The sequence below is a fragment of the Agrobacterium sp. lyk4-40-TYG-31 genome (assembly GCF_030209855.1).
GTDB classification, from domain to species: domain Bacteria; phylum Pseudomonadota; class Alphaproteobacteria; order Rhizobiales; family Rhizobiaceae; genus Agrobacterium; species Agrobacterium vaccinii.
On the sequence record NZ_JARVRE010000006.1, the window covers coordinates 173,015 to 230,521 of the forward strand.

Consider the following 57,507-nt stretch of genomic DNA (forward strand, 5'->3'; position numbering starts at 1 on the left):
GGCGTGCCGCCAATGGGCCGAAGCACCGTCCGCCCACCTTCAGGGCAATCTCGATGGTATCGGCGACGTTGCCGGTATTCTGCGTGAGACGTTGAAGGAACTGCCGGACGACCGCAAGAACCTGCGTCCCCTGCATCGCCGTTTGGAAGAGCGCATTATCGGCTTCTCCAACGCTCTTGCCTCTGTCAAGCGCGAGCACGAGTTTGCCTCGATCCGCGTCATCAATCTGGCCGTGCTGGCCCGTGACATCCAGAAGCTGGCCTCCAACCTCAACCTAGAGGTCAAGTCGGAACAGAGCGCCGAAGTTACCCGCTGGGCGCAATCGCTGGTCGATTGCTGTGAAGCGCATATCTCCGACAGCGCCTTCGACCTCTCCACCATCGATCCATTGCGTGACCGGCTCAACTCGCTTCGCGATCGCAGCCGTAATCTCGCCTTCTCGATGGATTTTGGGTTCCTTTACCGCAAGGACCGCCGTCTGCTCTCCATCGGCTACCGCGTGGACAGCCAGGAACTGGACGAAGCCTGCTACGACCTTCTGGCGTCCGAGTGCCGCCTGACCAGCCTGTTTGCCATCGCCAAGGGCGATCTGCCGACAGAGCACTGGTATCGTCTGGGCCGTCAGGTCGTTCCGATCGGTGCGCAGGGCGCGCTGGTCTCCTGGTCCGGCTCCATGTTCGAATATCTGATGCCACCGCTCGTCATGCAGGAGCGTCACGGCGGTATCCTGAACCAGACGAACAATCTGATCGTCAAGGAACAGATCAGCCATGGCCGCCGTCTGGGCACACCATGGGGCATTTCGGAAGCGGCATTCAACGCCCGCGACCATAATATGAACTACCAGTACACCAACTTCGGTGTGCCGACGCTGGGTCTGAAGCGCGGCCTTGGCCAGAACGCAGTCATCGCACCTTATGCCTCGATCCTTGCATCGCAATATGACCCCGAAGGGGCACTGGAAAATCTCGACAAGCTGCGCAAGCTCGGCGCGCTCGGTCAATTCGGTTTCCATGATGCCGTGGACTTCACGCCGACCCGCGTGCCGGATGGCAAGGTCTGCGCCGTCGTCTACAACTATTATGCCCACCACCATGGCATGTCGATTGCGGCTGTCGCCAACGTGGTCATGGACGGCATTTTGCGTGAACTCTTCCATGCCGACCCTGTGATCGAAGCCGCCGAACTGCTGCTTCAGGAAAAGGCTCCGCGCGAAGTACCCGTCGTAAGCTCCAAATACGAACCGGAAACTCCCGGCAAGGAACAGGCCGACCTTCTGCGGGCCGAAGTGCGCAGCATTGCAGATCCTGCCGTGCGCGACCGCGAAGTCGTGTTCCTCTCCAACGGCCACTATTCCACCATGCTCACCTCCACGGGTGCGGGCTATTCCAAGTGGAACGGTCTGGCGATTTCGCGCTGGAAGGCCGATCCGACCGAAGATCGCTGGGGTACGTTCCTGTTCCTGCGCGATACCGTGTCCGGCGACTGGTGGAGTGCGACCGCTGAGCCGCGCGTTGCTGTGGGCGAAAAGACCAAGACCGTCTTCACCGACGACAAGGCAGAATTCCACAAAACCGTGGGCGATCTGCAAAGCGTGGTCGAATGCATCGTTGCGACCGAGCACGATGCAGAAGGCCGCCGCATCACGCTACTCAATGTCGGCTCGGAAGATCGCTACATCGAAGTGACCTCCTATATGGAGCCCGTCATCGCCAATGATGACGATGACAGCGCCCATCCTCTATTCTCGCGCATGTTCGTGCAGACGGAAATCGGCAAGCGCGGCGATGTCATCCGCGCCTGGCGCAACAAGCGCAGCCCAAGTGAGCCGTCAACGGTCATCGCCCATCTGGCAGCAGATAATGCAGGTCCCGCGCGTCCGACTGAGTTTGAAACGGATCGTGCAAAGTTCATCGGTCGCGGTCGTGCACTCAGCGAAGCCGCAGCCTTCGATGCTGGCGCAACGCTATCAGGCACGGACGGCTTCACGCTCGATCCTATCCTGTCCCTGCGACGCGTTGTGCGCGTTCCCGCAGGCAAGAAAGTCAGCGTGATCTTCTGGACCATTGCAGCGCCGAGCCGTGAGGATGTGGACAAGGCGATCGATCGCTACCGCCACCCGGATGCCTTTGCCCATGAACTCGTCCACGCCTGGACGCGAACACAGGTGCAGATGCGCCATGTGGGCGTAACCTCGCAGCAGGCAGCGGCCTTCCAGCATCTGGCGCGCTATCTCGTCTATCCCGACATGCATCTGCGTGCGGATGCCGATACGCTGAAAACCGGTCTTGGTTCGCAGCGGTCGCTGTGGCCGCTGGCGATTTCGGGCGACTTCCCGATCTTCAGCCTGCGTATCAACGACGACATGGATATGGATATCGCCAAGGAAGCCTTGAGTGCGCATGAATATCTGCGCGCCCGCGGCGTCATCTTCGATCTCGTGATCGTCAATGAACGCGCGGCCTCATACGCTCAGGACATGCAGCACGCTCTCGACTTCATTTCCGAAGCGCAGCGCCGTATCAATCCGGCAGATGGCGGCAGACCACATGTCTTCTCCGTTCGTCGCGATTTGATGGATGAGGAAACATGGTCCGCTTTGCTGGCTGCGTCCCGTGTCGTTCTGCACGTGCGCAACGGCAAGATCGTGGATCAGGTCAACCGTGCCGTCTCGCTGTTTGCCGCCCATCGCGGGCCGGAAGGCAGTGAATCGGCTCAAGCTCGCCTGCCCGCTCCGGCTTTCCCGCAGGGTGAACCGGTGGAAGATGCCAACGATCTCGATTTCTGGAACGGTTTTGGCGGTTTCACCAAGACCGGCGACGAATATGTCGTGCGCTTGCACGGCGGTCAGTCTACGCCGCAGCCATGGATCAACGTCATCTCCAACGAGAAATTCGGCTTCCACATCTCCGCCGAGGGCGCTGGTTTTACCTGGAGCCGCAATTCGCGCGACTATCAACTGACACCGTGGAGCAACGATCCGGTCACGAACCGACCCGGTGAAGCGATCTACGTCGCCGATGTCGAAAGCGGCAAGATCCACTCGCCGTTTGCCGCGTTGTCGCGCAATCCAGAAGCGGTGTTCGAAGCCCGTCATGGCCTCGGCTACTCTGTGTTCCGTAGCGTCGATGAGGGTCTCGATATCGAGGTTACCCAAACCGTCGATCGTGAACGACCCGTCAAGCTGTCGCGTCTGACCATTCGCAACGTCGGTACGGAAAACCGCCGCCTGAAAACCTACGGCTATGTCGAATGGGTGCTGGGCAACAACACCCAGAAATCGGCGCCGTTCATTCTCAGCGCCCATGACGAGGCAACGGGAGCGCTGTTCGCCTCCAATCCCTACAGCATCGATTACAATGCACGCACGGCCTTCCTTGCACTGGACGAACCGGCTGCCAGCTTTACCACCAGCAAGCGTGAGTTCATCGGTCGCTATGGCTCCATCCAGGCGCCGCAGGCCATCGTCTCGGGTGCGGCCCTATCCGGCAGCGTCGAACTGGATGGTGCTCCTTGCGCCGCCGTGATGCAGGAAATCCACCTCAAGCCCGGCGAAGAACGTCGTATTCTGTTCTACATGGGCGATACAGACACGGTCGAAGACGCCCGTGCGCTGGTAAAGGACATCCGCACCGCAGATTTCGATGCGGTGCTGACCGAGAACAAGACTTTCTGGAACGGCTTTACCAGCCAGTTGCAGGTGTCTACCCCGGACGCAGGCTTCAACCACATGGTCAACAGCTGGCTGCCCTATCAGGCATTGGCCTGCCGTATCCTCGCTCGCACGGCGTTCTACCAGTCGAGCGGCGCGTTCGGTTTCCGCGACCAGTTGCAGGATACGCTGGCCTTCCTGCTCTACCAGCCGGAGCTTGCTCGCGAGCAGATCCTACGTGCGGCCGGACGGCAGTTCGCCGAAGGCGATGTTCAGCATTGGTGGTTGCCACTAACGGGCGCTGGTGTACGCACGACGATTTCAGATGACGTCGTCTGGCTTGCTCACGCCACCCATCAGTACATCGCTGCCACGGGCGACAAGGCAATCCTTGATCAGTCCATCCCGTTCCTCAAGGGCCCCTCGCTGACACCCGGCCAGCACGACGCGTTCTTCCAGCCGGAAACCAGCGAAACGTCCGTCAGCCTTTATGAACATGCGGCACTGGCGCTTGATCTCGCCATTCACCGCACGGGCGAAAACGGTCTGCCTCTCATTCTGGGTGGCGACTGGAACGATGGCATGAACCGCGTAGGCGTCGCCGGTAAGGGCACCAGCGTCTGGCTCGGCTGGTTCCTCGCAGGCACCCTGCGTGATTTCATTGAAATCGCACAGGAACGTCGTGATCTCGACCGCGTCGAAAAGTGGAAGACACATCGCGACAAGCTGCGCGCTGCCCTGGAAACGGCTGGCTGGGACGGTGACTATTACCGTCGTGGCTATTTCGATGATGGCACCCCACTCGGCTCCGTCACAAGCGAAGAATGCCGAATCGATTCTCTCGGCCAGAGTTGGAGCGTGCTTTCAGGCGAAGGCGAAGAGCAGCGCTCGGGCCAGGCCATGGATGCCGTGATGAAGGAACTCGTCGATGAGGAGACGGGCATCATCCGCCTCTTCACACCTCCCTTCTCTCGCTCGCCACAGGACCCAGGCTATATCAAGGCCTATCCGCCGGGCGTGCGTGAAAACGGCGGCCAATACACCCATGCCGCAACCTGGGTGGTTCTGGCGCTGGCGAAAATGGGTCGCAACGAGGATGCATGGAAGTGCTTCTCGATGCTCAATCCGGTCAATCACGCGCTCGACCGTCCGTCGTCTGAGACCTACCGTGTCGAACCCTATGTGGTGACGGCGGATGTCTATGGCGCAGGCGCCTATTCCGGCCGCGGTGGCTGGAGCTGGTACACCGGTTCTGCCGGCTGGCTCTACCGCGCCGCCGTCGAAGGCATTCTCGGCATCACCCGCGTCGATGGCAAGCTGCACATCGCCCCATCGCTGCCGCAGGCCTGGGACGGCTTCTCGGCCAAGATCACGTTGGAGGGTAAAGTCCGCGAGGTCGCCGTGAAGCGCAATGAAGGTTCCGCGGATGTCGAGGTTTCGATCGACGGCAAGCCGGTCACCGGAACCGACAAGGCCATCGCCTTCGATTGATATCAAAAGGGGCTTAGGCCCCGACCAAGCAACAAAAAGCCACGGCACCGAAAGATGCCGTGGCTTTTCTGTTTGGTAACATGCGTCCGGACGCAACATGCAGCTGCAGTAACGGTGGCTCGTGACGTGAAGCCACACATTCCGCCCTCATGCTGAGGTGGGAGCGAAGCGACCCTCGAAGCATCCGCTGCGCACTCTGTCCCAAGCCCGCAACCCTCGCCCTTCGAGGCTCCTGCGGGGCACCTCTCCTTTGATAAGCTCAGGATGATGGATGAAGGTTGCTTGTTGTGCCTTGAATCGAAAAGCGATCAGCGCGTGCCGAAGATCGCCGACCCCACCCGCACGCTGGTCGCGCCGAATTCAATCGCCGTCTCGAAATCACCCGACATGCCCATCGACAGTTTTTCCAGACCGCATTCCTTGACCAGCTTTGCCAACAGCGCAAAGTGCGGGCCGGGATACTCCTCTGCGGGCGGGATGCACATCAGACCTTCAATGTTCAGCTTCAATTCGTCGCGGCACATGGCGACGAAAGCCAACGTCTCGCGTGGATCGATGCCCGCCTTTTGCGGCTCCATGCCCGTATTGACCTGCACGTAAAAGCGCAGCGCCCGGCCCTGTTTGGTGCATTCATCGGCAAGGGCACGGGCAATCTTTTCACGATCGACCGTTTCGATGACATCAAACAGCTCAACCGCATCCGCAGCCTTGTTGGATTGCAGCGGGCCGATCAGATGCAGTTCGATACCATCGGTCTTTTCCTTCAGCGCTGGCCACTTGCCCTGCGCTTCCTGCACCCGGTTTTCACCGAAAATGCGTTGGCCGCAATCAATCACCGGCTGGATCGTGTCGCCATCGAAGGTTTTCGAGACGGCAACGAGATTGACGGTGCCTGGTTTACGACCGGCTTTTTCCGCAACCGCTGCAATCCGCTGCGTGACATCTTCAAGACGCGCTTCGATTTCCATGTCAAACCTTCACTTTATCAAGGGATAAGGGTTTCAGTAGCCGCCGCCTGCCTTGATGCCAAGCACCATTGTCACCATTTGGACGCTGTCGACCAAGATTGCGTCCATCGCAAGCCCTGCCAAACTTGACGCATAGGCCGTTTCGTGGTGAAGGTCAGCGCGAATTTTCCCCTTGATACCCGGATTTCAGAAGTATGGCCATCGAACGTTATAATCCTCGCGACGCCGAGCCGCGCTGGCAGCAAAAATGGAACGAAGACAATGTCTTCGTGACCGACAACAGCGATGCCCGCGAGAAATATTACGTTCTCGAGATGTTTCCATACCCCTCTGGCCGCATCCATATGGGCCATGTGCGCAATTACGCCATGGGTGACGTCGTTGCGCGCTACAAGCGTGCACGCGGCTACAACGTGCTGCACCCCATGGGTTGGGACGCCTTCGGCATGCCTGCGGAAAATGCCGCCATGCAGAACAACGTCCACCCCAAGGACTGGACCTATCAGAACATCGCCACCATGCGCGGCCAGCTCAAATCCATGGGCCTGTCTCTGGACTGGACCCGTGAATTTGCCACCTGCGACGTGGAATATTACAGCAAGCAGCAGGCCTTGTTCATCGACTTCATGGAAAAGGGTCTGGTTTACCGCAAGCAGTCCAAGGTCAATTGGGACCCCGTCGATCATACGGTTCTGGCCAACGAACAGGTCATCGACGGACGCGGCTGGCGCTCCGGTGCCTTGGTCGAACAACGCGAATTGACGCAATGGTTCTTCCGCATCACCGATTTCAGCCAGGATTTGCTGGACGAGTTGGATGTTCTGGATCAGTGGCCGGAAAAAGTCCGCCTGATGCAGAAAAACTGGATCGGCAAGTCGGAAGGCCTGTCGCTGCGCTGGCAGACTGTGGCTTCGACGGCTCCTGCGGGTTTCGATGACGTGACCGTCTACACGACCCGTCCCGACACGCTGTTCGGCGCATCTTTCCTGGCCATTGCTGCCGATCACCCGCTGGCCCGCAAGCTGTCTGAATCCAACTCCGAGATCGCCGAGTTCTGCGAAGAATGCCGTCGTCAGGGCACCTCGCTAGCTGCGTTGGAAACGGCAGAAAAGCGCGGCTTCGACACCGGCGTGAAGGTCAAGCATCCGCTCGACCCATCCTGGGAACTGCCCGTCTACATCGCCAATTTCGTGCTGATGGATTACGGAACAGGCGCCATTTTCGGTTGCCCATCCGGCGACCAGCGCGATCTGGATTTCGCTCGCAAATACGATCTGCCAGTCGTCGCCGTCGTCATGCCGGAAGGCGAGAACGCCGAGACTTTCTCCATTGGCGACACCGCCTTTGTCGATGACGGCGTGATGATCAACTCGCAATTCCTCAACGGCATGACGACGACGGATGCATTCGAGGCTGTCGTGTCGAAACTTTCGGCCCAAACGCTGGGCAGCGAGCCACAGGCCGAGCGCAAGGTGAACTTCCGCCTGCGCGACTGGGGTATTTCCCGCCAGCGTTATTGGGGTTGCCCGATCCCGGTCATCCATTGCGAAGTCTGCGGCGTCGTGCCTGTTCCGAAGAAGGACCTGCCGGTCAAGCTGCCTGACGATGTAACCTTCGACGTGCCCGGCAACCCGCTCGACCGTCACCCCACATGGCGTCACGTGTCTTGCCCGCAATGCGGCCACGCGGCGCGTCGTGAAACCGATACGATGGACACCTTCGTCGATTCGAGCTGGTACTTCACCCGCTTCACAGCGCCGTGGGAAGAACAGCCGACGGACCCAAAGGTCGCCAATCGCTGGCTGCCCGTGGACCAGTATATCGGCGGTATCGAGCACGCGATCCTGCATCTGCTTTACTCGCGCTTCTTCACCCGCGCGATGAAGGCCACCGGCCATGTGGACGTGAAGGAGCCCTTCAAGGGCCTGTTCACGCAGGGCATGGTCGTGCACGAAACCTACCGTCTCGGCGAAGGCCAGAACGGCCAATGGGTCGTTCCCGCCGATATCCGCATCGAGGAAGTCGATGGCAAACGCCGTGCCTTCCTGCTGTCGGACGGCGAAGAAGTTCAGATCGGCTCCATCGAAAAGATGTCGAAGTCGAAGAAGAACGTGGTCGACCCGGACGATATCATCGCGTCCTATGGTGCCGATACCGCCCGTTTCTTCGTGCTCTCGGATAGCCCACCGGACCGCGACGTCATCTGGTCGGAAGCCGGTGTGGAAGGCGCGCATCGCTTCGTGCAGCGCGTCTGGCGCATCATAGGTGAAGCTGCCGAAGAGCTGAAGTCGGTCACGCCTGCGCCTGCAAGCGAGGGCGATGGCCTTGTCGTCTCCAAGGCAGCCCATAAGACGCTGAAGGCCGTTCAGGACGATCTGGACAAGCTTGCCTTCAACAAGGCTATTGCCCGCATCTACGAACTCGTCAACACGCTGGCCGGACCTTTTGCCGAGGTGGCCAATGGCGGCAAGTCAGACGATGTGAAGGCGGCTGCCCGTGATGCGGCGGAAATTCTGGTGCGCCTGATTGCGCCGATGACGCCGCATTTGGCCGAGGAATGCTGGACGGCGCTGGGCAATGACGGTCTTGTCGCCCAAAGCGCATGGCCTCGTTTCGTCCCTGCCCTCATCGAAGAAAACGATGTGGTGATGCCCATCCAGATCAACGGCAAGAAACGCGGCGAATTGACAATCGCGCGCGATGCGGATCAAGATGCCGTCCGCGCGGCCGTGCTGGAACTGGACGCCGTCAAGGCGGCACTTGGTGGTGCCGCGCCGAAGAAAATCATTGTGGTTCCACAAAGGATTGTGAACATTGTTGTCTGATGCCTATTCCAAATGGGGCCGCATAGCAGCCGCAATTTCCGTTGTCCTGTTTGCCGGTTTGCTGGCAGGCTGCCAGGTTCGTCCGCTCTATAGCGAGGCTTCCGGTACGCGTCAGAAATTGCTGACGGTCAACTTCGATTCCGCTGGCGACCGCGTCACGCAAGAGGTCCGCAACCACCTGATCTTCCTGGCTTACGGCGGCGCAGGCGCACCGACGACCAAGGAATACGAGGTCAAGATCGTCGTCAAATCCAGCGCGACGTCCACGGAAGTGACCGACGACACCAGCCTTTCAGTATCGAAAAGCAACTATGACGGCCCCTTCCCGGGTCGTGTCAGCATGACTGGTAACTATGTGCTGACCCGTATTTCCGATGGTCAGGTTCTGCGTTCCGCAAGACGCACCGTAACTGCCATGCTCGATCTGCCACAGCAGGAATTCGCGAAAATCCGCGCCATACGCGACGGTGAAAACCGTGCAGCACGAGAGCTTGCCGAGATCATCCAGACGGATATCGCGTCCACGCTCAACCGTTGAGAGTGAGATGACGGAAATCAAGTCGCATGAATTCGAACGCTTCGCCGAAAAACCGGCGGAGCGTTTTCGCGTATTCGTGCTCTACGGTCCCGACCGTGGCCTCGTCTCGGAAAGGGCCACGCTGATCGCATCGAAGACCGGCATCGATCCGAACGATGCCTTCGCATCCTTAAAACTCACAGCCGCCGATCTCCAGGGCGATCCCGGTCGGCTGCTGGATGAGATCAACTCCATCGGTCTGTTCGGTAGCGAAAAGCTGGTCTGGGTCAAGGGTGCCGCCAATGAAAAGGCGCTGGTGGATGCACTACAGGTTTTGTCCGACAATCCGCCCGAAGCGAGCTTTCTGATCGTTGAGGCGGGCGATTTGAAAAAAGGCACCGGCCTTCGCAAGATCGCCGAACCATCCCGCGCCATTGCTGCCATCCCTTGTTATGCCGACGACGCACGGGCACTGAATGCGCTGATCGATCAGGAACTGGCAACCGAAAACCTGCGCATCGCCCCTGCCGCCCGCCAACGCCTGACAGAATCCCTCGGCGGTGACCGCATCGCCTCCCGCAACGAAGTCCGCAAGCTCGCGCTCTATTGCCGAGGTCACGACGTCATCGAGGAAGACGACGTGATGGCCATCATCGGCGATGCCAGCACCGTTTCCGCCGACGATGCCGTGGACGCGATCCTGAAGGGTGATCGCAATGCCTTCTTCCACGCCACCCAGAAAATCATCGCCTCCAAGACGCCCATTTTTTTGGTGCTGCAAGGCTGCCTGCGCCAATTTCAATTGCTGGACCAGATGCGCGCGGAAATGGACGACAAGAAGCAGCAGGCCGGTCAGGTCATGCTGACACTGGGCCGCGGCATCCATTTCCGCCGCAAACCGGTTATCGAAAGAGCGCTGCGGACATGGCAGCCAGCGACGATTGCGCGCGAAATGAACCGTCTGCAATCCGCCATCCTCCAAAGCCGCCAGCGGCAAAGCCTGGAGGAAAGCGTGGCACTGCTGACGCTGTTGTCCACGACATTGCAGTCAGGGCGCGCTGGGTAACCGTTTTCAAGGTATGAAAAAGCCTCCGCAGCATGGGCTGGGAGGCGTCAGAGAACTGGTGGGTTCTCTTTTCCGTCATTCCGGCCCTGAGCCGAAATCCAGCAGCACCGCGTCTGCGGTGCGGAAAAGTCTTTTTCGAACAAGGACTTGATCGAGCTGGATCAGGATCAAGTCCTTAGAAAGCGTGACAGGTCTGAAAGGCCGCAACACGCTTTGACAGACAAATCAGTCGCCCTTTCCGGGCTCCGCCGAGAAGTAAAGATCGAGCTTGCCTGAAACGCCGTCCATCTCCTTGGCTTCCGGCATCGGGTCGCGCTTGATGGTAATGTTGGGCCAGATGGCCGCATATTCGGCGTTGAGTGTCAGCCACTTGTCCAGACCTGGCTCCGTGTCTGGCTTGATGGCTTCAGCTGGACATTCCGGTTCGCACACACCGCAATCGATGCACTCATCGGGATTGATCGCCAGAAAATTCTCGCCCTCATAGAAGCAGTCGACGGGGCAGACTTCAACACAGTCGGTATATTTGCAGCGTATGCAATTATCGGTCACGACATACGTCATGATGGACTCCAGAATATGCGGGCCGGGTCACTGGGCTCTCGAACACAAGCCATTGCCCGGCATTAAGACGGGGCACTTTGGCAAGTGAGGTAATGCCTTTGTCCCGAGATAGCAAGGATAAACGATCCTGAAAAACACCCGGTTTCTAGTCGATTATTCCATCTATGCTTGGACGGGTTATCCAATAGTTTTGCCTATGACCTTCAGAAACATCCTTGGCACGTCGAGGACTATTCCTTCAGAGGGCGCGCAGGTGTCTCATTCTTCGTCGGTGTCTGTCATAAAACGATCGAGCGCACGGCGCTCCTTTTTCGTCGGGCGACCACTGCCGGGCTCTCGCACCGCCTGTTCGAGCAGCGTCAGGCGTTCGCCGGGCGGACGCGGCGGCGTCTTGTCATCATAGAGAAGGCTGGCTTCTTCATAGGGGCCGCGACGCTCACCGGCAGCTTTGACCACAAGAATGCGGTCCATGCGCTCGAAACTGATGTCTAGCCTGTCGCCAACTTTCACCATTTGGCTCGGTTGGCGCACAGGTGTGTCGTTGACGCGCACCTTGCCGGACTGGATGTAGCTCTGGGCAAGCGAGCGGGATTTGACCATACGGGCGAAAAACAGCCACTTGTCGAGGCGCTGTCGGCCTGAGTCATGTGGCTGTTGTTTCTCGTCCATCGGTTACTTCTTCAACTGCTCCTTGAGCGCAGCGAGCTTGGCGAAAGGCGAATCCGGATCCATAGGCTTTTCCTTGCGCGGTGGCTTGGCTTCAAAACGCTGCTGACCCTGCGGCTTGCCGCCACGGTCGTTGCGCTCTGGCCGATCCTTGCGCTCGCCACGGTCAGGACGCTCGTTGCGGTTGCCGTTGTTACCGGGACGACCACCTTCACGCTTGCGCTCGCCATCACGCTTACGATCACCGTCTCGGTTGGCATTGCCACGCGGCTGACCCGGGCGCTCTTCGCCACCTTCGGTGCGACGCTCGCCACGGTTTTCACCGCCACGATTGGCCGGACGGCGATTGTCGGTGCGCTGGTTGTCATTGCGACCACCGGGACGCCACAGAAGAACCGGCTTGGGCTCCGCGACTTCGACAGGCGCTGCTTCAGCCGCAGGTTCCACTGCCGTCTCTGCCGGAGCATCTTCGGCCTTCACCTCGGCTGGCGCTTCGGCAACGGCTTCGGAAGCAGCAGGCGCCTCGGTCGAAACCTCGGCATCGGCGTCATCATGCGAAGCGGTCTCTTCGGCAGGTGCAGCCTCGGTCGTCGCTTCAACCTTCGAAGCATCGCCGGTCTGGCCGCCAAGGAAAGCCGCAGCCTCTTCGGCGCTCACCTGATCGGCGCGGTAGCCGAGGCCCTTGAGGATTTCTTCCATGTCATCGAGCGTCGCGCCGAGAATGGAGAGCATCGCAGTCGTCGTGGTGAAGCGGCGGCCATCATAGGCACCCTCGGGGCGCGGCTGCGTGCCGGGCTTCCACTGCAACAGCGGGCGAATAAGATCGGCCAGACGCTCGAGAATGTCGATACGCACGGCACGCTTGCCGAGGAAACGGAAGCCTGCGAGCTTGTAGAACATGCGCTCATAGCTGCTGTCGGTGACAACGGATGTACGACCGGCGGCCAGAACAGGAATGAGATCGCCGTAACCCGGCTTTCCAAGACCATCGTTCTTCAGCGCCCAGAGCAGTGTTACAAGCTCTGCCGGAGCAGGCTTGAGCAACGCAGGCAGGAACACGTGATAGGCGCCGAAGCGAATGCCATAGCGGCGCATGGAGGCGCGCGCATCCTGATCCAGCGTCTTGACCTCTTCGGTCACGTCGCGACGGAACAGCACGCCAAGATTTTCCACGAGCTGGAATGCCAGACCCTTCGCCAGACCCTGAAGGTCTTCGGCGCGGGAAATATCGTCCAGGGGCTTCAGCACGGTGGCGATCTGGTGGTTTACGAATCGCTCGACGCGGGCAACGGCGTGATCGCGGGCATTGCCGCTCAACTGCTCGTCGGCCAGCATGATGACGCGTGGCTTCATGATGTTATCGCCAGACGAAAGACGCGCGACAGGGTCGCCTAGCCAACGCACCGTCCCATCGGAGCCCAAGGCAAGGTCGCCGTTGCCGCTGGCGTGCAGACGCGCAGCACGCGCCTCATATTCCAGCGCAAGCGCCTTCTGCGCTGCTCCTTGCACAGCCTTGGCATCTGGCCCCTCGGCTCCGGCTACCGGCGTAAACCGGAAACCTGCCAACTGGCCGACATGATGTCCTTCAACAAAGACATCACCATTCACACTGATTTCAGCTTCAAGCATCGCATTCTCTCTTAGGCGCCTCATGAGCACAGATGTCCTGCGATCAACAAAGCGTTTCGTCAACCTTTCATGTAGAGCATCGGACAATCGATCTTCGATTTCCCGAGTCTTTTCTTGCCAGTGTGTCGGATCGGCAAGCCATCCTGGGCGGTTTGATACATACGTCCATGTTCTGATCTGCGCAATCCTTGCAGACAGCGTATCGATCTCGCCGTCGGTGCGGTCCGCCCGCCGCACCTGTTCGGCCATGAAGTCTTCGTTGACGGCCCCGTGTTTGACGAGGTCGAAATAGAGTGTCGAAATCAGGTCGGCATGCTGGGCGGGCGCGATGCGGCGGAAATCCGGCAAAGCGCAGGCCTCCCAAAGCTTTTCGACCCGCTCGGCATTGGAGGTGATGTCGACAATTTCGGGATAACGCGACAGATGCTCCAGCGCCTGCTGGTCGATGGCCGGCAGCGCGCGCGCCAGACCCTGAATGGTCGGCGCGGCATCCAGACTTCCACGCAAATTGGCGATGGAGGAAAAATCGAAGTTCTTGGTGCGCCATTGCAGCACTTTGACCGAATCGAACTGGTGCGATTCGACCCGCTCGACAAGTTCGTCGTCGAGAGGATCGACCTGACCGGTCACGCCGAACGTGCCGTCGCGCAAATGACGTCCAGCACGGCCCGCAATCTGGCCCATCTCACCGGGGTTGAGATTGCGGAACTGATAGCCGTCGAACTTCCGGTCCTGCGCAAAAGCAACGTGATCAACATCGAGGTTGAGCCCCATGCCGATGGCATCAGTTGCAATCAGATATTCGACATCGCCATTTTGATAGAGGCCAACCTGTGCATTGCGTGTGCGCGGTGAAAGCGCACCGAGCACGACGGCAGCACCACCGCGCTGACGGCGTACCAGTTCGGCAATCGCATAGACCTCGTCGGCGGAAAAGGCGACGATAGCCGTGCGTCGCGGCAGGCGGGTGATCTTCTTTTGTCCCGCATAAAACAGCTGCGACAGCCTTGGCCGCTCGACCACGACGATACCAGGAAGCAGCTTTTCCAGAATGGGCCGCATGGTGCCCGCACCCAGCAGCAGCGTTTCTTCCCGCCCGCGCAGATTCAGGATGCGGTCAGTGAAGATATGGCCGCGCTCCAGATCGCCCGCCAACTGCACCTCATCGATGGCAACGAAGGCCGCAGTCGTTTCGCGCGGCATCGCTTCCACGGTACAGACGGAATATTTGGCCTTGGGAGGGGAAATCTTTTCTTCGCCAGTAATCAGCGCCACGTTGGGCGCCCCCACCTTTTCCACAAGCCTCGTATAGACCTCACGGGCCAGCAGACGAAGCGGCAGGCCGATGACACCGTTGCCATGCGCGACCATACGCTCGATGGCATAGTGCGTCTTGCCGGTATTGGTGGGTCCAAGAACGGCCGTAACACCGCGGCCGCTCAAGATCATGGGGCGAAAATTCAACGTACTATCCGTGAAATCGACTAACTGACTGTTTACAACGCACTCGAAACATATCCGCCCGCGTCTTCCACCACACATGGCAATCGCGGGGATCAAAGGCAAGGAAGGAATGGATAAAACCTGAAATTGCGCCGATTTTTGCGTCATAAACACTGACGAGGGCGATTCGGAACAGGCTGAGAACGAATCAGCGACGAATCGCTGACTCCATCTGATTCAGCTTTTGTTCACGGCTATATCTGGGCAGCAGCAACTCTCCGCCCTACAAGATCGTGAATCGTGTTGTTCCGGGCTTTTGTCACATTAGAGCGGTTGGCCAGCCAGCAATCGCGGCCCGTCCTTATCCGCCGTTCCCGCCGCTTGGCCGATGAAATAGGACTTGAGGCCGGGAATCCGGTCCACGAGCCCCAGGCCGAAATCGCGGGCGATCCTGATCGGCCCGACATCGTTGGAGAACAGCCGGTTCAGCACATCGGTGGTGATGCCCATCCGCACCGTATCGAACCGCCGCCAGGACTGGTAACGCTCCAGCACATTGAGCGAGCCGATGTCGAGGCCGAGGCGATCTGCCTCTACGATGGTCTCGGCCAGCGCTGCCACATCCTTGAAGCCGAGGTTGAGGCCCTGGCCTGAAATCGGGTGAATGCCGTGCGCCGCATCGCCTGCGAGTGCCAGACGCGGCGCCACGAAGGCTCGGGCAAGAGTTAGGCCCAGCGGAAAGGCCCGCCGTGGACCCACAGGTTTCACGGTCCCCAATTTGTGGCCGAAGCGGCGCTCCAGCTCCTCCTCGAATACCAGATCGTCGGACGCCACCAGACGGTCGGCATCCGCGGTTCGCTCAGTCCAGACGAGTGAGGAGCGATTGCCTTTCAGCGGCAAGATGGCAAAGGGGCCGGATGGCAGGAAATGCTCTTCGGCGCAGCCATTGTGCGGACGCTCATGCTCCACCGTCGTCACGATGCCCGACTGGTCATAGGCCCAATGCACGGTCTTGATACCGGCCATGTCACGCAGCGCCGAACGCACACCGTCACACGCCACTAGCAGACGTGTCTCCAGGGATGAACCATCAGAGAGAGCGACGAGATTATTTTGTGGACCGGCCTCGAAACCCGATACGCTCAAACCATGGCGGATTTCGATGCCCAGCCGTTCGCAGACGCCACGCAACGCACCCACCATCGCAACATTGGGAAGCATATGGGCAAAGGGCTGGCCCTCCGCCACATCCCCGTCGAAGGTCAGAAACACCGGGCGCACGGGATCGGATGTTTTCGAATCGGTCACGATCATCTTGTTGATCGGTTGCGCCTCCGGCAGCAGCTCCTGCCATATGCCGAAGACATCGAGCATCCGCGTCGCTGCCGCGATAATGGCGGAGGCGCGCATATCCTTCTTCCAGACGTCTTCCGGTGCGGCTTCGATCACCTGCACAGCCAGATGGGGCGCAGCCTGCTTGATGGCCACGGCAACGCTCAGGCCCACATATCCGCCGCCTGCAACAACAACATCCAGCATCACGACCACTCCCGCATTCTTGTGAATCTCACGTCTGCACTATAGACCATCCATTTAGGTCTTCCTACAGCCGGAGCATGTCGAAAATGTCGCGCCCTCTCGAAAATACAGCTCCGCTGCAAAACCTCATTTCCACGCTCGATCTGGAAAAGCTTGAGGAAAATCTGTTTCGGGGCACCAGTCCGCAGGTCGGTTGGCAGCGCGTGTTCGGGGGTCAGGTCATCGCGCAGGCCTTGATGGCGGCGCAGCGCACGGTAGCGGAGAACCGCTTCGTCCACTCCCTGCACGCCTATTTCATGCGGCCCGGCGACCCCAAGGTGCCGATCATCTACCAGGTCGACCGCATCCGCGATGGCGCAAGCTTTGCCACACGCCGCATCGTCGCCATTCAGCACGGCCACGCTATTTTCTCCATGTCGGCATCATTCCAGATCGATGAAGGCGGCTTCGACCATCAGACGCAAATTCCCGACGTGCCGCAGCCGGAGCAGTTGATGAGCGAGGAGCAGATGCGCGACGCCTTCCTCGCCAAGGCGCCACCTGCCATCAGGAAATATTGGGAAAACAAACGTCCGATTGAAATCAGGCCCGTCTCGCTCACCCATTACATTTCCAAGGAAAAGCTTGAGCCCCATCAAAACGTATGGGTGCGCGCGGTCGGCGACGTGCCCGCCGACCGGCATTACCAGGCCGCCGTTCTGGGCTATCTCTCCGATATGACCCTGCTGGACACCTCACTCTACGCCCACGGCACCACGATCTTCGACCCCGCCGTTCAGGCGGCAAGCCTAGACCACGCGATGTGGTTCCACCGTCCCTGCAAGCTTGATGACTGGCTGCTCTACACGCAGGACAGCCCCAGCGCGTCAGGCGCTCGCGGGCTTACGCGCGGCAATCTGTTTACGCGCGATGGCATTCTGGTCGCATCTATGGCGCAGGAAGGTCTGATCCGCAAATTGGCAAATGACTAAATAATAGTCATTTTTATTTTTTTGCCCGCTTCTTGAGCGCGGCTTGCATATTTGCGTGCCTATTTTACAGACTTATTTATTAAATACATTATTTTTCAATAACTTATAAGAACACCATCAAACTGGCACGCGCCTTGAATGTAGAGGTGCAGTCGCTGTTGTTGATCTGCCAGCGTCGGGACATGTCGGCTCTGCGCCGAGGCAAACAAAGGATGGGAAACCAGATGAAAATTGTGATGGCCATTATCAAGCCGTTCAAGCTGGATGAAGTGCGCGAAGCACTGACAGCTGTCGGCATCCAGGGCCTGACCGTGACCGAGGTGAAGGGTTACGGACGCCAGAAGGGACATACCGAAATTTATCGCGGCACCGAATACGCGGTCAGCTTTCTTCCCAAGTTGAAGATCGAGATCGCCGTCGCTTCGGATCTCGTGGAAAAGGCCGTCGAGGCCATCGCATCCTCCGCCAAGACGGGCCAGATCGGTGATGGCAAGATTTTCGTCTACTCGATCGAACAGGCCGTGCGCATCCGTACCGGCGAAACAAACACAGAAGCGCTTTAAGCACGCCTGACAGGGGAGTTTTCAAACCATGCAATTCAACAAGATTTCCACACTCAGCGCGCTCGGCGCCAGTGCGGCGGCCCTTCTGGCCCCGATTGCAGCCTTCGCGCAGGACGCCGCTGCCCCGGTTGCCGCTGCTGCTGCCGCAGCCCCGGTTCCTGAAAAGGCCGACACCGCATTCATGTTCCTCGCCACCATCCTGGTGCTGTTCATGATCATCCCGGGTCTCGGACTGTTTTATGGTGGTCTGGTTCGCAGCAAGAACATGCTGTCCGTCCTGATGCAGTGCACGGTCATCGCCGCGTCTGTCATGATCATCTGGGTCATCTATGGCTATTCCTTCGCCTTCGGCGGTTCCGAAAGCCCGTTCTTCGGTGGCTTCGCCAAGATGTTCCTTTCCGGCGTCACCAAGGACAGCACGGCTGCGACCTTCTCGCAGGGCGTCGTCATTCCTGAATACATCTTCGTGATGTTCCAGATGACCTTTGCCGCCATCACACCGGCACTGATAATCGGTGCGTTTGCCGAGCGTATCAAGTTCTCCGCCTCCATCCTGTTCTGCATTCTCTGGGTGACGTTCGTCTACTTCCCGATCGCTCACATGGTCTGGGACGCAAAGGGCTACCTCTTCGGTCTCGGCGCTCTCGACTTCGCTGGCGGCACGGTCGTTCACATCAACGCCGGTGTTGCCGGTCTGATCGGCGCGATCATGGTTGGCAAGCGTACCGGCTTCGGCAAGGACATGATGGCCCCTCACTCCATGACGCTGACCTATGTCGGTGCAGCCATGCTCTGGGTTGGCTGGTTCGGCTTCAACGCCGGTTCCAACCTCGAAGCCTCCAGCGGCGCAATGCTCGCAACCGTCAACACCTTCGTTGCGACGGCAGCAGCCATCCTGTCGTGGTGCCTGGTTGAGACTTTCACACGCGGAAAGGCATCCATGCTGGGAGCAGCATCCGGCATGATCGCCGGTCTGGTTGCCATCACACCGGCAGCCGGTATCGTTGGCCCCATGGGCGCCATCGTCATGGGCGCGATCGTATCGCCACTTTGCTACTTCTTCGTCTCCGTGGTGAAGAACAAGTTCGGCTATGACGACACGGCAGACGTCTTCGGCGTTCACGGCGTGGGCGGCATCTTCGGCGCGCTCGCAACCGGCATCTTCGCAAGCGCGTCGCTTGGCGGCATCGGCTACGCAGGCGAACAGACGATGAGCGGCCAGTTCCTGGTTCAGGTTCAGGCTGTCGTCGTCACCCTGCTGTGGACCGGTATCGGCTCTGCGATCCTCTACAAGGTCGTCGATCTCATCGTCGGTCTGCGTGTTCCCGTCGAAGCCGAACGCGAAGGTCTCGATCTGGCATCGCACGGCGAAGCAGCCTACCACTCCTAAGAACTGTCGGATGGGGGCGATTGTCTCGCCCCTCCTCAAACGTCAAAAGCCCGGTCCCGCGCCGGGCTTTTTTCGTTTTCACAGCCGAAGTCATCTCTGAATGTGCATGGTTAATGCCATATTAACCTCCCTCCCGCTATTTTGCCCTGTCATCCCGTCTGCGCCACCTTGGCCGGACTTCGGAAGCAACGAAAAAAACGACAGGTTCAGCATATGGACAGAGTGACGTCTCCGACTTTCAATGGTCGTGATAACCGCTTCGTACTGACGGCATTCGTCGTGCGCCAGTTGATGGCGTTGTGCGGTTTCGCGGTCCTTGCCGTATTGGCGCTGGGCATCACCGCACTGGCCACATGGAATGTCGCCGATCCGAGCCTGTCCTACGCCACGGGCAGCGAGCCGACGAACCTGCTGGGCCGCAGCGGCGCGATCTTTGCCGATATCATGATGCAGTTTCTGGGCCTGTCGGCACTGATCGCCATGCTGCCCATGCTTGCCTGGGCGTTCATGCTGATTTCCGGCCGCAAGTTCAATCGCATCCCGGCCCGCCTTGTTGCATGGCTCGCCGGTGCCTTCATCGCTTCTGCCTCCCTCGGCTGTTTTCCCGCACCTTTGACATGGCCGCTTCCCAACGGCATCGGCGGCGTAATCGGCGATATGATCCTGCGCTTTCCGGCACTCTTCATCGGTGCCTATCCGACAGGCACCTTCGCTACCGTTCTCGGCGCCATCTTCGCAGTGCCTGCAGCCTGGTTGATGCTGTTTGCCTCCGGCCTGCTGGGTGCGGCTGAAGACGACGATGAGATAATCGTGTCCCAAGCTTCCGCGCCAAGCAAAGCCCGCAAGGTGCAGGAGCTGGACGAAGAGGAAGACGAAGGCGATGGCTTCTTCGGCAGCCTGCTGGCCTTCGGTGCCCTCGCCCATTACTGGTACATCACGCAGGCCCGCTTCCGCCGTCTATTCGGTCTGAAGCCCAAATCCATGCGCAACGATTTCGAGCAGCCCTACGACTTCAACGATTACGAATTCGGAACGCTGAACGAACCGTCGCGCCTGAAAACCGCCATCAACCGGCTGGACCAGCGTGCCGAGCCATCCTTCGAAGAGCGCGCGGAAGCCCGCGCCCGCCGCGAAGTCTCCCCGCCACCCATCTCGATGGGCGAGGATGACGGCTTTAGCGAGGACGATGCCCTGCCGGACGGCGTTCTGTCAGGCGATACCAAATTTTCTCCGCGCCCGGCACCGGGCCAGACACGCATCACGGCCCCGCCTGCCCGCCCAAAGCCGAGCGACCGCGTCGCCCGCGATGCGCAAGGGTCCTTCATTGCGCCCGATGGCTTCCAGCTGCCGTCCATCCACCTTCTGGCCGAACCGAAAAGCGTCGTTCGGGACGCCACGCTGAACGCAGAAGTGCTGGAACAGAATGCCCGCAGGCTTGAGGGCGTCTTGGAAGACTTCGGCGTCAAGGGTGAAATCATCCACGTTCGCCCCGGCCCGGTCGTCACGCTCTATGAACTGGAGCCAGCACCCGGCATTAAGTCGTCACGCGTCATCGGCCTTGCCGACGATATCGCCCGTTCCATGAGCGCCGTCGCCGCCCGTGTGGCGGTCGTGCCCGGTCGCAACGCCATCGGCATCGAACTGCCGAACCGCACCCGCGAAACCGTTTATCTGCGTGAACTGATCGGCTCGCGCGATTTCGAAAACACCAAAGCCAAACTGCCCATGTCGCTGGGCAAAACGATTGGTGGCGAGGCCGTGATCGCAGACCTTGCCAAGATGCCGCATCTGCTGGTCGCAGGTACGACCGGCTCCGGCAAGTCCGTAGCTATCAATACGATGATCCTGTCGCTGCTCTACCACATGACACCGGAACAATGCCGCCTGATCATGATCGACCCAAAGATGCTGGAATTGTCGATCTACGATGGCATACCGCATCTTCTGTCGCCCGTCGTCACCGATCCGAAAAAGGCCGTCGTCGCACTGAAATGGACCGTGCGCGAAATGGAAGAACGCTACAAGAAGATGTCCAAGATCGGTGTGCGCAACATCGATGGCTTCAACACCCGCGTTCAACAGGCGCTCGACAAGGGCGAGGTTCTGACCCGCACCGTGCAAACGGGCTTCGACCGCCAGACCGGCGAGGCCATGTACGAGACCGAAGAATTCGACCTCAAGCCCCTGCCCTACATCGTTGTCATCATCGACGAAATGGCCGACCTGATGATGGTTGCCGGCAAGGACATCGAAGGCGCCGTCCAGCGTCTGGCACAGATGGCCCGTGCCGCAGGCATCCATGTCATCATGGCCACCCAGCGCCCATCCGTCGATGTCATCACCGGCACGATCAAGGCCAACTTCCCGACCCGTATATCCTTCCAGGTCACCTCCAAGATCGACAGCCGTACCATTCTGGGCGAGCAGGGCGCCGAGCAGCTTCTGGGCATGGGCGACATGCTCTATATGGCGGGTGGCGGACGCATCCAACGCGTTCACGGTCCTTTCGTTGCCGACAACGAAGTCGAGGAAATCGTCTCCTACCTTAAGACGCAAGGCTCGCCCGAGTACCTTGAGGCCGTGACCGAAGAAGATGACGAGGAAGATGGCGGCGGCCCCGCAGGAACGGGCAATATGGCCGATTCGGAAGACCCCTATGATCAGGCGGTCGCCGTCGTGCTTCGGGATGGAAAGGCCTCTACCTCCTACGTACAGCGCCGTCTCGGCATCGGTTACAACCGTGCCGCATCACTGATCGAGCGCATGGAGCAGGAGGGCATCATCGGCCCGGCCAACCACGCGGGCAAACGGGAAATCCTGGTGCCGACCGAGAGTGACTGATAGCGCGACAGGCTTCGGACAAACGTCGCGAAGCCGGTTTCTGAATACCGCATTGCCTCACGCAAATATCAGCAACCAAGGTGTGATTTTGGCGTTATAGCAGACGCGAAGCGAAGTCATGAAGCCGCCGCGTTTTTTTGGCAAACGGATGCGATGAAGGAGAAAAGAATGAAGAAGAATACCCCGGTCGTATCAGCCCAGTCAAATGGCCTTGAAAGCCAGATGACCCGACGTGGCGTCATGACCCTGTTTTCTGCAACGGCAGCTTTTGCAGCGCTCCAGCCCATGTCTGCATTTGCGCAGGCGGATGCCACCGCGCAGAAAATCGCCAACCATTTTTCCTCCGTCAAAACCATGATGGGCGAGTTCGTGCAGTTCGGCCCGCGCGGTGAGCAGACGGGCGGCAAGTTCTACATCGCACGCCCAGGCAAACTTCGCTTCAACTACGAAGACCCGTCGCCGATGCGTGTCATTTCCGACGGAAGAAACGTCGTCATCGGCAACAACAAGCTGAAGACCTGGGATCTGTACCCGCTGTCCAAGACGCCCCTAAGCCTGCTTCTGGCCGACAAGATCGACCTTGGAAACCGCAAGGTTCGCGACGTGAAGGAAGAGTCCGATCTCACCACCATCGTTCTGGGTGACAAAAGCGTCTTCGGCGATTCCACCATCACGCTGATGTTCGACCCAAAAACCTTCGATCTACGCCAGTGGACGACCACCGATGCGCAGAACAAGGACACAACGGTCATGATTTTCAACGTCCAGACCGGCGTTGCGCTTGACGACAAGGTTTTCGCGATCAATTACGAGGAAGTCCGCAGCCGGGGCTGATCTCCGGTGGTCGACCAACAGAAAACGATTCCCGTTTCCGCAGCGATGTTATAAGCCTGCCTCACCTTTCCAAAGGATGAGCGGAGCCGGACAGCATGACATTCTCGATAACCACCTGGAACATCAACTCGGTGCGCCTGCGCATGCCGATCGTGGAGCAGTTTCTGGTGCGTTACAAACCGGATGTCCTTTGCCTGCAGGAAACCAAATGCCCGAATGGTGAGTTTCCGCTAAAGCCTCTTAAGGCCCTCGGATATGAGCATATCATCATTCACGGCCAGAAGGGCTATCACGGCGTTGCCATTGCATCGAAACTTCCGCTTATCGAAGACCACCGGCAGGATTACTGCGGCATTGGAGATGCCCGTCACATTTCCGGCATCGTCCATGTTGGCAACAGACGCATTCGGCTTCATAATTTCTATGTTCCGGCAGGCGGAGACGAACCGGATCGATCGATTAATCCCAAGTTTGGCCACAAGCTCGACTTCATCGAGGAAATGAAGGCTCTCAGCGCAGACAGCGTGCCGGGCACGTCGTCCATCCTCGTCGGTGATCTCAACATCGCCCCCCTCGAAAACGACGTCTGGTCGCACAAGCAGCTTTTGAAAATCGTCAGCCACACGCCTGTCGAGACGGAAGGTCTGCTGGACATCATGAAGAAGGGCAGCTGGCTCGACCTGATGCGCCTGAACGTTCCCGACACCGAGAAAATCTACACCTGGTGGAGCTACCGCGCCAAGGACTGGGAAGCCGCCGATCGTGGTCGCCGCCTCGACCACATCTGGTCCTCTCAAGACCTCGGCCCATCGCTGGACCGCATCGACATCCTGCGCGAAGCCCGAGGCTGGAACCGCCCGTCAGACCATGTCCCCGTGACGGCGCATTTCAAGTTCTAGGTACGCAACTAGGAAGGAGACGATGCTATCTCATGCTTCGCGGCACGCGCAAGAAAGCCGGAGCGCGTAAGGCCGTGGGCCTGCGCATAAGTATCGATCTCTTTCAATACATCTTCGGGAAGCGTGATATTCAATCGGATCGCCTTCTTGCTCTCGATTTTGAGAGACACAAGAATGGCAACGGCGTCCCGGTTGTCGGGATCCGCCATGATGGTATCCAGACTTGATGGCTCGGGAATAGCCTCGCCATCTTCCACCATTCCTTCAACATGAAGGGTAAGCGCTTCTTCGGCCATCTGACGTGCGTCATCAAGATCGGAGCCGGCAGTCACGACACCGGCAAAATCCGGAAAGGAAACGCCGAAGTCACTGTCAGCGTCCTTATGGATCAGTCCAATATAGTTGCGCATGATGATTACCTCAGTTTCAAACCCGACTGCTTCTCGATGCTTTTGAGAGTGCCGACTGGTAAATCTCGTTTAGGATGAGGGACAGTCACGCGACCCGGCAGACTGGTATGCTTGAACTGGACGTGGCTACCCTTGGTGGCCACTTCATACCAACCCGCCGCTCTCAATGCAGATATCACGTCGCCACTTCTCATGTGTATAAATACACACGGATTTATCTTGGTGTCAATTATCGTGGGGTCAGCTGAGGGAAATCTGCTCTAAGAAAACCGCCCCTGCATGGCCGTCGCGCCTGAAGACAGTGCTGCTATATTGTCTCGGATGCGGGTCATGACGACGTCGGCCACGTCAGGGAATTCTTCGATCATGCGGTGGAAAAGAATACGGGTGATGCGGATGACTTCGGAATCCTCTGTCGCCACTGCTGTGTACTTGCGTTCGCACAGGGTGAAGAGTGCGAGTTCCGAGAGCAGGGTACCAGCCGTGGTTTTCGCCTGGAGTTCGGCCTTGCTGCCGCGCCCGGTGGCGTAGAGATCGAATCCGCCGCGGGCGATGACGAAAGCGCATTCGGCAGGCGAGTGTTCTCTGAAAAGCGCTTGCCCTTCGGCAATCTTGCGACGTTCGGCCCCGAATGCGATCAGTCGCAACTGGTCATCGGTGAACCCCTGAAACAGAGGCACCTTGGCCAGAAGCTGGATGTCGTCGTTGAGTGCCATCGCGTTCGAAACCCTGAAATCGTGTCGCAGAAACGGTTTTCGAACAATGGCACGGCCAAGACAAGGGCCGCGCCACCAGATTCTCCGTTACGGCACAATCTTGTAGCCGCCATTCTCAGTCACGAGCAGCTCGGCATTGGACGGATCACGCTCGATTTTCTGGCGAAGGCGGTACACATGGGTCTCGAGCGTGTGGGTCGTGACCCCAGAATTATAGCCCCAGACCTCTTCCAGCAGCACGTCGCGCGTCACGACCGCGCTTCCGGCGCGGTAGAGATAGCGGATAATCGCCGCTTCCTTTTCCGTCAGACGGATTTTCTTGCCGTCCTCGGTGGTCAGAAGCTTTTGGCTCGGCTTGAACTGATACGGCCCGACCGTAAAGACGGCGTCTTCGCTCTGCTCGTACTGACGCAATTGCGCACGTATACGCGCCAGAAGAACCGCGAAGCGGAACGGCTTCGTCACATAATCATTCGCGCCAGCTTCCAAACCGAGAATCGTGTCGGAATCGGTGTCGTGCCCCGTCAGCATGATGATCGGCGATTTGAAGCCGTTCTTGCGCATCAGCTTCACAGCCTCGCGCCCATCCATGTCGGGCAGGCCGACATCCATGATCAGCAGATCGACTTGCGTCGATTTTGCGGTCTGGATTGCTGCATTGGCGTTGGCGCCTGTCAGAAGCGAAAATTCGTCGTAAGGGGACAGTTGCTCGGCAAGTGTTTCACGCAGGTCGTCGTCGTCATCCACCAGAAGAAGTGTGCGGGCCGTCATGGGATATCTCAGCCTTTCCTTTTGTCGAGACACGTCGCGCAAATGTGTTTGCCGGTTAGAGCGGCGACATGCCTTTCGCTTTCATGAACCAATTCAGCGGTTTGACGTCGCTACGTCAACCCTTGGTCATCACATAACGCGGTGCTATGACGTCACGTGGCACACCTGCAAAGCAAAATCTCGTGAGAACGATGCCAAAGAACGTGAAAAAACCGCAGAATTCCCTGCCGAAAATCGTGGTTCGCCCCGCGCCGCGCCTCAAAAGCCGCGCTCTTGTGCAACTCGGCCATCTGGTTTTTCCGGCGGCAATCGGTCGCAACGGTCGCACCGTGATTAAACGCGAAGGCGACGGAAAAACGCCGATCACGACGATGAACCTGCTCTACGGTTTTCACCGTGGCGAGCGGACGGGTACGCTCAATACACTGCTTACGATGCATCGTACACGAAGAACCATGCTATGGTGCGATGCCGCCTCTGATCCCAATTACAACAGGCTGGTGAAAACGCCCTTCAAACCCAGCCATGAAGAACTGCAAAGGCAGGACGGCCTTTACGATGTCTGTCTGGTGCTGGATTGGAACATCACGTCGCGGCGGCGCAATCTGGGGTCGGCCATTTTCATGCACATGATCCGCCCCGGTTATGAACCGACCGCAGGCTGCGTGGCGGTCCACCCCAGAGACATGCGCCGTATCCTGCCCTTTTTGCAAAAAGGCAGAAAGATCGAAGTTCGCTGAAGGCTCTCAACTTGGCTGAAAAGCCGAAACCCGTGCGGGCTTCGGCCTTACATCACTGATAAACTTACGCCCAGTCGCGCACGTCAACGAAATGGCCCGCAATGGCAGCCGCTGCGGCCATCGCAGGGGACACGAGATGCGTCCGGCCCTTGTGGCCCTGTCGGCCCTCGAAGTTGCGGTTAGACGTCGAAGCGCAACGTTCGCCCGGACCCAGCCGATCGTCGTTCATCGCCAGACACATAGAACAGCCCGGCTCGCGCCATTCGAAGCCTGCATCGAGGAAGACCTTGTCCAGACCTTCCTTTTCCGCCTGCTCTTTCACCAGCCCGGAGCCGGGAACGATCATGGCCGATACGGTTGGCGCGACTTTGCGACCTTCGACCACCTTCGCCGCCGCCCGCAAATCCTCGATACGCCCGTTGGTGCAGGAACCGATAAACACGCGGTCGATGGCGATATCCGTGATCTTGGTGCCCGGCTTCAGGCCCATATAGTCAAGCGCACGGTGCTTGGATGTACGCTTGTTCTCATCGGCGATTTCTTCCGGGTCGGGGACGATGCCCTGCACGGACACGACGTCTTCCGGCGAAGAGCCCCAGGACACGATCGGCGGCAGATTGGCAGCGTCCAGCACCACGACCTTGTCGTAATGCGCGCCTTCGTCCGATTTCAGCGTCTTCCAGTAGGCGATGGCCTGCTCCAGCGTTTCGCCGGTCGGCGAACGTGGCTTGCCCTTGATATATTCAAAGGTCGTTTCGTCAGGTGCGATAAGGCCAGCGCGCGCACCACCCTCGATGGTCATGTTGCAGACCGTCATGCGGCCTTCCATGGACAGCGAGCGGATCGCCTCACCGGCAAATTCGATGACGTGACCCGTACCGCCAGCCGTGCCGATCTCGCCGATGATGGCCAGAATGACATCCTTGGCCGTCACACCGTCCGGCACCTTGCCATCCACACGCACCAGCATGTTCTTGGCCTTTTTCTGGATCAACGTCTGCGTTGCAAGAACATGTTCCACCTCGGACGTGCCGATGCCGTGCGCTAGCGCGCCGAACGCACCGTGGGTCGAGGTATGGCTGTCACCACACACGATCGTCATGCCGGGTAGCGTAAAGCCCTGCTCCGGCCCCACGATGTGAACGATGCCCTGCCGCTTGTCGCGCTCGGAATAATACTCGACGCCGAATTCCGCAGCATTGTGGGCCAATGCTTCCACCTGAATGCGGCTTTCCTCGTTCTTGATCCCTTCAACGCGGTCAGCCGTGGTCGGCACATTGTGGTCGACAACCGCCAGCGTGCGGGTTGGCGAGTGCACGGGACGACCGGCCATGCGCAAACCTTCAAAGGCCTGCGGGCTCGTCACCTCATGCACCAGGTGACGGTCGATGTAGAGAAGACAGGTTCCGTCGGGATCGCGGTTGATGACGTGGTCGTCCCAGATTTTATCATAGAGTGTGCGAGGATTGCTCATGGCGATATCCATTGAATGTGAAAGGAAAAGAAACGGGTTCGCAAAAAGGCTGACAGCCTGTGCGGGAAGCTGTCAGGCGAACGTAAGTCGACTGTTCAGCGCGCCGGAAATATGCGCGAAGAAGCGTGCCGGCAGACGCTTGTGATCCTGCAGCACGAAAACATTTTGCGCGAGACATCCGAATTTCGATCCCATGCCTCTCTCATAGCAGATCGGTTTTTTGTCGGCAATATCGTCTTCAGCCCGGAAATGGTCTCGAACAGGGCCCGTACTGCAAAGAGAAGGACGGCAAAATCAAGCCGAGGGATAAAATCACCGTTTCATGCGTTAGCACTTGCACAATGCCCAGTTCACGGCGCAATAACGCATGCGTGAACGGCTTGGGGGTCTTCATCGTACAGCGGCTGCATGTCATTGCGGCTGAAGGGAGGATACATCTTGGTATCTGAAAAAGCACTCATTTCGAAAATCACGTGGCGGCTTATGCCGTTTCTCGGGCTTCTCTACCTCATTGCCTATATCGATCGCCAGAACGTCAGCTTCGCGAAGTTGCAGATGGTGGGCGATCTGGGTCTGAGCGAATACGCCTATGGCCTCGGCGCATCGCTGTTCTTCATCGGTTATTTCATCTTCGAAGTGCCCAGCAACCTGCTGCTAACGCGGTTCGGGGCCAGCCGCTGGTTTGCACGCATCATCATTTCCTGGGGGCTGGTGACGATTGCGCTGGCCTATACCAGCAGCCAGACGATGTTCTACATTTTGCGCTTTCTGCTGGGTGCCTGCGAAGCAGGGTTCTTTCCCGGCGTTCTCTATCTGCTGACCCTTTGGTTCCCCCGCGATTATCGCGGACGGATGGTCGGGCTGTTCATGATCTTCAGCGCGCTGGCCAATGCCGTGGGCGCTCCGCTGGGCGGCATGCTTCTCGATCTCGACGGTCTGTTCGGTTACGCGGGCTGGGAATGGGTGTTTCTCGCCACGGGCGTTCCGGCTGTCATCGCTGGTATCTTCACGATCTTCTATCTGGATGACACGCCTGAAAAGGCGACATTCCTGAGCCAGGAGGAAAAGGACTGGTTGAAGAACCGAATCGCCTCTGAGAACTCCGACATGGAAGAACATGCCGAAAACGGTTTTCGGGCGCTGATCAATCCGCAGGTGCTGTTCATGTCTCTGTGCTTCGTCGGCTTTCCGCTGGCCGCCTATGGCCTCAGCTACTGGCTACCGACCATCGTCAAGGGGTTTGGCGTTTCCAACACCACCAACGGCTTCATCAACATCATTCCGTGGATCGTGGTCGCCGTTGCGCTTTATGTCATCCCAGCGGCTGCCGACCGTGCTGAAAACAAAACGCCCTACATCGTCGGCCCGGCTTTCATCGGCGCGTTCTGCCTGCTGATGTCGGCGCTGGTGACGATGCCAGTTCTGCAATTCGCATTCCTGTGTATCGCTGCTGCCGGTATTTTTGCGGGTCAACCGGTGTTCTGGAGCCTGCCGGGCCGTTTCCTGAAGGGTGCCGGTGCCGCCGCTGGCCTTGCCGCCATCAACTCGGTCGGCAATCTCGGCGGCTTCGTTGCCCAGAACGTCGTTCCCTGGATCAAGGACCAGACGGGAAGCACCATCGCACCGATGTTCTTCCTCGCCGCCTGCCTCGCCGTCGCGGGCGTTCTGGTGATCATCGCCGGGCGCATGATTGCCGCACAGGCGGCCAAACAGGCTTCGATTCGGGCTTGAGATCAAAATCGAGGCCGGGGCAATCCCGGCCTCTGTTCCTATCCGATGTGCCTGTTGCGCATGGCTTTCTCGACACGTCGCAGGATGAGCGATAGCCCCAGCGTCAGAATGAGATAGATATAGGCGACGATGGAATAGGTTTCGAAGAACCGGAACGAACCGGCTGCGTAGACTTTGCCCAGTTGGGTTATGTCCATCACGCCCAGAACCGATACCAGCGAACTGTCCTTCACCATCGATATGAAATCATTGGAAAGCGGCGGGAAAATCGTGCGGATCGCCTGCGGAAAAACGACGAGCCGGAACCGCTGGACACGATTGAGCCCAAGCGCCTTGGCCGCTTCCACCTGCCCCTGATCGACGGATTCGATCCCCGCTCTAAAAATCTCAGCTATGAAAGCGGCGTAGCAGATGGTCAACGCCAGAATGGCACGCCATGTCAGCGAAAAATCGCGCACCAGCAGCGGCTCTACCCATCCGGCCTGCACCAGTGGTGACAATACCCAGTTGAACAGACTGACGATGGCCGGAGCGCCGACGAAAGCGATGTAGAACAGCACCACGAGAATGGGTATGCCGCGCACCGTCTCAACGTAGAAGCGGGCGAATTGGCGAAGGAGGATGCTATCTGCCATGCCCATCAGCGCAATCGACAATCCCCACACGGACGCCAGCGCGAAGGCCGCGAGCGTGACAAACACCGTCATACCGACGCCGTTGATAACAGTGGTAAACACCTGCGCATAAACGCCGTTGACCGCTATGACGACCGCCAGGATGACACCGAGCGCGCCCAGCGCAACCAGCCACCACGGAAAATCCTCGGTCGCCGGGCGGCGATGGCGGGGGTTCATGACTGCCACCGTCGAGGGGTGGAATTGGCGTGCTTACTGACCAAGCTTGTAGTCCAGAAACCACTTCTTATCGAGCCCGGCAAATGTGCCGTCAGCCTTCAGGGTCGCGATCGCTGCGTTTACAGGTGCGATCAGATCGGAGCCCTTTTGAAAGATGAAGCCGAAATCGTCACCGCCGAGCGGACCACCGATCAGCTTCAACGTGCCGCCGGATGCATCGACGTAGCCCTTGCCTGCAACGCCGTCGGTCAGCACCAGATCGACATCTCCTGCTTTCAACGCCTGCACCGTGGCACCGAATGTCTCCATCAGCTTCACGCGCGGGTTCTGCTCGTTGCCATCGAGGATGTCATAGATCGCGGTGTAGAACGGGCTGGTGCCCGCCTGTGCACCCACAAGCCCTTTGTCGAAGGCCGCAAAGCTCTTTGCATCGGCGAAGCGGGTTTCATCGGCGCGAACCAGCATGAACATTTCTGAGCGCATGTAGGGATCGGAGAAGTCGACCTTTTCCTTGCGGTCTTCCTTGATGCTGATCCCCGTCATTCCCAGATCGTATTGCCCTGTGGACACCGCAGGGATCATCGCATCCCAGGAGGCATTCTGGTACGAGACCTTGAAATTCAGCCGCTTGGCGATCTCGTTCATCGCGTCATATTCCCAGCCGATGGCATTGCCCGATTTTGGATCAATGAATTGCAGCGGGGGATAGGCGTTCTCCGTGACCACGACCACCTCACGCCCCTTGAGGTCAGGCAAATCGTTTGCCGACGCAAGCATCGGCGACAGCAGCGTGGCGGCAATGGCGGTGATGAACGAACGTCTGAACAAGGGAACTTCTCCTGCTGGCAACGCGGTGAAAATTGCACGGTTTGACAAGGCGAAGCAAGGCACGAGACGCGAAAGAAAACGCACCCTCCTGTTCAAAAGTTCCGGACGAACCGGGGCCGTGGCTGATCAACCGATCAGCAGTTCATCGTCATCGAGCTTCTGGCCGCGTATATTGCGGAACATCTCGATCAGGTCTTCCACCTGCAAGCCCTTGCGGCTTTCACCCGACACGTCGAGCACGATTTCGCCTGCATGCAGCATGATGGTCCTGTCGCCATAGTCCAGCGCCTGACGCATGGAGTGGGTCACCATCAAGGTCGTCAGCTTGCGCTCCTCGACGTTCTTGCGGGTCAGTTCCATCACGAACTCCGCCATACCAGGGTCCAGCGCTGCCGTATGCTCGTCCAGAAGCAGCACGTCCGACCCCGCGAGCGTCGCCATCACAAGCGAGACAGCCTGACGCTGGCCACCGGACAACAGGTCCATGCGGTCCCTCAGTCGGTTTTCAAGACCAAGGCCAAGCGACGCGATCCGCTCCCTGAAGAAGGACCGGCGTCCGCCACCCAGCGCTGGCAACAATCCACGCATCTTGCCGCGTGCGGCTGCCAGTGCCAGATTTTCCTCGATACTGAGCGCGCCGCAGCTTCCAGCAAGCGGGTCCTGAAACACGCGCGCAACCTGTCCGGCCCGGTTCGCCGTCGGCTTGCGGGTCACGTCCACGCCACCGATGGTTACCTTGCCTGCGGTCGGCAAAACATCGCCCGCGAGAACACCGAGAAGTGTCGATTTGCCTGCACCGTTGGAACCGATCACGGTGACGAAGGAGCCGTCCTCGATGGTAAGGTCAATCTTGGCCAAGGCCTGCTTTTGCAGCGGTGTTCCGCGACCGAAGATGACTTGAATATCGGCAAGCGAGATCATGACGTGGCTCCTCCCCGGCGCAGGCGCGGCAGAATGAGTGCAACGGCAACCAGCACGGCGGTCACGAAATTGAGGTCGGATGCTTTGAGGCCCAGCGAATCGCTGGAAAGCGCCAACTGAATGGCAAGGCGATAGGCGATGGAGCCGAGAACGCAGCCGATCAGCGCGATCAGAATGCCGCGCGATCCGAACAGGGTCTCACCGATGATCACGGCGGCCAGTCCCACCACAATGGTGCCGACACCGGATGTCACGTCGGCAAAGCCGTTCGTCTGGGCGAACAACGCACCACCCAGCGCCACCAGCGCATTGGAAATGGCCATGCCCAGATAGATCTGGTTGCCGGTCTTGACGCCCTGCGCCCGCGCCATTCGGGCATTCGCCCCGGTTGCGCGCATGGCAAGGCCTGCATCGCTTTCCAGAAAACGCCAGACGAGGATGACGGCGACAACAACGAGAATGCCGACAAACAGAGGCCGCAACAGATAGTCAGAGATGCCCAGACCATAGAAAGGCTCGATCACCGTTTCCTGGTTCAACAGCGCGACATTCGGCTTTCCCATCACCCGAAGGTTCACGGAAAACAGCGCGATCATCGTCAGAATCGAGGCGAGAAGATTGAGAATTTTAAAGCGGACATTCAACACCGCCGTCACCAGGCCTGCGCAAGCACCCGCAACCATGGCAATGGCCGTCGCAAACCAGGGATTGAAGCCCGCCACGATCAACACCGCCGTCACGGCAGCACCCAGCGGAAACGACCCATCGACCGTCAGATCGGGAAAGTCGAGCACGCGAAATGCCAGATAAACGCCGATAGCGACAAAGGCAAAAACCAGCCCCAACTCGACGGCACCCCAGAAGGCGATTTGGCTCACGATAGAATTCCTTGGTTTGTGGCCCACGGTGACGTGGGCTGCAATTGAAACAGTCCTCAGACCGCCATGCGGGTACCGCAAACCTCTCTTTCGTCATGCTCGGGCTTGTCCCGAGCATCTGCTGCCGTCCAATTTTCATTGAACCTCGGTAGATCCTCGGGACAAGCCCGAGGATGACGAGAGGGCGGTAGTCTTTTAGTCGATAACCTTTGTCGCGCGCTTCGTCACACTCTCAGGGAACGTCACGCCAGCCTTTTCAGCAGCCTTCTTGTTCAAGACGAGATCGGTACCAACGGCAACGGTCGCAGGAATATCGCCCGGCTTTTCACCTTTGAGAATACGAACGACAACCGCTCCCGTCTGCTTGCCCACGTCGAAATAGTTGAAGCCGAGGGCAGCAATGGCACCACGCGCAACGGAATCCGTATCGGCAGCAAACAGTGGAATCTTGGCTTCAGAGGCGACGCCAGCGGCAGCTTCGAAGGCGGACACGATGGTATTGTCGGTCGGCACGTAGATCACATCGGCCTTACCCACCAGCGCGCGGGTCGCGCCCTGCACTTCGGCGGACTTGGTGGCAACGGATTCGACAACCTTGAGACCGGCCTTCTCGGCCTCGACCTTCAAGAGGTCCAGCGTCGAGACAGAATTGGCTTCAGCGGAGTTGTAGATGTAGCCGATGGTCTTGGCATTGGGCGTAATTTCCTTGATCAGCGCCAGATGCTCGTTGACCGGCAGCGCATCCGAAAGACCCGTGACATTGCGGCCCGGCTTGTCCATGGACTTGATCAGCTGCGCGCCGACCGGGTCCGATACCGCAGTGAAAACAATAGGAATGTCGCGGGTCGCAGCAACGACGGCCTGGGCGGATGGTGTCGAGATCGGCACGATGACATCAGGTGCGTCACCGACGAACTGGCGAGCGATCTGCGAGGCGGTGCCGGGGTTGCCCTGCGCGGACTGATAGACGAATTTCAGGTTTTCGCCTTCCTTGTATCCAGCCTCGGCAAGCGCTGCCTTGACGCCATCGCGGGCGGCATCGAGGGCAGGATGTTCGACGATGGCGGTAACGGCCACCGTCACGTCCTGCGCCTTTGCGGGCAGAGCCAAGGCAGATGCGGCGGCGAGCGCCAGAACGAGTGCGCGCATGGGTAATTCCTCCGATTGTTTCGCTTTTCTGCCCCTCTTTAAGAAAGCGTCAAAACGAAATCAATCGCGCAAGGCTGAAGTCAACGATCAATTCTTGTTCTGAATCAGTCGTCAGCGCCGTGGTTGGCAATCATCATGGCTTCGAAAGCCATGCGCTCTGTCTTGCGCATTCGCTCCGATTCCGACTTCAACTGGCCACAGGCGGCCAGAATATCGCGCCCGCGCGGCGTGCGGATCGGGGAAGCATAGCCCGCGTGATTGATGAAATCGGCGAACTTCTCGATCTGCGCCCAGTCGGAGCACTGGTAATTGGTGCCCGGCCACGGGTTGAACGGAATGAGATTGATCTTGGCTGGCACGCCCTTCAGAAGCTGCGTCAGCATCTTGGCGTCTTCCAGACTATCATTGACGTCCTTTAGCATCACATATTCGAAGGTGATGCGTCGGGCATTCGACACGCCGGGATAGTTGCGGCAGGCCTCTATAAGCTCTTTCAGCGGATATTTCTTGTTGATCGGCACGAGCATGTCGCGCAGCTCGTCGCGCACGGCATGCAGGGAGATCGCCAGCATAACGCCAATCTCATCACCCGTGCGGAAAATTTCTGGCACCACGCCCGATGTGGACAGCGTCACGCGGCGCTTGGAGAGCGACAGGCCATCGCCATCCGTCGCAATCAGCAACGCGGTCTTCACATGCTCGAAATTATAAAGCGGCTCACCCATGCCCATCATGACGATGTTAGAGACCTTGCGGCCCTCGGCTGGCATGATCGTGCCCTGTGGTGCTTCGCGATCGGGAAAATCACCCAAACGATCCCGCGCGACCAGAAGCTGGGCCAAAATTTCCTCTGCCGTGAGGTTGCGCACCAGCCGTTGGGTGCCGGTGTGACAGAAGGAGCACGTCAGCGAACAGCCGACTTGGCTTGAAATGCAAAGCGTGCCGCGACCTTCTTCGGGAATATAGACCGTTTCGATCTCGACCGGACGGCCTGCGCCGCGCGGCGGAAAGCGCATCAGCCACTTGCGCGTGCCATCGTTCGAGACCTGTTCTTCGACGATCTCGGGACGGGCGATGGTGAAATGGCTTTTCAGCTTCTCGCGCAGGTCCTTGGCCACGTTAGTCATGTGGTCGAAATCGGATACGCCACGCACATAGAGCCAGTTCCACAACTGGCTGACGCGCATCTTGGCCTGCTTCTGCGGCACGCCGACATCCAGCAGCGCATCGGCCATCTCTTCCCGCGTCAGGCCAATCAGCGATGGCTTGTCGGTCATCAGGTCTTTATTGGCCACCATCGGTGTCTTGATCGACAGACCGGCAGTCGCTTCCAGTACGGACATCGTCTTATCCCATCAGCCATTGCAGAGCGAAACCGGCCCGAAAAGCGAGGCGGAACATCATCTGCATGTTGAGAAAAAATCAAAGGCGAGGCGCTTTTGCGCATCCACCTGTTTTTGTTGCCGCGCCTTTAGCATCAAAACAGCCAAAACGCAAATGGCCGGTCCAAGACCGGCCATCCGTCAATCCCCTTGGGAATGGATTACTTGCAGCGCTCGATCTGCTTCAGCGCCGCCGAAATACCCGAGAGCGAATAGGAGTAGGATGTCGCCGTCCCACGCGCCGATGTCGCCTTGACGGTCATGGACTTGCCAACCTTCATTGCCGCAACCAGTGCAGGCTCTTCCGCTGCATTTTCGACCCAGGCTGCCTTGTCCTTGGTGAACATCACGAAGTTCTTGCTGTCGATGGTCACGTTGACCTTGGAACCCTCGCGAAGGGAATATCCCACCATGGCCTGTGGCTCATAGGAAATATTCTGGCCAGGACGCTGCGAGACGATGAAGAAGATATCGCCGTGATCAACGCTGGCCGGCTCCTTCGCCGTCGGGATCGAAAGAACATAGCAAACGGTGCTGTTACCCGATTTGTACGAATAGGCACCCCATGCATTGAACTGCTGGATGCGCGTGGGCGACTGTGCAGAGGCTACATTGATGCTGGCCAGCAAAATGGCGACTGCGGTTGCTACACTTCTTACAAACATAGAATTTCCTGCCGGGTTATTGTCTTCCAGTTGGCCGAACGGCTACGCCGGGCCTGTGCTAGGTGAAGTCCGTCATCTTGATATTGGCTAAAGATCGGTTACCAAACCGTCAACACCAACGCTAAAATTCGAAATTTGCGTCGGAGTGTAACAGATAGGCGTCTCCCAGCGCCAGCGAAGCAAGCGCCAAACGCGCTTGCGCCATCAGCACTGACACAAGAATTCAGGCAAGAATTTGTCGGCACCCGCAAGGGTCGCAAAGGTGCCATCACAGAGCCGTTACTCGGCCTTCAATGCTTCCAAGGCGGCATCGGCCGCGTCGTAGTGGTCCATTGTGATATGGGCCCGCACCATAGCCAGCGCCGCCGTCAGAACGGCAATGTCGTCGGTGAAGCCGATGACGGCAAACACGTCGGGCACGACATCCATGGGCATGATGAAATAGCCCAGGGCTGCAAAGAGCACGCCCTTGGCACGAAACGGTGTTTTCGGGTCGGTCGCGCAATAATAGGCCGCGACAGCATCGCGTGCGAACGGCACCTTGCTCATCACCCGCTTTATCTTCGGCCAGAATTTGGCGCGGACCTGATCTTCACGCTCCTCCTGCCTGTCGGGCTCGCCCGGCAACAGGATTTCACCAATTTTCACGTCATCCATGGTCGTGTGTCCTTTGGTCATGGACAGTATATAAGCGCCGAGTTCGCCCGTTCAATCGCTTCGCCCCGCACCCGCCTTCTGCATGGCGCTCGCCAGCAGGAAATCCCGTTCGGTAACCCCTTGCGAATCATGGGTCGTCAGACACACCTTGACGCGCGAATAGACATTCGACCATTCGGGATGATGGTTCAGCTTCTCGGCAGCCAGCGCCGATTCCGCCATGAAACCGAACGCCTCCCCAAAGTTTGCAAATTTGAATGCCCTGATGATCGCAAGCCCGTCTTCGCGCAAGGACCAGCCTTCGAGCTTGGCCAGTTCACTGTCGATGGCATCTCTGTCGAGTTTCGGATATTTCATGGATGTCATCCTTTTCATTGGCTATGGTTTTCATGAAACGCACAGCGGTCCTTTTTGTTTGCATGGGAAATATCTGCCGGTCGCCATTGGCACAGGGCATCTTTTCCCATCTTCTTCAGCAGCGAAACGTAGAGCAGCATTTCCGCGTCGATTCGGCGGGAACGGATGGCTGGCACGCGGGCGCTCCGCCTGATCCACGCTCCGTCGCCTTAGCCAGCAACAACGGCATCGACATATCAGGCCAGAAAGCCCGCCAGTTCCAAATCGATGACGCCGAGACATTCGACATCATCCTCGCCATGGACGAGGACAATCTGGCGAAGCTTAGGGCGCGCTGCCCGCAGCAACAGCTGCACAAACTGCACCTGTTTTCCGAGTTCGCCCACGGTCGCCGAGACAACGTTCCCGACCCCTATTACGGAGGCGAAGACGGTTTCGGGACTGTTTACACCATGCTCTTGGCAGGCTGCATGTCCATGCTGGAAAAGCTGGACACCGGCCAAGCCTCGCTCAACGGGAATGCCTCTTCGACGATATAGGGACCGCCACCAACCGATTCCTTCGACGACATCAGCACGAAACGACCGATCGTGAAGGGCGACGTGCGAAAGTCACCGCGTCCTGAAAGGTAGTGCACCACATCATCCAGCCGTGAGTTTCGCAGCCGCGCCAAGGTAACATGCGGCGTGAATTTGCGCGGGTCCGGCGGCAGGCCCAGCCGCTGGCAGATGCGCTCGACTTCGCCCTGCAACGCCGTCATCTCAGCAGATGGAGAGACACCGGCCCAGATGGAGTGCGGTTTCTTGGACCCGAACGATCCGATCCCGGTGAGATTGACCTGAAATTCAGGTCTGTCGATCCGGTCGAGCCTGTTGACGACTTCGTCAGCAGTCCTGTTATCGATATCGCCGATAAAACGCAGGGTGATGTGATAATTCTCCACATCGATCCACCGGGCACCCGGCAGACCACCGCGCAACAATGAGAGGCTCATCGCCGCATTGCGCGGAATTTCGAGGGCGGTAAACAGTCTCGGCATGGCGAGCTCCCCGAATCTTTTGGCAGAACAAGTGTAGCGAATCATGCAACGCTGCCGGGCGCAAGCGCTTATTTTTTTTGCGCACCGATAGTCTTAACAAAGGCTTCGACCGTGGGCAGGGATTTCTCCACCATCACGGCTATGCCCTTGGTATTGGGATGCATTCTGTCTTCCAGTTGCAGCGCTTGATCCAGAACGACCCCGTCCAGAAAGAAAGGGTAGAGCGGCAAGCCATGCTTTTGCGCAAGGCGGGGATAAATCCCATTGAACCGCTCGGCGAAATCACCACCCATATTGGGCGGGGCCATAATGCCGATCAGCAGAATCGGGATATTGCGTTTTTGCAGACCGGTGATGATCGCCTCGAGGTTCTTCTCAGTCTCATCGGGCGAGGTGCCGCGCAGCGCATCGTTGGCACCCAGCTCCAGAATGACGCCATCGGTTCCGTCAGGCACAGACCATTCCGCCCGCGCCAGCCCTCCCGCGCTCGTATCGCCCGAAACACCGGCATTGGTAATGCCGACGTTGACGCCCTTGGCCTTCAGCGCCGTCTCCAGTTGCGCGGTATAGCTGTCGGTCGGTGGCAGCTGATAACCGGCCATCAGGCTGTCACCCAGACCCACCAGTTGCACGGGCTTGTCCTGCGCCTGCGCGGCGGTCACGCCAAGAGCAGTGGCGCAGATGACGATGAATTGAGCGACGACGGCTTTAAAATGCATGACGGCCTTCCTAATTTGACAGGCAGTGACAAGACTTTCAAATTTTCCAGACTGCCCTTCTTCTTCATATAGGAACGCGAATTGTGACGAAAAGCATCATTGAGCTGAATAAGGCCGATCTCACTCTGGGCAGTGCCGCCGCTTCCGTTCACGTTCTCAAAAAAATCGACCTGATGGTCGGCGAAGGCGAAGCTGTCGGCATTGTCGGTCCCTCAGGCTCTGGAAAATCGACGCTTTTGATGGTTCTGGCCGGGCTGGAGCGGCTGGATAGCGGCGAGATCACAATTGCGGGAACGGGGCTTCATAAGCTCGGCGAAGACGCGCTTGCGGAATTTCGCGGCAAGAATATCGGTATCGTCTTCCAGTCCTTCCACCTGATCGCGAATATGACCGCACTCGAAAACGTCGCCGTTCCCTTGGAGCTCGCGAACACTCCCAATGCTTTCGACATTGCGAAAAAAGAATTGGTTGCGGTTGGGCTGGGAGAGCGACTGAACCATTATCCCGGTCAGCTCTCAGGCGGCGAACAACAGCGGGTGGCCATTGCGCGTGCCCTTGCGCCAGCGCCCGCCGTGCTGATTGCCGATGAACCCACGGGAAATCTGGATACCGACACCGGCAAGCAGATCGCCGACCTGCTTTTTTCCAAACAGGCGGAGCGCGGCATGACGATGATCCTCGTCACCCATGACATCTCGCTCGCTGCCCGCTGCTCACGCCAGATCAAGGTCCGCTCCGGCACCATCGAAGGCGATAGCGCAGCACGGGTCGAAAAGCAGGCGGTTTCAGCATGATCGGCGCCCTACCCTCGGCGCTCAACATCCGCAATGCCCTGCGTCTAGCCCGACGGGAAATTCGGGGCGGGCTTGGCGGATTTTACATCTTTCTTGCCTGCATCGCACTCGGCACCGGTGCTATCGCGGCGGTCAATTCCGTCTCGCGCGCCGTGACCAGCTCCATCGCCACGCAGGGCCAATCCATTCTGGCGGGCGATGTCCGTTTCGAGTTGCGAAACCGCGAAGCCTCTGCCGATGAGCGCGCCTATATGGACGGGCTCGGTCAGGTTGCCGTGTCCACCGGGCTACGCTCCATGGCACGCCTTGCCGATGGCTCCCAGCAGACACTCGCCGAGGTCAAGGCCGTCGATGGCGCCTATCCCCTCTACGGCGCATTCGAGGCGGAACCTGCAGAGCCCCTCCCGCAACTGCTAGCCAAACAGGGTGAAGCCTATGGCGCGGTCGCGGCACCGCTGCTTCTGGAACGGTTGGGCATCAAGATCGGCGACGAGCTGCTTCTCGGCAATGTCCGCCTCAAGTTGTCCGGCACTGTCGTAACCGAGCCGGATGCGCTTTCCGATGGCTTCGGCTTTGCCCCGCGCCTGATGGTCAGCCGTGACGCGCTTTTCGCCTCCGGCCTCGTTCAGACCGGCAGCCTCGTCGAGAACGCCTACAAGATCCGCCTCAACGACCCGTCGAAGCGATCAACGATCACCGCAGATACCAATGAGGAACTGCCCAACGCCGGATGGTCTATCCGCACCAGTGACCGGGCCGCGCCGTCCCTGACGGAAAACGTCAACCGTTTCTCGCAATTCCTGACCCTCGTCGGCCTGACAGCTCTGATCGTTGGTGGTGTCGGCGTTGCCAATGCGGTGCGTGCCTTTCTGGATTCCAAGCGCACGACCATTGCCTCTCTCAAATGCCTCGGCGCGCCCGCAAGCGTCGTCACCATGACCTATCTGTTTCAGATCGCCTTCATTGCCTGCATCGGCATCCTCATCGGGCTGACGCTCGGCGCTATCGCACCTTTGGTTGCCATGCGCTTTCTCGAAGGCGTGCTTCCCGTGCCGGACGAGCTTGCCTTTTATCCCGGCGCGCTTGGTCTTGCCGCCATCTTCGGCCTATTGACGACGCTCGCCTTCGCCGTGCTGCCGCTTGGGCAGGCGCGCGAAGTGCCCGCGACGGCACTTTTCCGCGAACAGGGGTTTGAAGAAAGCCGTCTGCCGTCCTGGCCGTACCTTCTCACCACAGCGCTGCTGCTAGCGGCACTTGCCGGTCTGGCAATCTTCTCAGCTGAAGAACGTTTTATTGCCTCCGTCTTCCTCGGGGCTGTCGCGTTCGCCTTCGTTGTGCTCAGGCTCGTAGCCTGGGGCATCAAAGCGCTGGCGAAGCGAAGCCCGCGAGTTCATTCAGCGGCCTTGCGCCTTGCCATCGGCAACATCCATCGCCCCGGCGCTCTCACCCCATCCGTCGTCCTGTCACTGGGTCTCGGCCTCACCCTGCTCGTCACGCTAACGCTGATCGATGGAAATCTGCGTCGCGAGCTGACCGGCAGCCTGCCCGAGCGCGCACCGAATTTCTTCTTCGTGGACATTCAAAACGCAGACCGCGACGGTTTTCGCAGCTTGGTCGCCGAGCAGGCACCCGAAGGTGTGCTGACGGAGGTGCCAATGCTGCGTGGCCGCATTCTGGCGCTCAACGGGCAGGATGTGACGAAAATGGAGGTGCCCGCCGCAGGTCGCTGGGTGCTGCGCGGAGATCGTGGCATCACCTATTCGCAGGATCAGCCCGAAAACGCCAAACTCTCGCAAGGCACTTGGTGGGATAAGGATTACAGCGGCGAACCGCTCGTGTCCTTCGCCAGCCGTGAGGCGGGCGAACTGGGCCTGAAGATCGGCGACAGTGTCACCATCAACGTGCTGGGCCGCAACATCACGGCAAAGATCGCCAACCTGCGCGATGTGCAGTGGGAATCCCTCTCCCTCAATTTCGTCATGGTCTTTTCACCCAACACCTTCCGGGGGGCGCCTCATGCCTGGCTGGCAACGCTCTCGGACCCATCCGCAACGGCTGCCAAGGAAGGCGAAATCCTGCGCAGCGTGACCAACGCCTACCCCACCATCACCACTGTGCGGGTCAAGGATGCACTGGATGTGGTCAACCGCCTCGTCGGTCAACTCGCCACCGCCATTCGCGCCGCCGCAGCGGTCGCACTCATCGCATCCGTTCTCGTACTTGCAGGTGCCCTGGCGGCGGGAAATCGCGCCCGCACCCACGACGCCGTTATTCTAAAGACCCTCGGCGGCACCCGCGCCATGCTCATCCGGGCCTTTTCCTATGAGTATATGATGCTGGGTCTGGCAACGGCGATCTTTGCGCTTCTTGCAGGCGGCGCGTCGGCGTGGTTCGTCATCGCCCGCATCATGAAGCTTCCGTCGAGCTTCCTGCCGGATGTAGCGATCGCGACCATCGTCATCGCACTGGTCATGACCGTCAGCATCGGCCTCATCGGAACATGGCGCATTCTGGGACAGAAAGCTGCACCCGTTCTCAGGCAAGCAGGCGAGTGATCTGAAAAGTTGTGCGCCACTTAACTTTAACGTTTAATCCCAAACAACGATCTCTAAAATGTTATCGCTTTTCGCGCATATGGTGTTTTTTCGTTTTTTGAAGCTCTTGTAACTGAAACGGGATACCCTCATATTCTTCGTTAGGCTTGCTGTAGCTCCGCAGCGGCGCCTGGGATATAGTCGCATCGACGGTCATATCCCGACACCGTAGAAATTTCGGAGCTCAAAAGAGGAAACAATGGCTGACTTCAACAACTACCAGAACCGCGTGGCTCAAGGTCGTGCCCAGTCTGGTGCAATGATCGATGAAGGTCTTCGCACCTATATGGTCAAGGTTTATAACCTGATGGCCGTTGGTCTTGCGATTACCGGTTTCGCAGCATTTTTCACATCGATGCTCGCAACCACGAATGATCCTGCGGCAGCTGTCGCGACGATGGGTAACGGCACGATGCTCACCAGCCTTGGTGCAGCACTGTACGGCTCGCCTTTGCGCTGGGTTGTCATGCTGGCTCCGCTGGGACTGGTGTTCTTCCTTAGCTTCCGCATTCAGAAGATGAGCGTTCCGGCGGCACAGGCGACCTTCTGGGGTTACGCCGCGCTGATGGGTCTCTCCCTGTCTTCGATCTTCCTTGTCTATACCGGCCAGAGCATCGTTCAGACGTTCTTCATCACCGCCGCTTCCTTCGGTGCGCTGTCGCTTTACGGCTACACGACGAAGAAGGACCTGTCGGGCATGGGCTCGTTTCTGATCATGGGTCTGTTCGGCCTGATCATCGCGTCCGTGGTCAACATCTTCCTGCAGTCGTCCGCTATGGGCTTCGCGATCTCCGCCATCGGCGTGCTGATCTTCGCAGGCCTGACCGCCTACGACACGCAGAAGATCAAGGAAATGTACTTCGACGGTGATGACGTTGCCACGGCTGGTCGTAAGGCCATCATGGGCGCGCTGACACTTTACCTCGACTTCATCAACCTCTTCATGTTCCTGTTGCAGTTCCTCGGAAACCGCGACAAGTAACATCGATCAGGTTCGAATAGAAAAAGGCGGCTCACAGGCCGCCTTTTTTATTGTCTGGGATTTTCAGAAGCTCGCGCCAATCAGTCGATCAGCTTCAGCACCTTGTCGAACACCTTCAGCACCTGCGGCAATTCATGCCCGCGCTTGAGAATACGTCCATCCACATTGATCACGCTGAAAGCGCCCTGCTTGGCAGCCAGCTTTGGGTTCTTTTCGATCCGATACAAAGGCATTTCGCCGGAGCGTTTGAACACGGAAAAGACCGCCTTGTCCTTCAGGTGGTCGATGGCATAGTCCCGCCACTCCCCCTCACCCACCATGCGTCCATAGATGCGCAGGATGGCATCAAGCTCGCGGCGATGGAATGTGATGGGAAGAGCATCCTTGCTCTGTTTGTATTCTCTGAGATCAACGACAGATGAGCTGTCTCTATGAGATGAACCTGCACGCTGCAAATCCGGCTGATCGGTCATCAGGCAACCTCGCTCAACTGCAAATGACATTTCCAAGACAGTCTGCCGCCGCCCATCAAAAATTGCAAGCCTCGCATTCCCACAGCTATCGACCCTATCGGAAGCACAGCACTGTCACGGAAAAACGCGCGCAGCGGTAATCATTTGGGCAGACCATACATCTGAAATTGCCCTATTTCGGTCAAACCATGGCCCGAATTGGGTGGAATATTGCTGAAGTCAATTGATGCCTAGGCACCAAGATGACCCGGTCCGGTGCATTGACCCTTTACCCCCAGCCCCCAATGCCCGGATCGGATCTCCGCTTTTTCAAGCCAAACCCTCATTCTCCCGAAGTCAGAAGAACGCTCGCGCCGATAATGGCGGCTGGATTTCCCTGTCCATCCGTGGTCTGCAACAGCACCGCGCATCCGCCGTCCTTGGACTTGCTCATGATGCTGGCGGGAAGTTTGACCGTCATGGATTTCCCATCCCACATGCCCACGGTCTGCACGTCATAGACGCTGTGCCAGTAGGAAATCTTCTTTCCTTGATTATCGCCCTTCTGAACATCGACGATCTGTTCACGCTTGAAATAAGCGACGACCACGTCGGCCTTGCCTTTGCCCTCACCGATATCGATGGCGATTTCATCGCCCACGTGCTGCGTTTTGACAGGCACGCTCAGACCTTCACCGGCCTGCTTGAAGGCATCCAGCCGACTGTAGATCGCCTGCATGTCGGCACCCTTGACGTGGTCGCGGCCATTGACCACCGCCTGTGGCGTATAGACGTTGTTGCGACCCAGAGCGCGCGCATAGCCATATTGCCGCTCGGTATTTTCCTTCGATGCCAGCGAGTCCGCCCAGCCCAGATAGTTCCAGTAATCGACGTGATAGGAGAGCCCGACGACATCACCCTTCTGGATCAGCTTGCGCAACGCCTCGTCCGCAGGCGGGCAGGATGCACAGCCTTGCGAGGTAAACAGCTCGACCACGCCCTTCAACTGCTCCTGCGCCTGCGCGGATACCGCAGCAAGAGCGCCGAAGACGCACAGCGAAAGACCGAATGTGAGTGGCCCGTGTTTCAGAGACATTGCAAGAACCTTTGTCTGGACGCCTATCCAGACCATTGATGCTATCAACACTTGTCGGGACGCAGGCGGAAAATAACGCCATAGCCCCTTCAATAGAAAGTAACGATGGGGTGAGTACCGATCAAGTCGCATCAGCACTCTGATACCTCATGCCGGAATGCCTCGATGAGGATGAAACACCCGGACATGCAAAAACGCCGGGATCACTCCCGGCGTTCTCGTTTTCAATCATTGCAAAGGCTTACGACGCCAGATCGCGAAGAACGGTCTGCAGAATGCCGCCATTGTTCATGTAGATCACTTCGTCCAACGTATCGATGCGGCACAGAAGCGGAACGTCCTTCACCGTGCCGTCGGCATAGGTGATCTTCGCAATCTTCGTTTCGCGTGGCTTGATATCGCCTTCGAGGCCTTCGATGGTCACGGTCTCGTCACCCTTCAGGTCGAGGCTTGCCCATGTCGTGCCTTCAGCAAGCGTGAACGGAACAACGCCCATGCCCACCAGGTTGGAGCGGTGAATACGCTCGAAGGACTGCGCAACGACAGCCTTTACGCCGAGCAGGTTCGTGCCCTTTGCAGCCCAGTCACGGGAAGAGCCGTTACCATATTCGACGCCAGCGAAAATCACGAGCGGAACGCCCTCGGCCTTGTACTGCATGGCCGCATCGTAAATCGACATCTCATTCTTGGACGGATAATGGATGGTGAAGCCACCTTCCTTGCCGTTTGGCCCAAGCATGTGGTTGCGAATACGGATGTTGGCGAACGTGCCGCGCATCATCACTTCGTGGTTACCACGACGCGTGCCGTACTGGTTGAAGTCGGCAACCGCCACGCCATTTTCGGTGAGATACGCACCGGCAGGGGAAGCAGCCTTGATCGAACCGGCCGGAGAAATGTGGTCGGTGGTGATTTTGTCGCCGAAGAGACCGAGAACGCGCGCGCCCTTGATGTTCTTCAGGCCCGTGCCGGTCTTGCCCATGCCCACGAAGTAAGGTGGATTCTGAACATAGGTCGACTTGTCGTCCCAGGCATAGGTCTGGCCCGGAGGAACCTGAACGGCCTGCCAGTTCTCATCACCCTTGAACACGTCAGCATATTTGGACTCGTAGAGTTCACGCGTGACGTATTTCAGGATGAATTCCTGAATTTCGGCAGATGTCGGCCAGATGTCCTTGAGGTAGACAGGGTTACCGTCCTGATCTTCGCCGAGTGGCTCGGTGGTCAGGTCCTTCTGAACCGTGCCAGCCAGCGCGTAAGCGACGACGAGCGGCGGGGAGGCGAGGTAGTTCGCCTGAACGTCCGGCGAGATACGGCCTTCGAAGTTACGGTTGCCGGAGAGAACGCCAGCGGTGATCAGACCCTTGTCGTTGATGGTCTTGGAAATCGGCGCAGGCAGCGGGCCGGAGTTGCCAATGCAGGTCGTGCAGCCGAAGCCGACGAGGTTGAAGCCGATGGCATCCAGATCCTTCTGAAGACCGGACTTTTCCAGATATTCTCCAACGACCTGAGATCCCGGCGCCAGCGACGTCTTGACCCAGGGCTTGGATGTCAGACCCTTCGCCACCGCGTTGCGCGCCAGAAGTCCGGCAGCAATCAGAACCGATGGGTTGGACGTGTTGGTGCACGACGTGATCGCAGCAATCGCGACGTCGCCATGGCCGAGATCGAAATCCGTGCCTTCGACAGGATAGCGGTTGTCGAGCTGGCCTGGCTTCTTGTAGTCGCCTTCGAGTGCGGTCGCAAAGCCGGAGGCGATGCCTTCCAGCGAGATGCGGCCTTCTGGGCGCTTTGGACCGGCCATGGATGGCACGACGTCGCCGAGGTCGAGTTCCAGCGTGTCGGTGAAGACGAGTTCAGCACCGTCGCCGGTGCGCCACATGTCCTGTGCCTTGGAATAGGCTTCGACCAGCGCGATGCGGTCCTTGGTGCGGCCAGACATGGTGAGATAGTTGATGGTTTCGCCGTCAACCGGGAAGAAGCCGCAGGTCGCGCCGTATTCCGGGCCCATGTTGCCGATGGTGGCGCGGTCGGCCAGCGTCATCGAATCAAGGCCGGGGCCGAAGAACTCGACGAACTTGGAGACAACGCCCTTCTTGCGCAGCATCTGTACGACTGTGAGCACGAGGTCGGTGGCTGTCACGCCTTCCTTGACCTTGCCGGTCAGCTTGAAGCCGATGACTTCAGGCAGAAGCATGGAGACCGGCTGGCCGAGCATGGCCGCTTCGGCTTCGATACCACCAACGCCCCAGCCCAGAACGCCCAGACCATTGATCATGGTCGTATGGCTGTCGGTGCCAACGCATGTGTCTGGGTAAGCGATGGTTTCGCCGTCTTCTTCCTTGGTCCAGACGGTCTGGCCGAGATATTCGAGGTTCACCTGGTGACAGATGCCTGTGCCCGGAGGAACGACGCGGAAGTTCTGGAACGCCTGCTGGCCCCACTTCAGGAAGCGGTAACGCTCGCCATTGCGCTGATATTCCAGCTCTACGTTGCGGGCAAAGGCGGTTGGCGTGCCGAATTCGTCGACAATAACGGAGTGGTCGATGACGAGATCGACAGGAACCAGCGGGTTGATCTTTTCAGGATCGCCACCCAGAGCCACCATCGCATCGCGCATGGCGGCAAGGTCCACCACGGCTGGAACGCCGGTGAAGTCCTGCATCAGAACGCGGGCCGGGCGGTAGGCGATTTCGTTTTCGACGCGGCCCTTGTTGTTGAGCCAATCGGCAACAGCCGTGATGTGCTCCTTGGTAACGGTCTGGCCGTCTTCAAAGCGCAGCAGGTTCTCAAGCAGAACCTTCATCGAGTATGGAAGCTTGGAAACGCCTGTCAGGCCATTGGCTTCCGCCTTTGGCAGGCTGAAATAAACATAGTCCTTACCGTCAACGGTAAGAACGGAACGACAATTGAAACTGTCTAGAGATTTAGCCACGGATAAAACCCCGCTTCCTCTGATAGCCAACACGCGCGTGCGGACACCAATGCACTGAAGCACATCAGGATGCGGGTACGGTCATTTCCGCTGTCCGCACGAGAAGCTGCTTTCGCAACCTTCAGGTCCGGCGCTGTATGATGATCACGCCGACCGCTGGCGTGGTTGACACCCATATAGATAATTTCTCAGAAACGTGCCAGACCGGAAAAAGACCTAAATCGATTTTTTTCCCATTGAGATGATTAAAATCTTAAACGAGATGAACCCATGCTGCTGACAGCAGAAAATCTATCCGCCCGCCGCGGAGAAGATTTAATATTCATGAACGTTTCCCTCAAGTTAACGAGCGGTCAGGCATTGGTGCTGACGGGACCGAACGGCTCTGGAAAATCCACGCTGTTGCGCGTGCTTTCAGGGCTTCTGCGACCCGAAACGGGAACCGTAAAGATAGCCGGCGAAGGGATAGAATTCGGCACCAGCGCGCCGGAAGCCAGCCACTATCTCGGCCATCGCAACGCCATGAAGCAGGAACTGACGGTTTTCGAAAATCTTCGTTTCTGGAAGGACTTTCTCGGCGATTTCGCTGGAGGCACCTCGCTGCCCATCGAAGACGCCGCCGAAACGGTCGGTCTCTCCGGCATCACTCACCTGCCCTTCGGCTATCTTTCCGCCGGACAGCAACGGCGATTCGCCATGGCCAAGTTGCTGGTTGCATGGAGACCGATCTGGATACTGGACGAGCCGACGGCGGCGCTGGATGCCAGCGCGGATGCGATGTTTACGGGCCTGGTGGAGGCGCATTTGGCGAAGGGCGGCATTGTTATTGCCGCGACTCACCAGCCGCTTGGGTTGGGCAATGCGCAGGAGTTGCGGATGACAGGGTTTGCTGGAGTGGAGATAGCGTGGTGATTGTCGAGTTTGCCGCTACCCCCCTCTGCCCTGCCGGGCATCTCCCCCACAGGTGGGGAGATAGACTCGCGGCGACCTTTCGGCCATCTCTCGCGTCGAGAGTGAAGTTGCGTCAGAACGCCCAGCCGATCTCCCTCCTTGTGGGGGAGATGCCCGGCAGGGCAGAGGGGGGTAGCCACGCCCGCAAACGCCAAAGTATCCGCACAACATTCTACGAAAGCGGCACCCCATGACCGCCCTCTTCCTCCGCGACCTCAAGCTCTCCATCCGCGCAGGCGGCGGCGCACTCATCGGCGTCCTCTTCTTCATGACCGTCGTTGCCGTCATTCCTTTCGGCGTCGGCCCCGACCTCAATTTGCTGTCGCACATCGGCCCGGCCATCGTCTGGATCGGCGCGCTGCTCGCCGCTCTCCTCGGCCTCGACCGTCTGTTTCAGGCCGAACGGGACGACGGATCGCTCGATCTCATCCTGATGCAGGAGAACCCGCTCGTTCTCACCGTTCTGGTCAAATGCCTGGCGCACTGGACAGCCACCAGCCTGCCGCTGGTCATCGCCTCGTCATTGCTGGGCCTGTTCATGAATATGAGCGAGGTGGCCATCGGTGCCGTCATGCTGACCTTGCTGGTCGGATCACCCGCGCTGACTTTCATCGGCGCAGTCGGAGCAGCAGTCGCGGTGGCGCTTCCGCGTGGCGGGTTGCTGGTATCGATCCTTGTTCTGCCGCTGTGCATTCCCGTCCTGATTTTCGGCGTCAGCGCATCCTACGCCGCCGTTCAAGACCCCGCTCCTTTCATGCCGCCGTTTCTCATTCTCATTGCGATCACGCTCTTTTCATCAGTGGTCGGGCCGTTCTTCGCGGCTTTGGCATTGCGCAGTTCCATGGATTGATAAGGATCAATTGCAGCCGTGCTGCTCTGCCTGTAGAAAGACGCCATGACCAATACGAGCCTTGCCATGACCAAGTTCAGTGATCTTGCCAACCCGACGCGGTTCCTGGCATTGGCCGCGCGGCTTTTGCCCTGGTTGGCGGCTCTTTCGGCTCTGTGTCTTGCCGTCGGCCTCTACCTCGCCTTCACCACTGACAGCGATTACCAGCAGGGCAATACGGTGCGCATCATGTATGTGCATGTGCCCGCCGCCTGGCTGTCGATGATGTGTTATACGGTCATGGCCTTGTCCGCTATCGGCACGCTGGTCTGGCGTCATCCTCTGGCCGATGTCGCCCACCGGTCCGCCGCTCCCATCGGTGCAGCCTTCACACTGATCGCGCTCGTCACTGGCTCCCTCTGGGGCAAGCCGATGTGGGGCACGTGGTGGGTGTGGGACGCGCGGCTGACCTCCGTTTTCATTCTGTTCCTGATGTATCTGGGCCTCATCGCCTTCAACAAGGCTATGGACGATCCGTCCAAGGCTGCCCGGGTCAGCGCGGTTCTGATCCTCGTCGGCTTCGTCAATATTCCCATCATCAAGTTCTCGGTCGAGTGGTGGAACACGCTGCACCAGCCTGCCAGCGTTTTGCGCCTGAGCGGCCCGGCGATTGCGCCCGAATTCCTGTGGCCGCTGCTGATCATGGCCCTCGGTTTCACTCTCCTGTTTTTCACCCTGCACATCGCCGCCATCCGCAATGAAATCTGGCGCAGACGCGTTGCGGCGCAGCGCCGTTTGGCTGCGAGCATGGCAGGCAAGGACCGCGCAAAGCCATGAGTCACGCTTTCTATATCGGTATGTCCTACGGCCTGACGGGCCTGATCGTCGTTGCCCTCATCGCTTGGGTCTGGCTGGATGGCCGCGCCCGCAAGCGTGAAATGGCCGAGCTCGAAGCCTCCGGCATCCGCCGCCGGTCTCGGCCCGCACCGGCCAATGGAGCCTCGTCATGACCAAGGATATGCGCAGCGGCACCGCTTCGTCGGGCAAAAAGACGCGCTCTTTTCTGGCGCTTCTGCCCCTCCTGGCCTTTGCAGGCTTCGCTGCCATTGCCGCCAAGATGCTGTACGAGCAGGATGTGAACGGCCTCGATGTCAGCGCTATTCCGTCTGCCCTGATCAATACCAAGGCGCCATCGCTGGCACTGCCGCCCTTGGAGGGCTCGGGCCTTCCGGCTCTCACCGATGCTGCCATCAAGGGCAAGGTGACGCTCATCAATGTCTTTGCGTCGTGGTGCGTGCCGTGTCGGCAGGAACATCCGATGCTGAAGGAAATGTCGAAGGACGAGCGGCTGAATGTCGTCGGCATCAATTACAAGGACAAGTCCGAAAACGCCCTGAAGTTTCTGGGAGAACTGGGCAATCCCTACGACGCCATTGGCATCGACCCGAACGGCAAGGCCGCCATCGACTGGGGTGTCTATGGCATTCCCGAGACCTATCTCGTCGGCAAGGACGGCACCATTGTCTACAAGAAGGTCGGCCCGATCGACGCTGCGAGCTATGAGCGCGACATCATACCGGCGATCGAAAGAGCCATCGCAGGCGACTGAGCCACAGGCTGATTTTCACGAAGCCGGAAGGGCGTTCTGCCATTCCTTGACGGCATCGATCGGCGCGACCAGCATCAGCACATTCAGCGTCAGATTATCGCGGATCAGCCAGCCGGTGAAAATCTCGAAGACGATGGCGACGAGAATGGTCAGCCAGATCGGAACGCGAGCGGCGAAGAAGAAGCCGACCACCATGAACACGGTGTCCATCGCCGAATTCAAGATGCTGTCGCCGCTATAGCCGAGTGCCATGGTGGCGGTGCGATAGCGGTCGATGATGATGGGTGAGTTTTCGAGCAGTTCCCACGCAGCCTCAATCAGAACAGCGAATGACAGGCGCATTCCGATGGTCTGTTTGCGGAACAGCAGCCATGCTAGGCCGTAGAACAGGAAGCCGTGGATGATGTGCGACGGCGTGTACCAGTCGGCCAGATGCTGCGAATTGCCGGGCGTGTTCACACCCGGTTCGAACAGCTTCACATAACCGCATTCGCAGATGGGCACGCGGCCCATGAAATACAGAATGACGATTTGCGCGAGTAACAAAGCCGCCGCGACACCGAACCATTTGTAGGACGACGAACGCGACGCAGACATTTCACCAAGGGTCATTTCTTGTCTTTCGTCAGCGGCTCGATGGAGTGGCGCATGATGAGCGGCATCTGAGCCATGGTGAAAATGACGGTAATCGGCATGGTGCCCCAGACCTTGAAGGCGACCCAGGTGTCGGTCGAAAAGCCGCGCCAGACCACCTCGTTGAGAACGGCGAGGAACAGGAAGAAGAAGCCCCAGCGGAAGGTCAGCTTGCGCCAGCCTTCTTCATTCAGCTTGAAGGCCGAGTTGAAGACGTAGCCGAGAAGCGATTGGCCGAACAGCAGGCCACCCAGCAGGATAACGCCGAAGAGCGTATTGACGATGGTCGGCTTCATCTTGATGAAGGTATCGTTCTGCAAATACAGCGTCAGCGCGCCGAAGACGAGCACGACGATACCCGAGATCAGCGGCATCATCGGCAGTGTGCGGGTCAAAATCCACGAGACGGTCAAGGCCAGTATCGTCGCGATCATGAACAGGCCGGTCGCGATGAAGATCGGACCGCCGAATTCTGTCAGAACGGGCAGCTTCTGCGCCAGCCATTCACCTCTGGAATTGGCGAAGAAGAAGACCAGCAAGGGGCCCAGCTCCAGCACGAATTTCAGCAGCGGGCTGATCTCGCGCACCATTTTCTCGCTTTCGCGCTGATTGCTTTCCACGTCCATACTCAAACTCCTGCAATCGCTTTCGCGAAATCTTCCGCCTCGAACGGCTCCAGATCGTCAACGCCTTCGCCGACACCGATGAAATAGACCGGCAGCTTGTGCTTGGCAGCGATGGCGACGAGGATACCGCCGCGCGCCGTGCCATCCAATTTTGTCATAATGAGGCCTGAGACACCCGCGACATTGCGGAAAATCTCGACCTGATTGAGTGCATTCTGTCCGGTCGTCGCATCCAGCGTCTGCAAGACGGTGTGCGGCGCATCGGGATCGAGCTTGGCCAGCACGCGCACGATCTTTTCGAGTTCGGCCATCAACTCGGCCTTGTTCTGCAAGCGGCCAGCCGTATCGATGATGAGCACATCACTTTTCTTGGCCCGCGCCTGCTCATAGGCATCGTAAGCGAGACCCGCCGCATCCGCACCCAGCTTGGTGCCGATGAATTCCGAGCCGGTGCGGTCGGCCCAAATCTTCAGCTGCTCAATGGCCGCAGCGCGGAACGTATCTCCCGCCGCCAGCATGACCTTGAGGCCAGAGCCAGACAGTTTTGCCGCCAGCTTGCCGATGGTCGTTGTCTTGCCCGTGCCATTAACGCCGACGACGAGAATGACATGCGGCTTGTGCGACAGATCGAGCTCCAGCGGCTTGGCAACCGGGGCCAGAACCTTGGTGATCTCACCCGCCATGATGCGGGCCACGTCCTCGCCACTAACATCCTTGCCGTAGCGTTCCGATGACAAAGCGCCAGTGATGCGCATGGCGGTTTCAACACCAAGATCGGACTGGATCAGCAGGTCTTCCAACTCATCCAGCGTATCCTCATCCAGCTTGCGCTTGGTGAAGAGGGCCGAAATCTGGCTGGTCAGTTGCGATGAGGTCCGCGAGAGGCCAGCGCGCAGACGCTGGAACCATGTCAGCTTGACCTCAGGCGTGGGCTCCACGGGCAGGACCCGGTCGCTTGCCGATGAAAAGCCCTTGGGGAGAGCACCGGATGGGGCGGCGGCAGCAGGCTCTTCGACACCGGCGGCTTCCGCCTGCGCCAGAATATCATCCATCGCATCGACATCGAGCGGCGCGTCGGCGGCAACGCCCTCCACGGTAACAAGCGGCTGTTCTTCGGCTTCGGCCTCTGCCTGCAACAGCGAAAGCGGCACCATACCGATATCGCCGACCTGCTCCGGGCCCGGCAGAAGCGGCGCTTCCTCGTCCGGCTCACCCTCCGCTGCGACCGCATCATCGGTAACGTCATCCGGGGCAGGTCCGCCTGCAGTTTCCATCTCGATATCGGAGACCGGATCGTCGGCGACGGGCGCATGCGCTTCGGCCTCGCTCAACACCTCTTCGAAGGTGGTGGGATGCTCGATACCGGTGCGATTGATCTCGTCAGCGTTCGGCTGGTCCGTTTCGGCCTTGTCCTTGCCGAACGAAAACACTTTTTTGATGAAGCCGAGGGCCATGACTGTTCCGTATCCTTGACGTCAGGCGGCTTGCGCCGACAGACATTGCATATGCAGGTGTTTTCCGTTGTGACCGGTAATCAGCACCTGCGCAAGTGTGCGGGCCTCAAGATCAGGTGTGGCAACGAGAGTGAAATTGTCGGTGTGGGCAAAGCCGTTATTCTCGACCAGCACGGTCTGGGTGGTGCCAACCATGCCGGTGAGATGCGCATCCAGCAAGGCTTCGCCACGCTGGCGCAGCCGTGCCGCCCGCTGTTTGATCAACCCACGGTCCAGTTGCGGCATGCGCGCAGCGGGCGTGCCGGGGCGCGGGCTGTAAGGGAAAACGTGCAGGTTGGAGATGCCGCATTCTTCCGCAAGCGTCGCGGCGTTTTCGAACATTTCCTCGGTTTCGGTCGGGAAACCGGCGATCATATCTGCGCCGAAGGCGATTTCAGGCCGCAGGCGTCTGACCTGATGACAGAAGGCGACGGCATCGGCGCGCATATGGCGACGCTTCATGCGCTTGAGGATCATGTCATCGCCATGCTGAAGCGACAGGTGCAGATGCGGCATGAAGCGCGGCTCATCGGCGATGAGGTCCAGCAGATGCCTATCCACCTCGATACTGTCGATGGAGGACAGGCGCAGCCGCAGGATATCGGGCACCTGCTTCAGCAGCGTCTTGGCGAGATAGCCGAGCGATGGTTCGCCCGGCAGATCGGCCCCGTAGCTGGTGGCATCGACGCCGGTCAGCACGATTTCGCGATAGCCGTTTTCCGTCAGCTTGCGGGCCTGTTCGACCACGGCCCCCATGGGCACCGAGCGGGAATTGCCGCGCCCGTACGGGATGACGCAGAAGGTGCAGCGGTGATCGCAGCCGTTCTGAACCTGAATGAATGCCCGAACGTGCCCATCAATGTGCTTGATCATCTGCGGTGCAGTGGCGCGCACGCTCATGATATCGTTGACGCGCAACTTTTCTTCCGCTGAGACGCCGAAATCCGGCAAAGCGCGGTAGGAGGCGCTTTTCAGCTTTTCCTCGTTGCCCAGCACCGCGTCCACTTCCGCCATTTCGGCAAAGGTCTGTTTTTCGGTCTGCGCCGCACAGCCGGTGACGATGATGCGGGCATGGGGATTTTCCCGGCGGGCACGGCGAATGGCGGCCCGTGCCTGACGCACCGCTTCGCCGGTGACGGCGCAGGTATTGACCAGCACGGCATTGTTCAGCCCCGCTTTTTCGGCCTCAGCCCGCATCACTTCCGATTCGTAGGTGTTGAGGCGGCAGCCGAAGGTTATGACCTCGACGCCACTCATAAGGCCGCCTGTTCCGGCGCCGCATCGCGAGCCCAAGTGCCAGTGACGGGATCGACGGTGCCAGCCCATTCCCATTCGGCAGGGCCGGTCATGACGACGTGATTGTCATCGCGCCATTCGATGGTGAGCGGAATGCGAACCGGGCTGGAGGCGACATCGATTTCGACGGTGCGACCGGTACGCCCCGTGCGGGCGGCGGAGACGGCGGCGGCACAGGCGGCGGAACCGCAGGCCAGCGTCAGGCCGGCGCCGCGCTCGAAGGTGCGGGTGCGCAACCTGCTGTCGGAGATGACCTGCGCCAGCGTGATATTGGCCTTTTCGGGAAACATCGGGTGGTTTTCCAGCAGCGGGCCGAAGCGTTCCAAATCGAACTCCATCGGGTCGCTGTTGACCCAGAACACCGCATGCGGATTGCCCATGGACATGACGGCAGGCGAATGCAGCACGGGATTGTCGATCGGCCCGATCTGAAGCTCGATACGGCTGGTATCGTGGAATTCTTCCGACAGCGGAATATCGTTCCAGGCGAAGCGTGGCATGCCCATATCGACCGATATCATGCCGTCTTCATGTTCGCTGGCGTTCAAAATGCCCGCCACGGTCTGGAAGGTGAAGGTCTTTTTGCCGGTCTCTGATGCCAGCGCCTGCACAACGCAGCGTGTGCCATTGCCGCAGGCCTGCGCCTTGGTGCCATCGCAATTGAGGATGTCGATATAGGCATCGGTGCCGTGGGCGCGCGGATCGTGGATGGCCATGATCTGGTCGAAGGCGGTGTCGGCATCAGCATTCAGCGCAATCGCCGCCTGCGGGGTCACCATGTCCTTGCGGCCACGCATATCGACAACCAGAATCTTGTTGCCAAGCCCGTTCATCTTCGCGAATTCGACCGTGTTTGTCATGGTATGGGACCTGCATAAGCGTTTTGGGGCACACTGTGCCCGGTTTTGCCTTTATATGGCGGAATTGAGAGAGAATTACCAGTGTGGTGGCGGTTTTGGGTTGGCGTGGTGGTGGCTCACCGGGTGTGGCTTACCCCCCTCTGGCCTGCCGGCCATCTCCCCCACAGGTGGGGAGATCGACTCGCGGATAGCTCTCGGCCATCTCTGCTGCTGCGGATAGAGTGGGGAGCATGCGGCTTTCCGATCTCCCTCCTTGTGGGGGAGATGGCCGGCAGGCCAGAGAGGGGAGCGGCGTATACTGACCTTTCGAGTTGCTGCGTTGCGCCCGATGTCCAACCTTCTACTCTAGCCTCTCGAGGCTAGGGCCGCCACACCCACCACCCTCATGCTGAGGTGCTTTGGCCGAAGGGCAAAGCCTCGAAGCATCCGCCGCGTACTCCTGCCCCAAGCCCGCAACCCTGTCCTTCGAGGCCCCTGCGGGGCACCTCTCCTTCGACAAGCTCAGGATGATGGATGAGGGTTGCGGCGTTGCTGCCCGCATCATCCCCCAAAGCATTCCTCGTACCTGCTCGCATTCCGTGTTGGTCTGGTATTGGAGAGGGCAACCTCACCCACTGCCCTCATGCTGAGGTGCTTTGGCCGAAGGGCAAAGCCTCGAAGCATCCGCCGCATACTCCCTGCCTTGAGCCCGCAACACTCGTCCTTCGAGGGTCGCTTCGCTCCCACCTCAGGATGAGGGTTGCTCTGTTGTGCCCTTTGCGTGGCACCTCCTTTGGCAATATCACGATGGTCAGGTTTGCTGCGTTGCATTCAGCCACACCTGCCATCAACCAATCCTATCAAAAACCCCGGCCACCGCTCACGCAGGCCTCGCCGTTCACGCGGCAGCACCTGCCCGTGGCTTGACCTTCTCTCAGTGTCCACAACCATTCGCGGCCATGGTATTTCGGACGGGGCGCTGTAAGTTGCCTCGTTGGGTAGTCTATAAAATGGCACCTCGCAGCGCCCCGTTCAGCTCTTTTGGCCAAACAGCGATCCTCTTGCCACGGCTGGCATATCCCGGAGGGCAAGGGGGCCTTGCCGTTGGACGGTCGGACAAATCAAGGTCCGGCCTTACCCACCCGGGTGACGGCGGCTTCGTTGCCGAAGCCGTCGCCTGCCAGTTCGGCCACATCTGCCTTCGAGGATGCGAGCGTTCATTCTGACGA

At 58.9% G+C, this 57,507-nt stretch carries 50 protein-coding genes (1 of these 50 running past the window's edge); 21 read left to right on the top strand and 29 right to left on the bottom strand.

Annotated elements, in window-relative coordinates; translation table 11 throughout:
• Positions 1 to 5,143 carry the 3' portion of a glycoside hydrolase family 94 protein gene (locus QRN55_RS14865; protein ID WP_284777287.1) on the top strand. It extends 3,350 nt beyond the left edge of the window, so only the last 5,143 of its 8,493 coding nucleotides appear in the window; its start codon lies off the left edge, out of view; its stop codon occupies positions 5,141 to 5,143.
• A 308-nt stretch (positions 5,144 to 5,451) separates the two neighbouring features.
• On the opposite strand, the gene QRN55_RS14870 is transcribed toward QRN55_RS14865, so the two are convergent.
• Complete coding sequence (locus tag QRN55_RS14870) at positions 5,452 to 6,111, bottom strand: YggS family pyridoxal phosphate-dependent enzyme (protein ID WP_284777288.1); 660 nt, start codon at positions 6,109 to 6,111, stop codon at positions 5,452 to 5,454.
• Positions 6,112 to 6,305: 194 nt separating this feature from the next.
• Here QRN55_RS14870 and leuS point away from each other — a divergent pair, with 194 nt between their 5' ends.
• The 3 genes from leuS to holA are packed head-to-tail and all read left to right on the top strand — an operon-like array spanning position 6,306 to position 10,519.
• Complete coding sequence (leuS, locus tag QRN55_RS14875; RefSeq protein WP_284777289.1) at positions 6,306 to 8,936, top strand: leucine--tRNA ligase; 2,631 nt, start codon at positions 6,306 to 6,308, stop codon at positions 8,934 to 8,936.
• Positions 8,929 to 9,474 (top strand): hypothetical protein, encoded by a 546-nt coding sequence (locus QRN55_RS14880; RefSeq protein ID WP_162694611.1) that lies wholly within the window; start codon positions 8,929 to 8,931, stop codon positions 9,472 to 9,474. The genes leuS and QRN55_RS14880 overlap by 8 nt, the downstream gene beginning before the upstream one ends.
• Before the next feature lie 7 nt (positions 9,475 to 9,481).
• Positions 9,482 to 10,519, top strand: a complete 1,038-nt coding sequence (holA, locus tag QRN55_RS14885) for a DNA polymerase III subunit delta (protein ID WP_284777290.1) — start codon at positions 9,482 to 9,484, stop codon at positions 10,517 to 10,519.
• 225 nt (positions 10,520 to 10,744) lie between these two features.
• On the opposite strand, the gene fdxA is transcribed toward holA, so the two are convergent.
• The 4 genes from fdxA to QRN55_RS14905 form a co-directional block, all read right to left on the bottom strand.
• A complete protein-coding gene (gene fdxA / locus QRN55_RS14890) occupies positions 10,745 to 11,083 on the bottom strand; it encodes a ferredoxin FdxA (RefSeq protein WP_067646240.1) in 339 nt (112 codons plus the stop codon).
• Positions 11,084 to 11,341: 258 nt separating this feature from the next.
• On the bottom strand, positions 11,342 to 11,752 hold the full coding sequence (locus QRN55_RS14895; RefSeq protein WP_284777291.1) for an RNA-binding S4 domain-containing protein: 411 nt from the start codon (positions 11,750 to 11,752) through the stop codon (positions 11,342 to 11,344).
• Positions 11,753 to 11,755: 3 nt separating this feature from the next.
• A complete protein-coding gene (locus tag QRN55_RS14900; RefSeq protein WP_284777292.1) occupies positions 11,756 to 14,827 on the bottom strand; it encodes a helicase-related protein in 3,072 nt (1,023 codons plus the stop codon).
• A gap of 318 nt (positions 14,828 to 15,145) precedes the next feature.
• Positions 15,146 to 16,363 (bottom strand): ubiquinone biosynthesis hydroxylase, encoded by a 1,218-nt coding sequence (locus QRN55_RS14905; protein WP_284777293.1) that lies wholly within the window; start codon positions 16,361 to 16,363, stop codon positions 15,146 to 15,148.
• An 83-nt stretch (positions 16,364 to 16,446) separates the two neighbouring features.
• Here QRN55_RS14905 and tesB point away from each other — a divergent pair, with 83 nt between their 5' ends.
• The 6 genes from tesB (at position 16,447) to QRN55_RS14935 (ending at position 23,858) form a co-directional block, all read left to right on the top strand.
• Positions 16,447 to 17,331, top strand: coding sequence for an acyl-CoA thioesterase II (gene tesB, locus QRN55_RS14910; RefSeq protein WP_284777294.1), 885 nt, complete (start codon positions 16,447 to 16,449; stop codon positions 17,329 to 17,331).
• 212 nt (positions 17,332 to 17,543) lie between these two features.
• Positions 17,544 to 17,894, top strand: a complete 351-nt coding sequence (locus QRN55_RS14915) for a P-II family nitrogen regulator (RefSeq protein WP_045230924.1) — start codon at positions 17,544 to 17,546, stop codon at positions 17,892 to 17,894.
• Positions 17,895 to 17,922: 28 nt separating this feature from the next.
• Positions 17,923 to 19,284: an ammonium transporter gene (locus tag QRN55_RS14920; RefSeq protein ID WP_284777295.1), complete on the top strand. Its 1,362-nt coding sequence runs from the start codon at positions 17,923 to 17,925 to the stop codon at positions 19,282 to 19,284.
• A gap of 213 nt (positions 19,285 to 19,497) precedes the next feature.
• Positions 19,498 to 22,125: a DNA translocase FtsK gene (locus tag QRN55_RS14925; RefSeq protein ID WP_284777296.1), complete on the top strand. Its 2,628-nt coding sequence runs from the start codon at positions 19,498 to 19,500 to the stop codon at positions 22,123 to 22,125.
• A gap of 168 nt (positions 22,126 to 22,293) precedes the next feature.
• Positions 22,294 to 22,959, top strand: coding sequence for an outer membrane lipoprotein carrier protein LolA (locus QRN55_RS14930; RefSeq protein ID WP_233122158.1), 666 nt, complete (start codon positions 22,294 to 22,296; stop codon positions 22,957 to 22,959).
• Between the two features lie 95 nt (positions 22,960 to 23,054).
• Positions 23,055 to 23,858 (top strand): exodeoxyribonuclease III, encoded by an 804-nt coding sequence (locus QRN55_RS14935; RefSeq protein ID WP_284777297.1) that lies wholly within the window; start codon positions 23,055 to 23,057, stop codon positions 23,856 to 23,858.
• 8 nt (positions 23,859 to 23,866) lie between these two features.
• Here the strand turns inward: QRN55_RS14935 and QRN55_RS14940 are convergent, their stop codons facing one another.
• The 4 genes from QRN55_RS14940 to QRN55_RS14955 all read right to left on the bottom strand — a co-directional run bounded on the left by QRN55_RS14940 (position 23,867) and on the right by QRN55_RS14955 (position 25,755).
• On the bottom strand, positions 23,867 to 24,268 hold the full coding sequence (locus QRN55_RS14940) for a type II toxin-antitoxin system HicB family antitoxin (RefSeq protein ID WP_284777298.1): 402 nt from the start codon (positions 24,266 to 24,268) through the stop codon (positions 23,867 to 23,869).
• Positions 24,269 to 24,273: 5 nt separating this feature from the next.
• Entirely contained in the window at positions 24,274 to 24,462 is a 189-nt protein-coding gene (locus QRN55_RS14945; RefSeq protein ID WP_111840494.1) for a type II toxin-antitoxin system HicA family toxin, read from the bottom strand.
• Positions 24,463 to 24,528: 66 nt separating this feature from the next.
• Entirely contained in the window at positions 24,529 to 24,984 is a 456-nt protein-coding gene (locus QRN55_RS14950) for a cyclic nucleotide-binding domain-containing protein (protein WP_284777299.1), read from the bottom strand.
• Between the two features lie 87 nt (positions 24,985 to 25,071).
• Positions 25,072 to 25,755 carry a response regulator transcription factor gene (locus QRN55_RS14955; protein WP_112499003.1) on the bottom strand — a complete coding sequence of 228 codons (684 nt, stop codon included), beginning with the start codon at positions 25,753 to 25,755 and terminating at the stop codon, positions 25,072 to 25,074.
• A gap of 191 nt (positions 25,756 to 25,946) precedes the next feature.
• Between QRN55_RS14955 and QRN55_RS14960 the strand changes: the two genes are divergently transcribed.
• Positions 25,947 to 26,495, top strand: coding sequence for a L,D-transpeptidase family protein (locus QRN55_RS14960; RefSeq protein ID WP_284777328.1), 549 nt, complete (start codon positions 25,947 to 25,949; stop codon positions 26,493 to 26,495).
• Between the two features lie 64 nt (positions 26,496 to 26,559).
• On the opposite strand, the gene leuC is transcribed toward QRN55_RS14960, so the two are convergent.
• Positions 26,560 to 27,969, bottom strand: a complete 1,410-nt coding sequence (gene leuC, locus QRN55_RS14965) for a 3-isopropylmalate dehydratase large subunit (protein WP_284777300.1) — start codon at positions 27,967 to 27,969, stop codon at positions 26,560 to 26,562.
• 438 nt (positions 27,970 to 28,407) lie between these two features.
• On the opposite strand from leuC, the gene QRN55_RS14970 reads away from it, so the two are divergent.
• Positions 28,408 to 29,700 carry an MFS transporter gene (locus tag QRN55_RS14970; RefSeq protein WP_112499120.1) on the top strand — a complete coding sequence of 431 codons (1,293 nt, stop codon included), beginning with the start codon at positions 28,408 to 28,410 and terminating at the stop codon, positions 29,698 to 29,700.
• 38 nt (positions 29,701 to 29,738) lie between these two features.
• Here the strand turns inward: QRN55_RS14970 and QRN55_RS14975 are convergent, their stop codons facing one another.
• The 9 genes from QRN55_RS14975 to QRN55_RS15015 form a co-directional block, all read right to left on the bottom strand.
• A complete protein-coding gene (locus QRN55_RS14975; RefSeq protein WP_284777301.1) occupies positions 29,739 to 30,554 on the bottom strand; it encodes an amino acid ABC transporter permease in 816 nt (271 codons plus the stop codon).
• Between the two features lie 33 nt (positions 30,555 to 30,587).
• Complete coding sequence (locus tag QRN55_RS14980; protein WP_284777329.1) at positions 30,588 to 31,331, bottom strand: transporter substrate-binding domain-containing protein; 744 nt, start codon at positions 31,329 to 31,331, stop codon at positions 30,588 to 30,590.
• A gap of 177 nt (positions 31,332 to 31,508) precedes the next feature.
• Complete coding sequence (locus tag QRN55_RS14985) at positions 31,509 to 32,303, bottom strand: ABC transporter ATP-binding protein (RefSeq protein WP_284777302.1); 795 nt, start codon at positions 32,301 to 32,303, stop codon at positions 31,509 to 31,511.
• Positions 32,300 to 33,181 (bottom strand): ABC transporter permease, encoded by an 882-nt coding sequence (locus QRN55_RS14990; RefSeq protein ID WP_284777303.1) that lies wholly within the window; start codon positions 33,179 to 33,181, stop codon positions 32,300 to 32,302. The genes QRN55_RS14985 and QRN55_RS14990 overlap by 4 nt, the downstream gene beginning before the upstream one ends.
• A 195-nt stretch (positions 33,182 to 33,376) precedes the next feature.
• Entirely contained in the window at positions 33,377 to 34,330 is a 954-nt protein-coding gene (locus QRN55_RS14995) for an ABC transporter substrate-binding protein (protein WP_284777304.1), read from the bottom strand.
• Between the two features lie 104 nt (positions 34,331 to 34,434).
• Positions 34,435 to 35,628 (bottom strand): dual-specificity RNA methyltransferase RlmN, encoded by a 1,194-nt coding sequence (gene rlmN / locus QRN55_RS15000; protein ID WP_233123514.1) that lies wholly within the window; start codon positions 35,626 to 35,628, stop codon positions 34,435 to 34,437.
• Between the two features lie 245 nt (positions 35,629 to 35,873).
• A complete protein-coding gene (locus tag QRN55_RS15005; RefSeq protein ID WP_284777305.1) occupies positions 35,874 to 36,377 on the bottom strand; it encodes an invasion associated locus B family protein in 504 nt (167 codons plus the stop codon).
• Positions 36,378 to 36,656: 279 nt separating this feature from the next.
• The gene (locus tag QRN55_RS15010; protein WP_233135543.1) at positions 36,657 to 37,034 is read right to left on the bottom strand and encodes a YkvA family protein; all 378 of its coding nucleotides are present in this window, start codon (positions 37,032 to 37,034) and stop codon (positions 36,657 to 36,659) included.
• A 51-nt stretch (positions 37,035 to 37,085) separates the two neighbouring features.
• Entirely contained in the window at positions 37,086 to 37,391 is a 306-nt protein-coding gene (locus QRN55_RS15015) for a 4a-hydroxytetrahydrobiopterin dehydratase (RefSeq protein ID WP_284777306.1), read from the bottom strand.
• Between the two features lie 32 nt (positions 37,392 to 37,423).
• On the opposite strand from QRN55_RS15015, the gene QRN55_RS15020 reads away from it, so the two are divergent.
• Positions 37,424 to 37,930 carry a low molecular weight protein-tyrosine-phosphatase gene (locus tag QRN55_RS15020; RefSeq protein ID WP_284777307.1) on the top strand — a complete coding sequence of 169 codons (507 nt, stop codon included), beginning with the start codon at positions 37,424 to 37,426 and terminating at the stop codon, positions 37,928 to 37,930.
• Here the strand turns inward: QRN55_RS15020 and thpR are convergent.
• Positions 37,837 to 38,430, bottom strand: coding sequence for an RNA 2',3'-cyclic phosphodiesterase (gene thpR, locus QRN55_RS15025; RefSeq protein WP_284777308.1), 594 nt, complete (start codon positions 38,428 to 38,430; stop codon positions 37,837 to 37,839). The genes QRN55_RS15020 and thpR overlap by 94 nt on opposite strands.
• A gap of 68 nt (positions 38,431 to 38,498) precedes the next feature.
• Positions 38,499 to 39,149: an arylesterase gene (locus QRN55_RS15030; RefSeq protein ID WP_284777309.1), complete on the bottom strand. Its 651-nt coding sequence runs from the start codon at positions 39,147 to 39,149 to the stop codon at positions 38,499 to 38,501.
• Positions 39,150 to 39,232: 83 nt separating this feature from the next.
• Here QRN55_RS15030 and QRN55_RS15035 point away from each other — a divergent pair, with 83 nt between their 5' ends.
• From QRN55_RS15035 to QRN55_RS15045, 3 genes are all read left to right on the top strand, one after another.
• Complete coding sequence (locus QRN55_RS15035) at positions 39,233 to 39,943, top strand: ABC transporter ATP-binding protein (RefSeq protein ID WP_284777310.1); 711 nt, start codon at positions 39,233 to 39,235, stop codon at positions 39,941 to 39,943.
• Positions 39,940 to 42,498, top strand: a complete 2,559-nt coding sequence (locus QRN55_RS15040; RefSeq protein WP_284777311.1) for an ABC transporter permease — start codon at positions 39,940 to 39,942, stop codon at positions 42,496 to 42,498. The genes QRN55_RS15035 and QRN55_RS15040 overlap by 4 nt, the downstream gene beginning before the upstream one ends.
• Positions 42,499 to 42,736: 238 nt before the next feature.
• Positions 42,737 to 43,519 (top strand): Bax inhibitor-1/YccA family protein, encoded by a 783-nt coding sequence (locus QRN55_RS15045; RefSeq protein WP_284777312.1) that lies wholly within the window; start codon positions 42,737 to 42,739, stop codon positions 43,517 to 43,519.
• An 80-nt stretch (positions 43,520 to 43,599) separates the two neighbouring features.
• Here the strand turns inward: QRN55_RS15045 and QRN55_RS15050 are convergent, their stop codons facing one another.
• From QRN55_RS15050 to acnA, 3 genes are all read right to left on the bottom strand, one after another.
• Positions 43,600 to 43,992, bottom strand: a complete 393-nt coding sequence (locus QRN55_RS15050; RefSeq protein WP_111840511.1) for a DUF2794 domain-containing protein — start codon at positions 43,990 to 43,992, stop codon at positions 43,600 to 43,602.
• A gap of 322 nt (positions 43,993 to 44,314) precedes the next feature.
• A complete protein-coding gene (locus QRN55_RS15055) occupies positions 44,315 to 45,067 on the bottom strand; it encodes a DUF1223 domain-containing protein (RefSeq protein ID WP_111840546.1) in 753 nt (250 codons plus the stop codon).
• A 241-nt stretch (positions 45,068 to 45,308) separates the two neighbouring features.
• On the bottom strand, positions 45,309 to 48,002 hold the full coding sequence (gene acnA, locus QRN55_RS15060; RefSeq protein WP_284777313.1) for an aconitate hydratase AcnA: 2,694 nt from the start codon (positions 48,000 to 48,002) through the stop codon (positions 45,309 to 45,311).
• A gap of 270 nt (positions 48,003 to 48,272) precedes the next feature.
• Here acnA and ccmA point away from each other — a divergent pair, with 270 nt between their 5' ends.
• The 5 genes from ccmA (at position 48,273) to QRN55_RS15085 (ending at position 51,391) form a co-directional block, all read left to right on the top strand.
• Positions 48,273 to 48,914: a heme ABC exporter ATP-binding protein CcmA gene (gene ccmA / locus QRN55_RS15065; RefSeq protein ID WP_284777314.1), complete on the top strand. Its 642-nt coding sequence runs from the start codon at positions 48,273 to 48,275 to the stop codon at positions 48,912 to 48,914.
• 229 nt (positions 48,915 to 49,143) lie between these two features.
• On the top strand, positions 49,144 to 49,803 hold the full coding sequence (ccmB, locus tag QRN55_RS15070) for a heme exporter protein CcmB (protein ID WP_284777315.1): 660 nt from the start codon (positions 49,144 to 49,146) through the stop codon (positions 49,801 to 49,803).
• A gap of 45 nt (positions 49,804 to 49,848) precedes the next feature.
• Entirely contained in the window at positions 49,849 to 50,619 is a 771-nt protein-coding gene (locus QRN55_RS15075; RefSeq protein ID WP_284777316.1) for a heme ABC transporter permease, read from the top strand.
• On the top strand, positions 50,616 to 50,792 hold the full coding sequence (gene ccmD / locus QRN55_RS15080) for a heme exporter protein CcmD (RefSeq protein ID WP_284777317.1): 177 nt from the start codon (positions 50,616 to 50,618) through the stop codon (positions 50,790 to 50,792). The genes QRN55_RS15075 and ccmD overlap by 4 nt, the downstream gene beginning before the upstream one ends.
• Positions 50,789 to 51,391, top strand: a complete 603-nt coding sequence (locus QRN55_RS15085) for a DsbE family thiol:disulfide interchange protein (protein ID WP_284777318.1) — start codon at positions 50,789 to 50,791, stop codon at positions 51,389 to 51,391. The genes ccmD and QRN55_RS15085 overlap by 4 nt, the downstream gene beginning before the upstream one ends.
• 15 nt (positions 51,392 to 51,406) lie before the next feature.
• Here the strand turns inward: QRN55_RS15085 and QRN55_RS15090 are convergent, their stop codons facing one another.
• The 5 genes from QRN55_RS15090 to dapF are packed head-to-tail and all read right to left on the bottom strand — an operon-like array spanning position 51,407 to position 56,299.
• The gene (locus tag QRN55_RS15090; RefSeq protein WP_284777319.1) at positions 51,407 to 52,003 is read right to left on the bottom strand and encodes a DUF2585 domain-containing protein; all 597 of its coding nucleotides are present in this window, start codon (positions 52,001 to 52,003) and stop codon (positions 51,407 to 51,409) included.
• Positions 52,000 to 52,650: a septation protein A gene (locus tag QRN55_RS15095; protein WP_284777320.1), complete on the bottom strand. Its 651-nt coding sequence runs from the start codon at positions 52,648 to 52,650 to the stop codon at positions 52,000 to 52,002. The genes QRN55_RS15090 and QRN55_RS15095 overlap by 4 nt, the downstream gene beginning before the upstream one ends.
• A 2-nt stretch (positions 52,651 to 52,652) precedes the next feature.
• Positions 52,653 to 54,104 carry a signal recognition particle-docking protein FtsY gene (gene ftsY, locus QRN55_RS15100; protein WP_284777321.1) on the bottom strand — a complete coding sequence of 484 codons (1,452 nt, stop codon included), beginning with the start codon at positions 54,102 to 54,104 and terminating at the stop codon, positions 52,653 to 52,655.
• 21 nt (positions 54,105 to 54,125) lie between these two features.
• Positions 54,126 to 55,400, bottom strand: coding sequence for a tRNA (N(6)-L-threonylcarbamoyladenosine(37)-C(2))-methylthiotransferase MtaB (gene mtaB, locus QRN55_RS15105; protein WP_284777322.1), 1,275 nt, complete (start codon positions 55,398 to 55,400; stop codon positions 54,126 to 54,128).
• The gene (gene dapF, locus QRN55_RS15110; RefSeq protein ID WP_284777323.1) at positions 55,397 to 56,299 is read right to left on the bottom strand and encodes a diaminopimelate epimerase; all 903 of its coding nucleotides are present in this window, start codon (positions 56,297 to 56,299) and stop codon (positions 55,397 to 55,399) included. Before dapF ends, mtaB begins: the two co-directional genes overlap by 4 nt.
• Between the last annotated feature and the right edge of the window lie 1,208 nt (positions 56,300 to 57,507).

Coding starts and splice junctions, on each gene's coding strand:
- QRN55_RS14940 (WP_284777298.1), bottom strand. CDS start 24,268: ATGCGCAACTATATTGGACTGATCCATAAGGACGCTGACAGTGACTTC.
- dapF (WP_284777323.1), bottom strand. CDS start 56,299: ATGACAAACACGGTCGAATTCGCGAAGATGAACGGGCTTGGCAACAAG.
- QRN55_RS14955 (WP_112499003.1), bottom strand. CDS start 25,755: ATGACGGCCCGCACACTTCTTCTGGTGGATGACGACGACGACCTGCGT.
- QRN55_RS14930 (WP_233122158.1), top strand. CDS start 22,294: ATGAAGAAGAATACCCCGGTCGTATCAGCCCAGTCAAATGGCCTTGAA.
- QRN55_RS15050 (WP_111840511.1), bottom strand. CDS start 43,992: ATGACCGATCAGCCGGATTTGCAGCGTGCAGGTTCATCTCATAGAGAC.
- QRN55_RS14975 (WP_284777301.1), bottom strand. CDS start 30,554: ATGAACCCCCGCCATCGCCGCCCGGCGACCGAGGATTTTCCGTGGTGG.
- ccmB (WP_284777315.1), top strand. CDS start 49,144: ATGACCGCCCTCTTCCTCCGCGACCTCAAGCTCTCCATCCGCGCAGGC.
- QRN55_RS15015 (WP_284777306.1), bottom strand. CDS start 37,391: ATGAAATATCCGAAACTCGACAGAGATGCCATCGACAGTGAACTGGCC.
- QRN55_RS14960 (WP_284777328.1), top strand. CDS start 25,947: ATGCCAAAGAACGTGAAAAAACCGCAGAATTCCCTGCCGAAAATCGTG.
- QRN55_RS15040 (WP_284777311.1), top strand. CDS start 39,940: ATGATCGGCGCCCTACCCTCGGCGCTCAACATCCGCAATGCCCTGCGT.
- mtaB (WP_284777322.1), bottom strand. CDS start 55,400: ATGAGTGGCGTCGAGGTCATAACCTTCGGCTGCCGCCTCAACACCTAC.
- QRN55_RS15010 (WP_233135543.1), bottom strand. CDS start 37,034: ATGGATGACGTGAAAATTGGTGAAATCCTGTTGCCGGGCGAGCCCGAC.
- holA (WP_284777290.1), top strand. CDS start 9,482: ATGACGGAAATCAAGTCGCATGAATTCGAACGCTTCGCCGAAAAACCG.
- QRN55_RS15045 (WP_284777312.1), top strand. CDS start 42,737: ATGGCTGACTTCAACAACTACCAGAACCGCGTGGCTCAAGGTCGTGCC.
- QRN55_RS15005 (WP_284777305.1), bottom strand. CDS start 36,377: ATGTTTGTAAGAAGTGTAGCAACCGCAGTCGCCATTTTGCTGGCCAGC.
- ccmA (WP_284777314.1), top strand. CDS start 48,273: ATGCTGCTGACAGCAGAAAATCTATCCGCCCGCCGCGGAGAAGATTTA.
- leuC (WP_284777300.1), bottom strand. CDS start 27,969: ATGAGCAATCCTCGCACACTCTATGATAAAATCTGGGACGACCACGTC.
- QRN55_RS14900 (WP_284777292.1), bottom strand. CDS start 14,827: ATGATCTTGAGCGGCCGCGGTGTTACGGCCGTTCTTGGACCCACCAAT.
- QRN55_RS15075 (WP_284777316.1), top strand. CDS start 49,849: ATGACCAATACGAGCCTTGCCATGACCAAGTTCAGTGATCTTGCCAAC.
- QRN55_RS14895 (WP_284777291.1), bottom strand. CDS start 11,752: ATGGACGAGAAACAACAGCCACATGACTCAGGCCGACAGCGCCTCGAC.
- ccmD (WP_284777317.1), top strand. CDS start 50,616: ATGAGTCACGCTTTCTATATCGGTATGTCCTACGGCCTGACGGGCCTG.
- QRN55_RS15095 (WP_284777320.1), bottom strand. CDS start 52,650: ATGGACGTGGAAAGCAATCAGCGCGAAAGCGAGAAAATGGTGCGCGAG.
- QRN55_RS14995 (WP_284777304.1), bottom strand. CDS start 34,330: ATGCGCGCACTCGTTCTGGCGCTCGCCGCCGCATCTGCCTTGGCTCTG.
- QRN55_RS15090 (WP_284777319.1), bottom strand. CDS start 52,003: ATGACCCTTGGTGAAATGTCTGCGTCGCGTTCGTCGTCCTACAAATGG.
- QRN55_RS14870 (WP_284777288.1), bottom strand. CDS start 6,111: ATGGAAATCGAAGCGCGTCTTGAAGATGTCACGCAGCGGATTGCAGCG.
- QRN55_RS14920 (WP_284777295.1), top strand. CDS start 17,923: ATGCAATTCAACAAGATTTCCACACTCAGCGCGCTCGGCGCCAGTGCG.
- thpR (WP_284777308.1), bottom strand. CDS start 38,430: ATGCCGAGACTGTTTACCGCCCTCGAAATTCCGCGCAATGCGGCGATG.
- QRN55_RS14935 (WP_284777297.1), top strand. CDS start 23,055: ATGACATTCTCGATAACCACCTGGAACATCAACTCGGTGCGCCTGCGC.
- rlmN (WP_233123514.1), bottom strand. CDS start 35,628: ATGGTGGCCAATAAAGACCTGATGACCGACAAGCCATCGCTGATTGGC.
- QRN55_RS14925 (WP_284777296.1), top strand. CDS start 19,498: ATGGACAGAGTGACGTCTCCGACTTTCAATGGTCGTGATAACCGCTTC.
- ftsY (WP_284777321.1), bottom strand. CDS start 54,104: ATGGCCCTCGGCTTCATCAAAAAAGTGTTTTCGTTCGGCAAGGACAAG.
- QRN55_RS14985 (WP_284777302.1), bottom strand. CDS start 32,303: ATGATCTCGCTTGCCGATATTCAAGTCATCTTCGGTCGCGGAACACCG.
- QRN55_RS15085 (WP_284777318.1), top strand. CDS start 50,789: ATGACCAAGGATATGCGCAGCGGCACCGCTTCGTCGGGCAAAAAGACG.
- QRN55_RS14950 (WP_284777299.1), bottom strand. CDS start 24,984: ATGGCACTCAACGACGACATCCAGCTTCTGGCCAAGGTGCCTCTGTTT.
- fdxA (WP_067646240.1), bottom strand. CDS start 11,083: ATGACGTATGTCGTGACCGATAATTGCATACGCTGCAAATATACCGAC.
- tesB (WP_284777294.1), top strand. CDS start 16,447: ATGTCGCGCCCTCTCGAAAATACAGCTCCGCTGCAAAACCTCATTTCC.
- QRN55_RS14915 (WP_045230924.1), top strand. CDS start 17,544: ATGGGAAACCAGATGAAAATTGTGATGGCCATTATCAAGCCGTTCAAG.
- QRN55_RS14980 (WP_284777329.1), bottom strand. CDS start 31,331: ATGCTTGCGTCGGCAAACGATTTGCCTGACCTCAAGGGGCGTGAGGTG.
- leuS (WP_284777289.1), top strand. CDS start 6,306: ATGGCCATCGAACGTTATAATCCTCGCGACGCCGAGCCGCGCTGGCAG.
- QRN55_RS15020 (WP_284777307.1), top strand. CDS start 37,424: ATGAAACGCACAGCGGTCCTTTTTGTTTGCATGGGAAATATCTGCCGG.
- QRN55_RS14945 (WP_111840494.1), bottom strand. CDS start 24,462: ATGAGAAGTGGCGACGTGATATCTGCATTGAGAGCGGCGGGTTGGTAT.
- QRN55_RS15030 (WP_284777309.1), bottom strand. CDS start 39,149: ATGCATTTTAAAGCCGTCGTCGCTCAATTCATCGTCATCTGCGCCACT.
- QRN55_RS15055 (WP_111840546.1), bottom strand. CDS start 45,067: ATGTCTCTGAAACACGGGCCACTCACATTCGGTCTTTCGCTGTGCGTC.